Source organism: Clostridium sp. Marseille-P7770, assembly GCF_902143525.1.
GTDB lineage: Bacteria > Bacillota > Clostridia > Lachnospirales > Lachnospiraceae > Pilosibacter.
On sequence record NZ_CABFVC010000012.1, the window covers coordinates 1 to 52,597 of the forward strand.

Sequence of the window (52,597 nt, forward strand, 5' to 3'; positions counted from 1 at the left end):
TAAGAATCCATCCGAAAACTTCATCTCATTTACCTCGTTCGACTTGCATGTGTTAGGCACGCCGCCAGCGTTCATCCTGAGCCAGGATCAAACTCTCATGTTAAAGTGTTTGTATCCAGGTTCAAAACTTAGCTTGGCTAATTTTAAACCGTTCTACTGTTTTGTTAGGTTTTGTTCTGAATGTTCTCATTCATGGTCTAAACCAAAAGACCATTTTTATAAGAATTTTCAGGGTTTTACATACTGTTCAGTTTTCAAGGAACTGTTTTTCGTTGTTTCTGCGTTTTAGAAGCAACTCATTTATTCTATCAAATCAGGTTCGATTTGTCAAGAACTTTTTTAACTTATTTTTCAAAGAAGTTTTCTTTGCAAGTTAAAAGCGCAGAAGGAGGGATTTGAACCCTCGCGCCGCTACTAACGACCTACTCCCTTTCCAGGGGAGCCCCTTCAACCACTTGGGTACTTCTGCATTGGTTGATTCACATCTTGTTTTCACAAGACTCATATTTAATTCTGCACCAGGAACTCATCTCTCTGGCTCCGCAGTACAGTTAGCGGAGAGAGTGGGATTCGAACCCACGCGCCCTTGCGGACAAACGGTTTTCAAGACCGCCTCGTTATGACCACTTCGATATCTCTCCAAAGCGCTCTCTCAAACGTGCTCATTAATAATAACCTACAATTGCATTTTTGTCAAGCATTTTTCCAAACTTTTTTTGTTTTTTGATTCTTTTTAAATTGTATACAAAATATGCCATTTTAATCCAAGCAAATATCAATATCTGGTATCTATTCTTTCATGCTTCCTTTCTCTGTTTTTCATCTTCGCAAACTTTTTTCAAAAATATTTTCAAAAAAGTTTGTTTTTCAAACCCGGCTTTGTCCGGGCTTCCTGTTTCCGCAAGCTTTCCCTTTTCTTTTCCTTCAGAAATGTTTCGCGGACATATCATTGCCCTCCACGCAATCCATCCTTTCCTGTCATAAAAGAATAAGGAGGCACCAGGCCTCCTCATTCTTATCCTAATAATTCCCGAACCATTTTCTTATCGAAAACTACTTTATTCACATGATTTACTTCGATCTGGTAAAGAGCGTTGGCTGCAATATGTTCTGCTGCCTGCTCCAGATTACGGATTCCCGATGTATCCGAATACCGGCTGATCACTTCATCCAGTGCCTCCGGAAGGATCTCACATTCTTCCTCTCTCATGCTCATCCGTTTCAATACCTTAGGAAGCGCAAATTTCGAGAAGATGATCTTCTTTTCCTCTTCCGTATAATCCGGAATATCGATCACTGCGAAACGTGACATTAACGGTGCGCTGATCTTTGAGCGGTCGTTGGCCGTCGCGATCGGGTAAACTCCACCCGTCGGGATCATGCACTCCATATAGTTATCCGTAAATCCAAGGTTATCCAGCAGCGTCAAAAGAACATCCGCCGGATTTCCGTTTCCTTTTCCAGACGCAGCCTTGTCGAGCTCGTTGATGATGAACACAAGATTCGACTGGCCAGACAGCGAAAATGCCTCCATGATGATTCCCGGCTTCGCATTTGCGTACACACGGGAGCTTCCTGTCAACTGCTCCGGGTCATTGATAGAACTCATGTCCAGAGTCGTCCACGGCAGTTTTAAGATCCTCGCTACCGCGTAAGCGATCTGGGATTTTCCCGTTCCCGCCGGTCCGATGAGAAGGATTCCGTAAGCCGGGAGCGTGTGGGTACGGTTAATCTGGATGATCGTCTCGATGATCCTCTGCTTTACCCGCTCCATTCCATACAGCTCCTCATCCAGAATCCGTCTCGCCTCTTCCGGATCGATGGCCTCAAAATAGTTGCTCTTCCACTGGATGTTCATCATGATGGACAGCGCTCTCTGGGCATGACGGCGCTCTTCCGGTGACACCTCATGGGAATTTGCCACCGCAAGGTTTCTTCTTGCCCACAGGCGGATATTATCCGGAAGTGTTCCTCCCGCACATGTCATGAAATCCGTGATGCTCTGAAGGCTGGTCAGCTTCATATCATCTCCATCCTCCGCTGCCTCTTCCTCCGACACTTCTTCTGCCGGGGCACTGCTCGCCTGGAGACGTCCGATCATATACTGCAAGAAGCCGTCTTCCGCAGAAAGCTTTGTTCCGCCGCCAAAGGCGATCTCCCTGATCTTGTACACTGCATATCCGTCCGCCTCATTGGAGCCGGAAAGACGCACGTTGATCTTGTTTTCTCCCAGCCATTTCAGCAGTTTCACAAAACGCGCGTCTATTTTTAAGATATCGGCGCTGTGTGTTCTGCCGTCTTCATCCTCAAATTCAAAGGCCGTCTCCCGTACCGGGTTCGTAAACACACCTTTGGAATGGTGCTCCCACTGTTTTTCCCGGTTGTCCAGGACCAGGATCGGATGTTCCGGAGTTGCCGTGGTCTCATTGGAACGAAATACCGTAAATGTGCATTTCGCGTTCTTTCTCTCTTCTTTTGCTTCCGCATTAAAATCAAAAACTGACATGGTTTTCTCCCTTGTACAGAAGTGCCTCCGCGATCACCATATCCTCCGGAGTCGTCACTTTAATATTAGAATAGCTGCCTTCCACGAATTTTACCTTTGTATCCGTCATCAGCTCTACCACCATCGCGTCGTCCGTGATATGGCTGCGGTCTGCCCCCGGTGCGAAGATCTTCTCATACGCACGATAGATCAGCTCAAACCGAAATGCCTGCGGGGTCTGGATCTGCCACAGGGTGCTGCGATCCGGGGTGCTCTCGGAAAATCCGTCCGCGTCCGCCACTTTGATCGTATCCTTTACCGGCATCGCTGCCACACAGGCAGAATAGCTGCAGGCGCCATCCACTGCGCGCGCAATGATCTCCCCGTCCACAAGCGGTCTCGCCCCGTCATGGATCAGGACGATCCCGTCTTCCGGGAATCCTGCTGCCTTCAAAGCGCAGAGACCGTTCCAGACAGAGTCATACCGCTCTTTTCCGCCCGGCACGACCTGTTTCACGCTGGAAAACCCATAGGTCTCCACGATATCCTTCCTGCAGAATTCCACCTCGTCCGCCCCGGTCACCAGGATGATCGTATCCATTCCGCTCATCTCAAACGCACGCAGGGCATGGACCAGCACCGGCTCTCCGTTTAAGAGCAGATACTGTTTCGCCACCTTGCTGTGCATCCGTTTTCCATGACCGGCCGCCAGAACGATCGCAGCCTTTTTTACCTGTTCCATTACCGTTCTCCCAGTTTCAGGTTCGGAACCGCATTCAGATCCCAGCCTGCGCGCACTCCGTTGATGTATTCATAATATCCGGCCGCGCCGATCATCGCCGCATTGTCGGTACAGAAGATCGGTGACGGATAGTAAAACTCGATCCCGGCTTTCTCACATGCCGCTTTCATTCCGGCACGGAGGGCAGAGTTCGATGCGACACCTCCCGCGATCGCAAGCTTCTTATAGCCAAATTCCTTTGTCGCAGCGATCGCGCGGCTCACAAGAACATCCACCACTGCGTTCTGGAACGAAGCACAGAGATCCGGGACATTGATCGTCTCGCCCTTCATCTCCGCCTGGTTGATATAGTTTAAAACAGCGGATTTCATACCGCTGAAGCTGAAATCATACTGGGATCCGCCAACCTTCGCACGCGGGAACTCCATGGCATGCGGATTTCCCTCTTTTGCCGCCTTGTCAACCTTCGGTCCGCCCGGATATCCGAGTCCGACCGCGCGGGCAACCTTATCGAAAGCCTCTCCGGCCGCGTCATCCATCGTGCGTCCGATGATCTCAAACTCGCCGTAATCCTTTACGATCACAAGGTGGGTATGTCCGCCAGACACGATCTCGCAGACAAACGGCGGCTCCAGATCCGGATGCTCGATAAAGTTCGCGGAAACATGTCCCTCGATGTGATGGACCGGAACCAGCGGCTTCTTTGCTGCATAAGCGATCGCCTTCGCAGCCGCAACTCCGACAAGAAGAGCACCCACAAGACCCGGACCGTAAGTCACCGCGATCGCCGTGATCTCGTCCAGAGTCATATGCGCCTCATCAAGGGCAGCCTGAACCACCTGGTTTACCTTCTCAATATGCTTTCTCGATGCGATCTCCGGCACAACGCCGCCATAGAGCGTGTGGAGCGCGATCTGGGATGAGATCACGTTGGACAGCACCTCACGTCCGTTTTTTACAACAGAAGCAGCTGTCTCGTCACAGGAGCTCTCGATTGCAAGTATATATACGTCTTCTTCAACACTGTGTATCTTCATTTTCTAATCCTCATCAAATCCAAGTTCTGCAGACCAGCCATCGCGGGCGGTCTTGATCTTCGGGAAAATCTCCCTGATCTCATTCAAATATTCCTCCGGATGCATCAACGACGGGCTGTAATGCGTCAGCCACATCTCCCTCGGATTCGCTTCCTTTCCGAGCTTCGCTGCCTCCTGGAACATCATGTGCTTATTCTCCCGCGCATTCGCGATCTTCTCCTTCTCGCCGTACATACCCTCACAGATAAAAAGATCATTATCCGCAGCATATTCCGCGATCGCCGGGACCGGGCGCGTGTCAGTCGTGTAAGTCACAGAAATCCCGCGGCGCTTCTCGCCCAACACCATATCCGGCGTCAGGGTCCGTCCCTCATGCTCGATCGTCTCGCCCTTCTGGAGTCTGCTCCAGAACTTCTGCGGGATCTCCTGCGCTCTCGCCCGCTCCACATCAAACTTGCCGTTCCTCGGGATCGTGATACGGTAGCCGTAGCAGGTAACACGGTGATTCACACGAAACGCATCGACCACATACGGCCCCGCCTGGAACTTCTCCCTCGGCTCCGTGAGCTCCTTAAACACAAGCGGAAACGGAAGCTCCGGGGCGATCGTCCGGAGCGCGCCGACAACCCGCTCCAGCCCCTTCGGGCCCACAAGAAGCACCGGCTCCGTCCGCTCCGCATTTCCCATCGTCAAAAGAAAACCCGGAAGACCACTGATATGGTCCGCATGATAATGCGTAAAACAGATCACGTCCACCGGTTTCGGACTCCATCCCTTTTCCTTCAAAGCAATCTGGGTCCCCTCGCCGCAGTCAATCAACAGATTACTGCCGTCACAGCGCGCCATCATAGACGTCAGCCAACGATACGGCAGCGGCTGCATGCCCCCGGTCCCCAGTAAACAGATATCTAACATGTAATTTCCTCTGCATTCTATCATAATGGCGGGGTCAAAAAAACTTTTGTCCCCTTTGATACTAAATTTATCAAGTCTGCACGTATCATACCATAAAGCGCCAGTCATATGCAAGAGATGCAGCCCTTATTCCTCAGGAAAGAAGCCATCGAAAAACACCTTATACTCCCATCAATGTGCCCGCGCGAGCGCCCATCTGCATTTCCTCAGCGATGCGCCCCGCGCGAGCGCCCATCTGCATTCCCTCAGCGATGCGCCCCGCGCGAGCACCCATCTGCATTCCCTCAGCGATGCGCCCCGCGCGAGCACCCATCTGCATTCCCTCAGCGATGCGCCCCGCGCGAGCACCCATCTGCAATACACAGCGGTGAGCTTCCGATCAGGAGTGCATTGATCCGGAGATCTGGTTCCACTTGGCTCGCGGACGGATGCGTTGGAGGATAGGGGACACTTGTCTGAGCGCAGCGAGTTGTGTCCCCTGTCCTCCGCCCTTAGCAGCCATCCGCAAGCTTAGTGGAACCATCCCCGCATCCCCAGCACTCCTGAGTGGAAGCTCACCGCGTACCCCCCGCCAACAAAAAAAGGCAGGCAACCTCTCCAGCCGCCCGCCTTGATCCTTTTACAGCATCTCGATTTCCTCCTCCACCTCCACCGCAACCCGGAACTCCCCCGTCACCTCATCATAGCACTCCTCACACAGATCAAAATGGTGAACCTCCCCATCCTTCTCCGAAAAGAAATCCCATGCATGATCCGACGAAAACACACCTTCCCGCACGATCCCATTCCTCACTGCCAACTTCCTTCCGCACCTGTTGCAGATCACGCTCTCCAACCGACCGTCTTTTCCGTATTTTCTCATATTTCTCTTTTCCTCCGCCTTCATCATCCCCGGTTCCCCCGGAGTCCCCTACAGTATAGCGGAAAAAATCATGATTTTAAGTGGGAATCGATGGAACCGGCCGTCTCCACATGATGAGCGCGTCCTCCACCGGATCATGATAATAATTCTTCCGAACAGCCTCCGCCTGAAAACCATAGAATTTATAAAGGTTTATCGCAGGCGTGTTCCCGGCACGCACCTCCAGAGTCAAATCCGGTGCCTCCTTCTCCCTTGAAGAGATTTCCAGACGATCCATGAGTTTCTTTGACTCCCCATGTCCCCTGTATTCCGGAAGCACAGCGATCCTCATAAGCTCCCCTTCCCCTGCGAGAAACCGGAAATTCGCATACCCGATCACGGAATTCTTCTCGTCCGCAAGCACCCAGGCCTCGTCCCACTCGCTCTCCAGCATATCGGAGAGAAGCTTCTCCGACCATGCATCGGAAAAACAAGTCTGTTCGATCCGTTCCACCGACGGAAGATCATCCGCAGTCATCGCACGAAGAATCGTCTCCGCCTTTCCCGCGGACTTCGCCTCATCGCTACTATCCTTTGTATATTTGTTGTAATTATTAGAATTTTCATGAATATTGTTTATTTCCACTATATTCTCCTTTTTTGCTGCATTGCATCCATTCCCAATGATCGGTCCATCTGCATCCCGCCCAGATCGCTTCGCCGGAAAATTTCTCTGCATATACAGACTGCCGGGAACGAAAGTCCCGGCAGAATCGTATGATGCAATATTCGATTCATGAATAAACGTAACTGTTCAGTACCCTCACACCTACAAGAGCCTCCCCACGGAGCTTCCCTTCAGATGTATGGCAAGTTACGAGCAAAAATGCATTCCGAATCGGCTTTGCCGATGGGATTTTTTCCTTCCTATCCATGTTTTTCAGAATTGTTAATGCAGAAATCGTGAAACACTTCCACATTCGTGCGATCAGAAAACTCTTACCGTTTCTTCTCCGGCGTAAAATCTCCTTCAATGACCTTCCACGCCGCCTCGACACTGAAATACTCACGAATATACTTCTGCGTCTCCTCGCACATTCTGCGACACTCCGCCGGATCCTGGTACATCTTGACAACCTCATCGGCAAACGCCTCCGGTCCGTCAGCGACCTTCATGACGCGTTCCGCCTCCGGGATTCCCTCGGAACCGATGGAAGTAGTGACGATGGCCGATCCATTATAGACCGCCTCGACAACCTTTCCCTTGACTCCAGCACCGTAACGCAGCGGAACCACAACGATCCGGGATGTCGCATAGAGAGATGCAAGCTCTTCCTCTGTGACGAAGCCCTTGACGATGATGCCGCTTCCCGGCTGCTCAAGCGCCTTGATCTCATCCGTCACCTTGGATCCGACAACATAGAAGTTCACATCAAGCTTCTGTCTGATCAGCGGGAAGATCTCCTTTGCGAACCAGAGAACCGCATCCGCGTTCGGCGGATGCGCGAATCCACCGACAAACAGCAGTCCTTCCCTCTTTTCGAAGTCCTTGTCGATATTCTCCAGGAACTTCTCGTAGACATAGGCAGTGATCGCACGGATCTTGTACTCCGGATGGATCGCATGGATTGCTTCTTCCTCCACGTAAGACGGATAGTAGGATACCGCCGCCTTCTCCATCAGGGAGAACTCGATGGATTTCCAGTAATCGGACTCCCGCTTTTTCTGGATATCGCCGGTGAGCTCATACTCCCGGTATTCTCTTAAGAAATGCAGGTCATGTCCGTAGTAGATCACCTTGATATTGGTGTTCTTCTTGATAAAGTCAATATATTTGATCGCGATATGCGGACGGTTCAGGTACGCAAAATCGATCTCGTCCTTATTCTTTGTCAGCCAGTCCCAGATTCCCGCCTGGTATCCCGGTCCGTATAAGATCTCCACGCCCATCTGCTGGAGTGTCGTCGAGTACGGCTCCTCGTGAAGGAAGTTGTCTCCGAGGAATTTCACGGAATATCCCATCTTCACGAACATTTTCAGGTACTGATAGGTCGTCTTGGAACCTGCATCCTTGTCAAACGTCGGGACATAATGGTCCACAACAAGGATCACCGGCTTCTTCTGGCTTCTCTCACGGGCACGGAACGGGTTCGGATTGCCTGTGTTGACAGACTGCTTTTTGAACTCCTCCGCCCACTTCTCTTTTAATTTTCTGCTGTTCTCCACCTGGTAGCGCTTCAGACCGGTTCCGTTGACATCGGTACCGTTGGAGACGCCCTCAAAGTGGATGACCTTCGATAACGGCTGGTAGACCACGCGGTATCCGGCTTTTCTCACCTCAAAAGCAAGATCGGAGTCCTCACAGTATGCCGGTGCAAACAGCTCATCAAAGCCACCGATCTGCTTCCAGAGATCCGTCGAGAGCAGGATCGCCGCGCCGGAGATGTAGTCCACATCCTTCACGTAGTTGTACTCCGGTTTCTCCGGATCATCGAGACGGCCATAATTCCAGCCGGAACCATCGCTCCAGATAATTCCTCCAGCTTCCTGAAGGCGTCCGTCCGGGTACACGAGCTTGGAACCGACCATTCCGATCGTCGGATCCGACTCGATCAGGTTCACAAGGGAGGAAAGCCAGCCCGGTGTTACCTGGGTGTCATTGTTTAAGAACATGACATACTTGCCGCGGGCCGCCTTCGCAGCCTGGTTGCAGTTTCTTAAAAATCCCTGGTTTGTCTTGTTTCTGCAGATCACGAGATTCTCCGCGTACAGGGAGAGTTCCTTTGTCGCATCCGTGGACACGTCATCCGCAATGATGATCTCGTAAGTCACATCCTTCGTGTTCTCCAGGATCGAGAGCAGGCAGGCATATGTGTAGTGGATCTGGTTGTAGACCGGGATCACGATGGAAACGGTCGGATGCTCCACATAGTCAAAATGCAGCTTTCCGTGTTCCAGGTAACCGGCGCCGATCTTGAAATCTCCACGGATCCTGTTTCGTCCGTCCTTCGTGAAATACAGCTTTCCGTATTTTCCCGGATGGAAGACGGTATTCTTGAAATATCCTGCGATCTTTCTCTTTCTCGTGCCCTTCGGCATGACTTTATCCACAGCGTGATGGCATTTCCGGAGAATTTTCCACATGATCGCCTCATGTTTCGACAGATACTGCAGGTCTCCCGCCATTCTCGCATTCTCGCTTCTGAGACTTGTGATGATGTTCTCAAGATTCGTCACATGATTGTTGGTGAGGCGCTGGACCTCCTGCTGTTTCATGATCGTGACATCTTTCTCGGAGATCTCCTGCTTTAAATTCTCACACCAGTCTTTTACCTTGTAGAGCTCGCTCTCACGGTCTAAAAGGAACTCGACCGTCTTTGTCGGCTGCTCATACTGCTTCATGTAACCGAAGGAACCGGCATCATGGACATAGGACTGGAACGCCTTTTCCATTCCGTCAAAAACAGCCTGCTCTTCCGCTGTAATCCCAAAATGCGCGTATAGGTCCTCTTCTTTAACGTTCAGCACCTTCTCATAACGTCTGTAGAAATATAAGAGATTGCGGTATTTTAAGAATTTCTCCGGGATCGGGAAGTCAAATACCCACTCGTAGTCGATCCCGTAGATACAGTTCTCATTTTCCGGGACCATAAGGTTCTCGAAGAGTCCGTCCACGTTGGACACGGAAACCGCCTGATCGCTGATCTCCGGGACTTTCCCGAATACCGCCTCAAATTCCGGCGTTGCCTCAAATTTCTTCTCGTCAGGGTCTTCCGGGAACAGGACGTTCATCACCTTCTCAAGTTCCTGATACGGAACTTCCCCCATGACGATCGCCTCGCCCAAGGCGTCCCCTACGGTCTTACCGTTTAAGTACTGGAAAGAAACCGTCTTCTGATCCTTTTTCCACTCCGGTTTTAAAAAGCGGACGGCCGGATTCAGATCGCGGATCTTCTCATATTTTTCCCCGAATGAGCGGATATGCGCCTCACCGGCTTTCGTGAGAGCTGTCTTCTCGACAGTGAGAACTCCGTCCTCCCTCACGATCTCCGTCTTCAGCTGGAACTGCTCCGCTCTGGTCCGATTGTATTTTACAAATAAAATCTGTCTCATGCCTTCCCCTTTTCCCACATGCCAAGGAATGAGTTGGAAAACTTCGTAAAGTCCCCATTTCTGCATGCGTTCGCCATGGCTTTCTCCTCGTTTCCGAACCAGAGTCCAGGTCCGTCGAGACGGGCGGAGATGTTTGTCACATCACCGGTCTGCGGGAGATAGTCGTCGGAGTAGATGGTTGCCGGGTAACGGTAATCCGGGACCGGATAGTAGAGCATTGTCCTTCCGCCGAACGCTTCGTTCAGTGACTCAAACAGTCCCCGGAATTCCACCTCCAGGAATGCGTGCTCAAACGGTTCCGCTCCCATAAAGTAGCGGACTCCGGACTCATTCTCCGCTGCCGCTAAAAGCTTTCCGCCCGGCCGCACAAGCGCCGCTGCGCGGGCAAGCAGATCTGCTGCCGCGTTTTTCTCCGTCCCGGAGAGCATGGACGGCAGGATCACGTAGTCGAAGCCATCCCGGTAGCGGGCAGCAAGCTCTTCCTCTGAGCGCTCTTTTCCCTTATATTCTTTCCAGCCGGAGAACTCCGCTCCGGCACTTTGCAGTTCCCCGCGTATCAGACAGAGATTTTCCTTCTCCCCGTGTCTTCTGCGGTTCACCTCCAGATTCTCATCCCGCGGATCGAGAACGACCACCTCACCGGCGCGCTCCGAAAAGAGCCCGGTGCAGGAACCGTAGTCGGATCCGACCTGGAGAATCCGGTCATTTTTTTTCATTTCCAGCCACTCGAAAAGATTTTCCCTTAACGGAGAAAATGCGTAGAGACACCACGGGCTTGTTTCTCCCCGCAGTGCCGCCTCCGCATCTCCTTTATACTTTTCGAGCAGGTCAAGAAGTTCATAACTGTAATCCTTCATCTTTTTCTCCCGCTATGTGTCACAGACATTTTTCCCCGGATCCTGCCGGTCTTTTCAGACAGATCCTGCTGTCAAAATGCCATGTTCTGGTCTTATGCTTTTGTCAGCGATGTCTCCACTTCCGATTCCATGTCATACACACCGACCGTATTCTTATTGGAGATCACCGTAAGGTTTGCAATATTGTACAGACGGTGGTATACCACATGTTCCTCACCCTCAAAGCCTGTACAGCTCATGGAGAGAAGATACTCGCCGCCCTGCAGTGTCATCTTCTGGGTAAAGGAAACATCGTAGACATCGCCGTCTCCCACCGGTTTGATGTCACAGCCCTCATACATGGTGTTCGTTCCGGTGAGATCCGTTCCCTTCTTGTCACGAATCGTATAGGTAAAGATCGGACACTTGATCGGCGCATGGAAGCGGATTCGCTCCCTGATCGTGAACATCTCTCCCTTTAGCAGGAGATTTGTGAGGTTTCCTCTCGCGTCAAAAAGCCCCAGATCAAAGATCTCTGCCCGTCCGTCTCCGTACTCGGTTCGGTCAGTGTTGATGGTGATCTTATCCTTCATGAGGGATCCATCGGAATGGGCTTTCTCAGCCTTCACGTTCTTTTCTTCGCCCAGCATACCGCCGGAATAGTCGCTCTCCAGCTCTTCCTTTAAGGAATCCAGCTGGTTTGCCAGGATCTTCTTATAGAGATCCACCATATGGCCCGGCTCACCTTCCGCGATGAACTCGCCCTTGTTTAAGAGAACGACCTTATCGCAGTATTTGATGATACTGCCCATATCGTGGGTCACCATGAGGATCGTGGTTCCCCTCTGCTTGATCTCCTCCATCTTCCGGTAACACTTTGCCTGAAAGAATACGTCTCCGACGGACAGGGCCTCATCGACGATCAGGATCTCCGGTTCCACGTTAATATTTAAGGCAAACGCGAGGCGGACGAACATACCGCTGGAGTAGGTCTTCACCGGCTGATAGACAAAATCGCCGATATCCGCGAAATCCAGGATATCCTGCAGCTTCTCATCCATCTCCTTCCGGGAATAGCCCATCATCGTGCCGTTCATATAGATATTTTCGATTCCGGTGTAGTCCATGTTGAAGCCGGCACCAAGCTCCAGAAGTGCGGAGATCTTTCCCTCCACGTCCACCTGGCCTGTGGTCGGTGTGAGGACACCGGTGATGATCTTTAAGATCGTTGATTTTCCGGAACCGTTCGTTCCGATAATGCCCACGGTCTGACCCTTTTCTACATTGAAGGAGAGACCATTTAAGGCATAGAAATCCTTGTGATAGCTTTTATGTGTCGGGCTTAAGGACTCTTTCAGTCGATCGATCGGCTTGTCGTAGAGTCTGTACACCTTCGTCACGTCTTTTACTGTAATCGCATTGGCAGACATGGTTTCCTCCTACAATACATCTGAGAAATGCGGACGGAGCCGCTTGAATACTTTGAGTCCCACTAACATGGTGATCAGGGTCACTGCCCAGAAATACACGGTCAGTGTCGGACGCATGAAGAACCAGTCTCCCGTCAGCATGCTGTCACGGTATCCCGCCGCGATATAATAAAACGGGTTCAGTTTCAGGATCATCGGAGCCATCGTCAAGCCCTTATCTAAGAATAACTGTTCACTGTACATGATCGGGGTCAGCCACATGCCGAACTGCAGGCAGATGCTGACGATCTGTGCCATATCCTTAAAGAATACCTGGATCGCACTCGTAAGGTACGTGAGCGCCAAAGCGTACATGGATGTGGCAAAGGAGTAATAAATGATCTGGATCCAGGAAAGTTCCGGTTTTTTGCCGCTGATCAGGAACACGAAGAACATGATCAGGACGAAAAACACATGCACAAACAGGCAGGAGATCAGCTTGATCACCGGCAGGATCTCCACCTTGAATACTACTTTTTTTACCAGATAATTGTACTCCTGAAGGCATCCCGTTCCGCAGTTCAGGGCTTCAGAGAAGAAGAACCACGGGGCGATGCCCGGAATCAGCCACTGGACGTATGAGGCGTTCGGTACCGGCGGCGCACTCTTAAATCCGATCGGACCGAAGATGAGCCAGTAGATCAGGACGGTGACGATGGGCTGGATGAACATCCAGACAACGCCAAAATAGGAGCCGACAAAACGTTTTCTGAAATCTGCCTTGGAAAGCTCCCAGATCAGTTTTCTTTTTGCCACCAGCTCCTTCAGTAATGAAGTCAAATAATTCACGCTTTTACAACCTTTCTATTGATGCAGTTCCTGGCAGCGCCCTATGTCGCTAAATGCGGAAAGATGCTTACGCAAACAAGTTTGCGACACATCTTGCCGCATTTGGCGCCGCACTGCTAATTACTAACGATCAAACTTGAAGATCTCTTTGAATCCCGGCCATTTCTGGTCTTTCTCCGAGATGATGAGCTGCATATCCGGCGTGATCGGCCACTTTACGCCGATGGTCTCATCGTTCCATGCAAGTCCGCCCTCGTCACCCGGATGATAGAAATCGGTGCACTTGTAAGCAAACTCTGCCTCATCGGAGAGAACGACAAAGCCGTGGGCAAAGCCTTCCGGAATATAAAACTGTTTCTTATTCTCCGCAGAAAGCTCAACGCCGAACCACTTGCCGTATGTCTTAGAGTGTGTTCTTAAGTCAACCGCTACATCGAACACGGTTCCGCGTACCGCACGGACAAGCTTGCCCTGCGGGAACTGTTTCTGGAAGTGAAGGCCGCGGAGTACACCCTTTACGGACATCGACTGGTTATCCTGTACGAATACCATATTGAGTCCTGCCTCTTTAAAATCATTCTGGTTGTATGTCTCCATAAAATATCCGCGCTCGTCGTTGAATACGGTCGGCTCGATCACATGAAGGCCTTCGATTACCATTCCATCTGTTTCACAGGAAGAAACTTTGATCTTTCCCATAGTCTTTTACCTCACCTTTTTATAATTTTACGGCTGTGTTTGTTTTCTCTTTCGGCATATGTCCGTTTCATTTCCGGAGTAAACACACATGCTTTTTCGGATCAGCCGCTGTATTTCCGCCATTTTTCGGCATTTCCGCACTACATCATACCACCCGGAGTGCAGAATGACAATATTTTTCTTCTCTGACCTGCCACACAGCCATTTATATAGAGGAATGTGCAGCAAATCAGTTTACATAATTGTAACTATTCAGTACCTTCATAGTTACACGCAAAAATCCATTCCAGATCAGCTTCGCTGATGGGATTTTTGCCTCCTATCCTATGTTTTCTTACGGTCAGCGCAGCAAGTGCGCAGACCTACTGAACAGTTACACATAATTTTCAACTCTATTTCCAGTAATTCCGGTTCATAGATAACTTAACTACCAATGCCTTCGGCAGCTTTTGATACCGCTTTCCTGCGAGATATCCCATATATTTAAACCCGCTGTCCACCACAAGCTTCGGCACGAGGTATGCATGCCCCGTTTTTACCAGCCAGCGCGCGGTGTCCTTCACCATGCGGATCCCTTCGCCCTCAGACCGGATCCCGGAGAATACATCGGGATGATCCGCCTGGGAAACCGCAAGATCAAAATTTCTGTGGAACTGTTCCACCGCTGTGTAGTTGTGGGAGTGGATCACTCTCGCGTCTGCCGCATAGCAGACCGCGTATCCGTTCTTCATGGCCTTCGCCGCGAAGATCATGTCCTCATTGAAGATCGTCTTCCGGATAAATCCCCCCAGCTCCATATAGATCTCCCGCTTATAGGCTGCACAGACATTCGAGCAGAAGTATGTCTTGATCCCCAGGGTGTCGAGGTCCGAGATCCTCTTTATCCGGCTTTTGTCCGGATAGTTGAACTCTCTCGTGTGGCGCTCGATGATATTGCAGTCCTTTGCGGGAAGCTGTCTCGCATATGCCACAGCGATATCCTTCTCTGCAAAAAGCGCATCCGTCAGGGCTTTTAAGAGACCCGTGTCCGCCGGAAGCGCATCGTGAGTCATGCAGACACAGACATCCGCGTCGGAATGTTCGATCCCTGCATTTCTCGTGGCACCGTGGTCAAATTCTTCCTTCGTCACATGGTACACGGAGAGATTTTCCGGGAGTCTTCCCGGTTCCAGAGTCTCCGTCCACTTATCCCACAGGGACTTTTCTGTATTCATGACGATCAGCCGGTCCACCGGTACGGTCTGGTGTCCCAACTGGTCAAATAATTCCAACAATCTGTTTCCCGGACCGTAGACCGGGATGATCACATCAACCTTCATTATGTTTTTGTGCTCTCTCTTTCTGTTTCATAAAGCCTGCCGAAAAGATTCCGAAAAATACCATCAGTGCGGCCATCAAAAGCATGTATACAAAGGAACCGCCCTGAATCCCGCCCATCCGGACAAACCAGCCGGAGGAAAGGACCGCCAGCACACTGACGAAAGCATATCCAAGAATGATGAATTTCTGTTTCTGCATAATTATAAGTGAATAATAAAACAGGTTCATGAACGCATTCAGTGCTCCTCCGATGATGATGAGTGCCAGTGCCACGCGGCAGGTGGAAAGCCCCTCCCGCAGGTTCGGGTACAGCAGGCTGATCACCGGAATTCCCAATAACCACGCACCGCCCACTGCGAGGACTGTCAGGGCCGCAATGATCAGGGCAAGATTCCTGATGATCTTCCGGAATGCTTTTAAGTGTCCGGTCTCCCAGTTCACCGCGAGCTTTGTAAGGTACGGGCGGATCACGAAGCCGGCAACCAGATTGATCACGCTGGTCGGCATAAAGATCGCGCCGTAGACTGCGAGATCACGGTCCGCCAGATTGGCCTCGATGGCGTATTTTGATGCAGAAAAGATATAGAAGTCCAGAACCACCGAGAAAAATAACAGAACATTGTCCCGGAAGAGCTGGAATTTCTTTCCTCGCACCGACTTCCATGTCACATTCGGGAGTTCCCGGATCACGAGGAAGTCAAACAGGAAAAATCCCACGATCTGCGCGCCCACTGCCCAGATACTGGCGGTCAGAAGTTCTCCCGTCAGTGCGAGGCTTCCGAGGAAACATGTCACGGAGAGGATTGTCCGGAACGCATTGGATTTTCCCGTCAGGTACAGTCTCCCGCCCCGCTGGAATTCCGCCTCGTATGTATCCGCCAGGGCATCGATGACCTTGTAGACCACCATCAGGAAGACGATGGCCGCCTTCTCAAAGGTATAGCCGCTGACCATCACATAGCCAAATCCCACAAGGATCGCGAGGCCGCAGGTGATGAGACGCAGCCCGAGATAGTCACCGAAGGTGTACTTCTCCCTGGTATCCGTGATCTGGAACGGACGGATCCCGAAGTACGCCGCCATGAACATGTGCTGTCCGAAGGTCGTAAAGGCGAAGGTAAACACTCCGCCCGCGTCCTCGCCCGCGAGCTGGACAACGGCAATGGAAAGTACCATGGAAGCGAAGGCGTAGAGAAAGCTTCCGATCATGTTCCAGATGATGTTCTTCTGCTCCGATACTGCGGATCCGTCACCGATAATGAGGCGAGCAAATCCATGAGGCATTTTCGAACTGTTACTCATTTCCGAATTCCTTCTTTACGCAGGAAAATGCGGATTCGATGACCTTATCCATATCATAGTAACGGTATTCCGCGAGTCTTCCTCCGAAGATCACATTCTCCTCTTTTCCGGCGAGTTCTGCGTACTTCTTATATAATTCCTGATTTTTCTCATCGTTGACCGGGTAATACGGCTCCATGCCCTCGGTCCACTCCGCCGGATACTCTCTCGTGATGACCGTCTTCTCCTGTGTTCCGAACTCAAAATGCTTGTGTTCAATGATCCTCGTGTAGGGAGTTTCGCGGTCGGTGTAGTTAATGACCGCATTGCCCTGGTAGTTGTCGCAGTCTAAGACCTCCGTTTCAAACCGCAGGCTGCGGTACTGGAGTTTTCCGAAGCAGTAGTCGAAATAGCTGTCGATGGTTCCTGTATACACAATCTTGTCCGCAAGGGCATCATATTTCGCTTTATCCGCCAGATAGTCGGTTCCAAGGCGGATCTCACAGCCCTCAAAGAGCTTTTCTGTGATCTTATTGTAGCCGCCGATCGGGATCCCCTGATAGAGATCGTTAAAGTAGTTGTTGTCATAGGTGTAGCGCACCGGAAGACGTTTGATGATGAAAGCCGGGAGCTCCTTGCAGTCTCTGCCCCACTGTTTCTCGGTGTAACCCTTTACGAGTTTCTGATAGATATGGGTTCCCACAAGGCTGATGGCCTGCTCTTCCAGGTTCTTCGGCTCACCCTTGATGACCTTTCTCTGCTCATTGATGATCTTTTTTGCCTCCTCCGGAGTGGAGATTCCCCACATGCGGCTGAAGGTGTTCATGTTGAACGGCATGTTGTACATCTCGCCCTTGTAGTTCGCAACCGGGCTGTTTGTGTAGCGGTTGAATTCCACGAGGCTGTTCACAAAGTTCCAGGCTTCCTTGTTACTGGTATGGAAGATATGGGCACCGTAGCGGTGTACGTTGATGCCCTCGATATTTTCGCAGTAGATGTTTCCGCCTGCATGTTCTCTCTTCTCAAGAACGAGGCAGGTCTTTCCGGCTTTTTTTGCGTAGTACGCGAAAACTCCGGCAAAAAGTCCGCTGCCCACTAACAGGTAATCATATTGTTTCTTCATATAGACTGTTCTCCTCATTGTCCCGGCTTTTCTGCGCCGATGTGTTTTGCAGCAGTTCTATTCTGCATTTTTTAACTTATTCTGTATTTCAGCTCTTAGAATACTGTTTTTACAGTTGTCTTACTCAGCCACGCTCTTTTCACATGAGCGGGTTGGATTTTATGTCCTGCTGCCTGAATTACTCTTCTTCCTTAACAAAGATTTTTTCTTTCGGAAGAATTTCGCGGATCTCCTCCAAGAGCTGGACTGCTGCAAACAGGGCAGATCCGGCAAAAATAAAGATATCACCCAGGTTGAAGACCACTTTTTTCAGTTTCTTCCACTGGATGCTGAAATAGTCCACCACATATCCGCGTTTGAGCCGGTCATAAAGGTTGCTCGCTCCGCCGGCCAGCACCAGGGTCAGCGCCGTCTTCTCCAGCACGCGTCCCTTCTTTCCGATCACATACGCCCATGCACCGGCTACCGCCGACAGCATGCAGACCGGGACCATCTCCACAAGTTTCGGGTATTCCTTCATGAATCCGAAGGAAAAGCCCGGATTGTGGTTTTTGTAGAGGCGGATCAGGCCGCCTGATTCTTTCACGGTTTTCGGGAATTCTTCATCGGGTCTGGCTTCGATCTCTTTTTTCACAGCCAGATCTGTAAGCGCAAGCGTCGTTCCGAATGTCAAAAATCCAAACATTGCGATTCCCCTTTCCTTTCTGTCTTACATGATTGCATACTTTCACAGATATCCTTATATTACAACATTTTAAAGGGTCCGTCCATATATTTCTTATTTCACGGTCAGACCGCGGCGCCATTTTCACACGTTTTCTTACCCATTTCATTTACACCTCTCGTTCCTCTTCCCGTTTTCTGATTCCTGTAATTTTTTGGGAACATGTGTCTTTGTCCCTCATATACATATATAGTATGAACTATTTTCTGCGGAGTATCAGCCATGTCATGTACAAATTCTGTCGCGTCGGAAGATTTTGCAGATTTTATCGCGCCTTATTTTACTACACCTGAAGAGTTTATTCGTTCACAGGGGACAGACTGCATTGATTTTGTGAATTCTACACTGGCGGTCGTCTATGTTCCGCTCTCCACGGTGACACCTTCTACTTATACTTCCTATACATATTCGGCAGTTCCGAAGCTATATAGTCTTCTGGATGTCACAAGTATGGATGCTGCCGGGATCACGCCAGCGGGGGAGCTTCCGGTGCTGAACAATCAGGGCGCGGGAGTTATTGTGGGATTTGTGGATACGGGGATCAATTATACAGATTCGCTGTTTCGGAATGTAGATGGAAGTACAAGAATTATTGGGATATGGGACCAGACAAACAATTCAGATAATTCTAACAATATAGAGAATGAAACTGTAAAACCATTTTCTGCCTTCTCAGCTCTCTACGGCACGCAATACACTGCCGAGGAGATCAACCTGGCCCTGAACTCCGACAATCCCGCCTCCATCGTCCCCACCCGGGACGAAAACGGACATGGAACATTTCTCGCTTCCATTGCCGCCGGGAACCGGGATGAACGGGCGGGATTTTCCGGGGCGGCACCGCAGGCATCCATCGCCATGGTGAAATTAAAACCCGCCAAGCAGTATCTCCGTGACTTCTACCTGATCCAGGACGGGGCAGATGCCTACCAGGAAAACGATATCATGATGGGCGTCTCCTATCTCTATTTTCTCGCCAGAAAATACTCCATGCCCCTCGTCGTCTGCATTCCCCTCGGCACCAATATTGGAAGCCACATGGGAATGAGCCGCCTCGGGCAGTATTTAAACCAGGTCAGCCTTTCAAACGGTTCCGCTGTCATCACCGCTGCCGGGAACGAGACCGGGGCGAGACATCACTTCCGGGCTGTCATGGACGCAAGCACGGATGAAGTCACCGCGGAGCTGCGGGTGGGAGAACGGGAAGCCGGTTTTTCTATGGAACTTTGGGCGGAGAACATGGGTGTCTACACGGTAGGCTTTATCTCACCGACCGGCGAAGTTGCGCGGGAGATTTCCGTTCCGCTCCGGGGCGAGAACACGGTGTCCTTTCTCCTGGAACAGACCCAGATCACAATCTACACCCAGATCGCCGATGTGAGCGCCGGAAGCCAGTTTATCTTTATGCGCTTCGAAAACCCCATGTCCGGGATCTGGCGGATCCTGATACGGAACTCTCTGGACATCCGTGAGACCTTTCATATCTGGCTGCCGGTCCGGGGCTTTATCACCGATGAGACCTATTTTCTCCGCCCGGATCCCGATACGACCATCACAGATCCCGGAAATGCCCGGTATCCGATTACCGTCACCGCCTACGACCACACCCGAAACAGCATCTACATCCACGCCAGCCGCGGCTACAGCCTGTCCGGACGGATAAAGCCGGACCTCGCTGCCCCGGGTGTCAACATCTTAGGCGCGTCCGTCTCAGGAAGACGTCTCACAAGAATGTCCGGCACCTCCGTCTCCGCCGCCCACCTCGCCGGTGCCGCGGCGATCCTGTTGAACTGGGGCGTCCTCAATGCAAATTATCCGTATCTCAACACGCCGGTGCTAAAGTCCATCTTCGTCCGTGGGGCACAAAGAAATCCAGCGCTCACATACCCGAACCGTGAGTTCGGATATGGAACGCTGGATCTGTATGAAGCATTTTTACGTTTACGGAATTTATAATTCAAATCACACTGCCCTGAAAAAACTGCACGGACTCTTTATCACCAGCTGTTTTATTTTCAGCCTTTCAACACTTACTGCACCTGCGGCGCCTTATCATTCACCGCTGTTTCCGTCGGCCCCGGCAGAGCAGTCGCCTTCTTGTCCGCCGTAGAATACTCCCGCATCTCGATCCGCGGAGCGCCGTGTTTTTCCAGGTACGCGCGGGTGATCGTCACAGAACCGATCTCCGGATCCTTCGGGATCTCGAACATGATATCGAGCATGAATTCCTCGATGATCGCCCGGAGCGCTCTCGCACCGGTGTCTTTCTTGAGCGCCTGCTCTGCGATCCATTCCAGGGCATCATCGTCAAAGCTTAAATTTACCTCATCCATGGCGAGAAGCTTCTTATACTGCTTTAAGATCGCGTTCTTCGGCTCCTTTAAGATCCGCACGAGGAATTCCTTCGTGAGTCCCTGAAGTGTCACTGTCACCGGAAGTCTTCCCAAGAACTCCGGGATCATTCCGAACTCCCTGAGATCCTGGTTTGTGACCTTTGAGAGAATGTCCGGATCCTTATCGTACTTGTCTTTCGGGTCGGAGCCGAATCCGATGGACGTTGTGTTCGTCAGGCGCTCCTTGATGATCGTTTCAAGATCCGGGAACGCACCTCCGCAGATAAAGAGGATATTGTCCGTGTTGACCATCTCCATCGGAGTCATGGCATTCTTCTGCCCTGTTCCGACCGGGACTTCCACATCCGCTCCCTCAAGAAGCTTTAAGAGCTCCTGCTGAACAGACTCACCGCTGACATCGCGGGTATTCGTGGACTTCTTCTTCGCGATCTTATCGATCTCATCGATGAATACGATCCCCATCTCCGCCTTCTGGACATCGCCGCCCGCCGCCGCGAGAAGCTTTGTGAGGACGCTCTCGATATCGTCACCGATATAACCGGCCTCTGTTAAGGATGTGGCATCCGCGATGGCAAGCGGCACATCGAGAAGCTTTGCGAGAGTCTTTACAAGATAGGTCTTACCGCTTCCGGTGGGTCCGATCATCAGAATGTTGGACTTTTCGATCTCAACATCTGTTCCGTATTTCTCAGCATCCGGAGATGTCCTTGAGAATACACGCTTATAGTGGTTGTAGACCGCGACGGAAATCGCCTTTTTCGCCTGCTCCTGACCGATCACATACTCGTCGAGCTGCGCCTTGATCGCATGGGGTGCCGGGATCTCACTGAGCTTGAACAGCTCTTTCTTCACTTTTTTCTTCTTTTTCTTTGAGCGTTTATGTCCCTGTCCCATCAGGGCTCCGAGGTCGATCTGACCGACCGGGATCCCGAAGATGTTTCCGAGCGGGATTCCTTCCATCTCTTCGCCGTCTTCTTCGAAATCTTCATTGTCATCAGACTCATCCGCGTCCTCCACAGTCTGGGTTTTGTCCTCATCCGCATTGTCTGCAGGATCAGCTGTATTTGCAGCAGTCTGCTCTTCCTCTTTTTCGCCGTCACCGGTATGTCCGATCACATCTTTGGCTTTTTCCGGATCCAGATACATATTTTTCAGCATCTCCGGCGTAAACCCAGACATCTTTGTCCAGTCCATACCGCTTCCCATCATCATGTCAAACGATCTCTGCATGCAGTCCCTGCACACGTTCAGTCCGCCCGGCAGTGTGATCATCTTTCCCGCCTGGTTCTCCGTCCGTCTGCACATGCAGCAGACTTTTTCATATCCGTTATTTCTGTTGTCTTCCAAAGTATTTCTCCTGATCTTTCTATCGTTGCAAATATCCGTATTTTCGCAGCCACCACATACGCTCTTTTTTCTGCAAAATGCGCTCAAAATCCACGGAATTTTTTTCTTTCTGAATTTTTCAGAATTACCGTAACTGTTCAGTGCCCTCACACCTACAGGAACCTCCCCCGGAGCTTCCTTTCGGATGCATGGCAAGTTACGAGCAAAAATCCATTTTAAATCGGCTTCGCCGATGGGATTTTTGCCTTCAAGCCTGTGTTTTATTACGGTCAGCGCAGCAAGTGCGCAGACCTACTGAATGATTACGAATTATCCACTATTATAATGCAAATCCGCAGGACTCGCAACAAAAAGCCTGCCGCAAAGTTCCAGACAGATGTGCTTTTTTGCTTAGCGCTATCTGAACCTTCCCCCCTGTATTTTTTTGAGTTTTTTTGTAGTGAGGTTTTATGATGAAATTGTAGCAAAAAATTGGTGATAAGTTCAGGTTTTTGTGCAGTTTGTACACAGAGATGTTTATGGATGCAAATTTTCCGTTCGTCTTCCTGCACAGATTTTTGCATAATTGAACAATTACCAAAAAATAAGAGGGGGTATCTTATGATTACTTTACAGCTCGACATGTATCAGGCCTGCGCTCTCGGCGCACTCGTCTATTGTCTCGGACGACTCATGGTCAACAAACTTTCATTCTTAAGCAAGTACTGCATCCCGGCACCGGTTGCCGGCGGTATCGTATTTGCGCTGGCTCACCTGGCATTATATGCAGCCGGGATCCTGGAACTTTCCTTTGACACGACATTACAGAGTGTCTTCATGACGATCTTCTTCTGCAGCGTCGGATTCACAGCCTGCTTCCGTCTCTTAAAGAAAGGCGGCATCCAGGTATTCATGTTCCTCGGTCTCGCGGTCGCGATCTGTGTCATCCAGGACGCAGTCGGCAGCGGACTCGCAGCAGCCTTTGGTTTAAACCCGCTGCTCGGTTTATGTATGGGTTCCATGCCGTTAGTAGGAGGACACGGAACATCCGGTTCCTTCGGACCGCTTCTTGAGACTGATTATGCCGTTGTCGGCGCTACCACTGTTGCTCTTGCGGCAGCTACATACGGGCTTGTATCCGGAAGCATGATGGGCGGCCCGATCGCCCGCGCCCGTGTTGAAAAACTCCACTTGAAATCCACAGCAGCTGAGGAAGGCAACGAGACAGCTGAGGTTATGCCGGCCGTTGATGGTCAGAAATTCACAACATCCGCAATGTTTTTAGCGGTTGCCATCGGTCTCGGTACTCTTATTTTCACCTTCTTCAAAGATGTATGCCACCTGACATTCCCGACTTACATCGGCGCTATGCTCGCAGCAGCAGCGATCCGCAATATCTGGGATGTCCAGAACAAAGAACTTCCGATGGTTGAGATCGATGCCCTGGGCGGACTTTCCTTAAACCTGTTCCTTTCCATGGCTATGATGAGCTTAAAGCTCTGGCAGTTAGCAGCACTTGCTCTTCCGATGATCGTCATCCTGCTTGTTCAGACGGTCGTTATGTTCCTGTACGCAAACTTCGTTGTATTCAATGTTATGGGACGTGACTACGAGGCAGCTGCTATGACCACCGCTTTCTGCGGCTTCGGCATGGGCGCTACCCCGAACGCGATGGCAAACATGAGAGCACTCGTTGAGCGCTACGGCGCAGCTCCGAGAGCATTCTTCATCGTACCGCTTGTCGGAAGTCTGTTTGTAGACTTCTTCAACTCCATGGTACTGACGACATTCATGAATTTCCTGTAAATTCCATCTTCAGGAATTTCTGATAGATTCCTGCCGCGGCTCCTGTGTTTTCACCGCGCAGGGAAAAACCTCTATACCAAACCTTCCCCGCTGCCGGTTCCCAGACCGGATAGCAAAAAGCAGGAGCGCCTGTCCGGATGGCGCTCCTGCTTTTTATCTTTTCTTTCTGCCTCCCGCCTTAACCTGCGGGCTGCAGATCCTGTTCTGTTTCTGTTTTATTTGCCGATCTTTGACTGGCTCTGTGCCGGTTTCTGATCCTGGCTCTGGCTCTGATCCTGGCTGTTTCCATTGTCAGCTTCTGCCGGACGGTTCTTTAAGGTTACCTGGACTTCTCTCTCCTGGTAGCTGCCGTTGACAAGAGACTGTACGGTAAGAGTTATAGTATCACCGGATTTATAGTAAGTTAAAAGCTTTGCAAGGTCTGCATAGTTGGAGATCTTCTCACCGTCTAACTTTGTGATGATGTCTTTCTCATGAAGGTCAGATCCTGCTGCTGCGGAGTCTTCCATGATCTTGTAAACATAAACGCCCTGCGGCATTCCATACATCTTTGCCATGGACTCGTCGATGTTCTGTAACTGGACCCCGAGATAGCCCTGTTCTGATTCGGAAACGGCGATCTTTGTGGTTCTTGTCATCAGATCATCGATGATCGCTTTTGCTTTGGAGATCGGGATCGCATAGCCGACGCCCTCAACACTTGTATCTGCATACTTTGCTTCATTGATACCGATGACCTCACCTTTGGAGTTTAAAAGAGCTCCGCCGCTGTTGCCCGGGTTGATGGCTGCATCTGTCTGAATCACGGTCTTTGTGGTATCGTCAACGTTGATCTCTCTGTTTAATGCACTGACATGTCCGACTGTGACGCTCTGGCCAAGTCCAAGTGCATTGCCGATCGCGATCACGCCCTGGCCCATCTTTAAGGAGTCGGAATCACCGAGTGTTGCCGCTTTGATCTTGCTCTTTGTGTCAGCGGAGATGCTGTCGAGCGGAACAGCGATCACTGCGAGGTCTGCCTCAGAATCGGTTCCCTTGATCGCTGCATCTGCGGTACTCTCATCTGCGAATGTGACCGTAAGACCTTCGGTGTCGCTGACAACGTGGTTGTTTGTGACGATCAGAAGCTCTGAGTCATTCTGTCCGACGATGATGCCGGAACCGCTGCTCGGAACTTCGTAAGTCTGGGACGGTCCGAACCAGCTGTTGCTCTGGTAGAGCTGGGTATTCGTGATCGATACAACGGACGGAAGTGTCGCATCCACGATCGCGGATACATCCTCAATAACAACACCGTTGCTGGATGATGTGGAGGTGTTCGCCGCCGGGACCTGGGAAGTCTGACCGATCGTCTCGCTGGAAGCGCTCGCCTGGGAACTCTGGTACGGGAACAGGGTGTTCGCTGCACGGTTGACTCCGTACATCGTACCTCCGGAGACAACACCGAAGAGAAGTGCCGCCGCTGTGACGAGAGCCGCTGTCTTCATATGCTGGTTCTTCTTCGGAGCATGGTGGCTGTTTCCGTTCTGATTCGGATTCTGTCCATGTCCCTGGTAGTAATCATACTGCTGATACGGGTTTGTGTACTGGTTCTGGTTTCCGTAATACTGCTGATGCTGCTGTCCGCCGTAGTAGGAACCGTTCTGGTTCTGATTCTGGGCATTTCCGTTATATGGCTGACCGTTCTGAGCACCGCCGAGTCTTCCGTAGATCTGCCTTCCGGTGTGTTCGCTCTGTCCCTGGGACTGCTGTGCATCCTGCGGGCGGTTCTGCGGCTGCTGTGCGTTCTGAGCATTCTGAGCGTTCTGCGCGTTTACCGGCTCCCCGCCGTCCTTCTTTTCATTTTCATTGTTCATTTCGTTCCATTTATTTTCATCATACATAACAGGTATCTCCTTTCTGTAACGAGTGATATTTCTGATCATTTCTTCTGCATCCGGATCAGCCTTTCTTCGGAAAACCTGTCTGCCAGATGCTTTCAGATCTTGTCTTTCGTATTTAAGGGATCTCTTTTTTCCTTCCCCTCAACTACATGACATAGTGTACCAGTGAATTGTGATGAAAGTGTGATGAATCATGGATAGTTCTGTGAAATGGAATCACATTTCTGTACACAGTGTCTTTTCGTTTAACCGGACGTTCTATAGGAATTTCCTATGAACCAGGAAATCCCGGGCTATATAAGGAGATCAGCCATTCCTCATACAGCCCGGGATTTCATATGAATGTTTTTTTTTACAATACAGGATCTATTTTGCAAGGATCGCAGTCAGTCCGAAGTAGATCAGGACGATCACGCCAAGGACGATACGGTAATATCCGAAGAACTTGAAGTCATGTTTCTTGACATATCCAAGTAAAAACTGGATCGAATACATGGAAACGATGAACGCGATCACCATCGCTGCCACCATGAAGAAGAGTTCCATCGCGGAGAATGCGAGTCCGTAGTGAACGATCTTTAAGAGGCTGGCGCCGAACATGACCGGAATTCCAAGGAAGAAGGTGAACTCGGATGCTGCTGTTCTGGAGCAGCCGAGCATCATCGCGCCGAGGATCGTCGCGCCGGATCTCGATGTACCCGGGACCAGGGCAAGAAGCTGGAATAAACCGATATAGAAGGCGGTCTGGTAGCTGATCTGGGAGACCTTCTTTACCCGCGCCTCCGCATACTGATTGTGGTTCTCAAATGCGATGAAGATCACACCGTAGATGATCAGCATTGCCGCTACGACATACGGATTGTAGAGGTACTTATCCAGAACATCATCAAACAGGATTCCGATGACAGCCGCCGGGAGACACGCGATCACGATCTTGAACCATAAGTGCCAGGTTGCACGTTTCTGTGCCGGTTTCTTTCCCGGATCAAACGGGTTCAGCCGTCTGAAATACAGGACCAGGACGGCCAGGATCGCACCTAACTGGATCACAACGCGGAACACGTTCATAAAGTCCTCAGAAACGTTGAGGTGGACGATATTTTCCACCAGGATCAGGTGTCCGGTACTGCTGATCGGAAGCCATTCGGTGAAACCTTCTACGACACCGAATACAATGATCTTCAGAAATTCAATAAAATTACTCATATTCACTCCTATGCTTTATATTTTGAATATAGCGTGCGGTCTTCTTGTTTTCATTGTCATGAAAACAAGAAGCTTCGGGCATCCGCCCTATGTCAACAGGTTCAAAAAAATGCTTCTGCAAGCAAGCTTGCGGCGCATTTTTCCGAACCCGCTGACGCACGCCAGATTGCTAGTTGGCGTTTTCGATCTGCCAGTCGATCGGCTCCAGGCCGTGTTCTTTTAAGAACTTATTTGTCTTGCTGAACGGACGGCTGCCAAAAAATCCGCGGTAGGCGGACAGCGGGCTCGGGTGCGGTGACTCGAGGATCAGGTGCTTCGGGTTCGTCAGCATCGGTTTTTTCATCTGCGCCGGGCGTCCCCAGAGGATGAACACCATCGGGCGGTCCTGTTCATTTAAGATGCGAATCGCGGCGTCCGTGAATTCCTCCCAGCCGATATTCTTGTGGGAGTTTGCCGCATGGGCGCGGACTGTGAGGACCGTGTTCAGGAGCATGACGCCCTGGTCGGCCCACTTCTTTAAATATCCGTTATTCGGGATATAACAGCCGCAGTCCTCATGAAGTTCCTTATAAATATTGACGAGGGACGGCGGGATCTCCACCGACGGCTTCACGGAGAAGCTCAGCCCGTGGGCCTGCCCCGGCTCATGGTACGGGTCCTGTCCCAGGATCACGACTTTTACTTTGGCGAGAGGCGTGAACGCGAACGCGTTGAAGATGTCATCCGGCGCCGGGTAGACCTCCTTTGTCTCGTACTCGTTCTTTACGGTCTCATACAATTTTCTGTAATACGGCTTTTTGAATTCCCCGCTCATCGGGGCTAACCAGTCATTTGCGATCGCAGCCATATTTCCTCCTTGTAGTATTGATGCATCAGTCGAAAAACTCTTCCGCAAATTTCACGGATGATTCCGCCACCGGACATGATTTTCCGGCCAGTTCTTCCGGAACCTGCGAAAAGATCTTATGGACACGGAACAGATACGCCTTATTGTTTAACATCGCCGTCTTCTCAAACGGCCAGCGGATCAGGGACGGATCTTTATAATTCTCCCCGAGTTCCAGAAGCACCGTATTCCTGTTTAAGGTGCAGGAAAGCCACAGCGTGTACGATTTCCAGTTTTCTTCCGTAAAGGATACGCTGTGCGGGACCGCGATATGTCCGGCATCAAACGGGAGTCTTTTTGCGTCCTCGTCTGCCAGGGACGTGATCATATAGTAGTCTTTTCCATCCAGAAACTTCTTTAATTGTTCAGCCGCATGGAGGATTTCCTCTTCCTCCGCGCCTTCTTTCTTCTTCCATTCAGAGCCGATCCCGACAAGGATCTTCTCCGCGGATCCCAGTTTTTCCCTCAGGATCTTCTCTGCTTCTGTCTTTTCCAAATGTTTCCTCCAATATCTGGCAGAAACTGCGCTCCGCCGGACCGGCACTTCTTTTTCGCGCTGTATTTCTATTTTCTGCCATTTTTTGTCGACCGTTACCATCATAACATAAATAGGTTCTTGATTCAACTGATCCATTTTTCTCTTTATTTTTAATTTTCTTAAATTTTTCTGTCCATACCGGAGCCCGATCCGTAAATTTCTCCGCACAAAGCCGCATGTCCGAAATTCCGTCTGCATTTTTCAAAGAGATTCCCGATCCGCTTTCACTTCCTGCCCATAACAAAATGTATATTTTTCTTCTGTCTTTCCCATACTTTTCATATATACGGATCAGCCTGATCCATGACGGATTTTTTATCATTCGTCACACGGAAGCTGACCTGTAAAACCTTCTTAATAGAAAGGATGATCACAATGGAAGAACACACAGTCGATCTGCTCCGGGAATGCGATTCCGGATGCGCGATGGCGGCGGAGAGTCTGGAACAGATCCGGGATTTTGTTTCCGATCAGAGGTTATGGAATGAGATCACTGCGAGCTATGAAAAGCATCAGGATCTCGATCTGAGGATCAAAAAGACATTGAGTGCCATGGAAGAGCAGGGAAAAGAGCCGGGCAAAATGGCATCCGCCTGGTCCTGGATGTCCACAGAAATGCGGATGATGGCAAAAGGCGGAGACAAAGAAGCCGCCAGTATTGTCACTGACGGCTGTAATATGGGGATCAAGACCATATGCGGTTATAAAAATCAGTATTCCGGTGCGTCAAAGGCCGCCATGGAGCTCGCGGACGAGCTCACCGGGATGGAAGAAAAGCTGCGGGAGCAGATGAAGAGATTTCTCTAACCCCTCTATCTTCCGGCAGGCGCCCCGCCGCCGGAAGATCCCGCTGCCGCCGCAGTGCCGCCGGATGCACCTGTCTCAACTCCGGCAACCTGCCATACATACGACGTGTAGGCGGAGACAAGGTTCAGCTTCGCAGTGTTCATCGCCGCCTCACCGGAGAGCCATGATGCCTGGCCAGAGAGATACGCATTTTTCGAGAGCATGCCTGCCGCCTGCTTTTTCTGCACGGTGTCCCAGGCCTGTTTTGCCGCTGAATAAGCGCTCTCGGCCGCCTCATACTGGGATAAGGCGTTTTGAAGATTCTCATACACGGATCTCAGACTGATCTCCGCGTTCTGCGCCGCCTCGCTGATCCGCTGTTTCCGAAGCTCCCGGTTATCCGTCCCCATCACCTTCGATTTCATCTCACTGACCCAGGTCGGATCATTGCTGATCGCGGTCTGGAGGTCATTTTCCACGGAGACTGCGCGGATTGCAGAAAGATCCGGGTCCGGAACAGTCCCGATCTCAATATCCGTGCGCCCGGAAAATCCCAGCATCGTCAGAAGACTTTCCTTCAACTCACTCTGCTGCTCCTTCAGGGACGCGAGGGAGTTCTGCTGCCTCGTCAGGCTGCTCTTTTCCGACTCCAGCTCCGTATCCTTGATGAGTCCCGCCGAACGTTTTTTTACCGCCGCGTCGTAGGAGCTCTGCGCCGCTTCCACGCTCTTCTCCATGGCCGCGACATTCGCCGCCATCTGGTTATACGAGTTCATCAGGTTCTGCGCCGACGCCGTCAGCGTGTCCGCCATGTCCTCCATGGTCTTTTCCTGGCTCGCCGAGTTCATCCGGTTGATCGTGGACTGCACCTGCGCCATGGAGATCCTGATATTTTTCGCGTTGTTTTCATAGAGCGCCTGCATCTCGGTGTCGCCATCATCCTTGTAGGAATCTGCCATCTTTTTCAGGTAATCATACTCTTCCTTCAAGGTCTCATGCATCTTCTCATACGGCTCGCTCCGGCGGTTCTGGCTGTCCTCACTCTGCCGGTAGGAAAAGTTTCCTGCCTTGATGAGTTCCCGAAGGTTTCCGTACTCGACTTTTTTTACCTGGCTAAGATCCACGGAAGATGTTTCTGCCGCGTAGGACACGATCCCGTATTGTGAGAACACATCCGAAAGACTCTCCCACATATTTCCAGACTCATATCCCGCATAGCTGCTGTTTCCCGCCGCCGCGAAAAGCACGGCTCCGAACATCAGACCACCCAGCCATTTCTTATCAACTTTCATTTTTTCATCTCCTCACATCCACTGATCTCCGAATTTCCGCGCTCGATCCCCGCTCTTCTTTCCTGCTGCCATCGTATTTTCCGTCTCCTTGATCCAGCAAAACGACAGGCGACAGCTGCGGGAACCCGCTGCCGGGGATTTATGACGCCGATGCCAGTCCCGCCACCGCCCAGTCATATGTGACCTTCGCAGTGAGAAAACTCAATTTTGCCGTCTCCAGGGAAGTTTTTGCCGACAGGCAGGCAGATTCCTGCTTTTCATACGTCTTCTTCGTGATCGTCCCGGCGGAAAGTCTTAATTCTGCCGCCGCGCGCTCCTTCTCAGCAAGATCATAGCTCGTTTTCGCCTGGTCATAGCTGTCCTTCGCGAGAACCAGACTGTTGTAGGCATTCTTCACATTTGTTGAGACCGTGTCCTTCTGGTTTGACAGCGTGTTCGTGTAGGTCGCGCGGTTGTTCTCCGACTGGGAGTTTGCGAGACGGCGCTCCGTGATCTTCACACTGTAGTTGTTCGCGATCGCCGTCTGGATATCCGACGTCACGTTGATCTTTGAGACGACCGATGTGTCCACATCCGGCAGACTGCCGATCTCGACAGAGTCATTGTAATTCCAGCCCATCATGATGATGAGCTGCTGTTTCGTCTGCTCGAGACTGCTCTTTGCCGACTGCAGAGATGCTTTCGCGTTTGTGACCGCCTCCGCCGCCGTGTCGAGATCTGACTGGAGTGCCATCCCGGCGGCTTTTCTCGTCTGCGCCTGTGTGTAGGCGGTCTCCGCCTGTGTCACCGCGTCCTCGAGAGTGGCCAGGGACGCTTTTCCGCTGTAATAGGAGATCATGAGTTTCTGCGCCTGCTGCACGAGATTCTTCTCCTGCTGCTCATATCCGAGGCGCTTGATCTCGCCGTCATCCACATTGCTGTCGCCCTGTTCCGTCAGGTTCGTCACGGAGATCTCGCTGTTCAACGCTGATGCAATCTGGTTCGCGTAGTTGGCGCTGTCATCGTCCGGATAGCTGATCCGGTCAGACACTTCGCTTGCGGAATCATAGTATTCCTTCGCGATATCCGTGCTCGTCTTTCCCTTGTATTCCTGATAGTCCAGCTCATTCTGACGCACCGTCGTATTATATTCATGGATCAGATCGGCGATCTCCCCGTATTCGAGTTTGTTGTCACGAAGAGACGCCCATTTCTCCGCTGTATACACAAATTCCGGACTCGTCGCAAACGCCTGAAAAGGCGCTGCGCTCACCATGAGCGCCATGGCAAACAGTCCCGCGATCTTCCATCGTTTCATGTTAGCTCCTTTCTCCGCCAGATACAGGTCCGCCCCGGGGAATATTCCCCCAGGGTGTTCCTGAAACCTTGTTATCCTATAATCCTTTTTATAATCCTTTTTTGAAAATTATCCTTTTAAAATTATCCCTTTAAAATGATCCTATTTTATTGAAATCCTTAACCTTGATCAATCCTTTTTCCCAATTTCAAAAGACTCTGTCAGCAAATTTCCCCTGAGCAGAACCCATCTGAACTTTTAGATATCCAGCACCTTCCTCTCCTTCTTGCCATTCATGATCGCATAGTAAACAGGAAGAATGAACAGCGCGACAAGAATACCAGCCGTCAGTCCGCCGATGTTTACGATCGCGAGACCTTTCGTCGTCGATGCGCTGCTTCCCGTGGAGAGCACCATCGGGATCATGGAGAGGATCGTCGTCGAGCTCGTCATTAAGATCGGGCGGAGACGCGTCGCACCCGCTTCGACAAGCGCTGTCTTAAGATCCATCGTCAATCTGTACTGGTTGACGGTATCCACATAGAGGATACCGTTGTTTACGACGGTACCGATGAGGATCAGGAATCCCAGGATGGAAGTCATACTGATCGTCGTTCCGGTGAGTTTTAAGAGTCCGAAGGAACCGACAAGGCTGAACGGGATCGTCGTCATGACCATGAAGGAGAACTTCGGTGACTCGAACTGCGCCGCCATGACCACGAATACCAGGAATACTGCGACTGCGATCGCCTGATACAGGGCGGAGAACTCTTCCGCCATCATCCGGTTCATGGAGTTTGTTCCGATCGTCACGCCGTTCGGAAGATTCGGCTGTACGACCTCGCTGTCGATCAGATTCTTGACATTCTGACCGGTATAATCGGCCGTGATCGTAACCTCGTAAGACTTATCCGTCTTGGAGATCGAGGACGGGTTATCCTTGAACACGACATCCGCCACGTCGGAGAGTGCGACACTTCCGCCGCTTCCCGTCGTGATCAGCATGTTCTTCACCTGCTCGACCGTCCGGTACATGCCGTCCGGATACTCAGCCTTGACGCTGACCTCATTTCCGTCGATCGTCAGGGTCGCGATCTCGGTGCCATCGAGCATCGTCTTTACCTGCTGTCCGATCGAAGCCGCCGTCAGTCCCTCCGCGGACGCTGCGACCTGATCAACATTGATCGATACGACCGGGGCCGTGTTCTCCACGTCGGAGTGGACATTCTTCACATCATCGCGGGCAACCATCTCATTTACGATCTTGTCTGCGGTATCTTTTACCGTATCGTAATCGGAACCGTTTAAAATGACCTCATATCCGCGGCTCCGTCCCATGAAGCTCATGGACGAGGACGCCTCGACTTCGATCGTACAGTTCTCAAGACCGGACATTTCGTCCTCCCACTGGGAAACGATCTCATCCGTGCTCATCTTCCGGTCGTCTTTTAAGTAAGCGCTGACCGTACCGCTGCTGCCGTTATAGCGGAGCATGTAGGAATCCACGTCCTCATGACTGCTCACGATCGATTCCACCTGATTTAAAATATCATCCGCCTTCTCATCGAGAAGTCCCGGTCTCGTCGTGATCGTCACGGAGATCGTTCCGTTGTCATCCGCCGTCATGAGCTCGCTCTGCATTCCGCTCGCGAGGAACAAGGTCAGGACGACAAGTCCGACAGATCCCAACATGACGATCGCCTTGTGCTTTAATACTGTAGGGAGCACATGTCTGTAAAGTGCCTGCAAAAGTTTCATCAGACCGGAAAGCGGCGCTTTTTCCCGCTCCTTCGGCTTATATAACATGTACGTCAGCGGAACGACCGTGACCGCGGAGAGCAGCGATGCACTCATACAGAATACGATCGTCCAGCCGAGCGGGGTAAACATCTGTCCGCTCATGCCGTTTAAAGTCGTCAGCGGGATAAATACGACGCAGGTCGTGAGAGTCGATCCGAGGACGGACATGGCAACGAGTCCGGAACCTTCCAGAGCCGCCTTCGCGTACTCCACAAAGCCTTTTTCGTCCATTTTGTCCATCGCACGGAAACAGCTCTCGAGGACAACGATCGAGTTATCGACCATCATGCCGACGCCGAGGACCAGGGCGCTCATCGTGATGACGTTTAAGGAGAATCCCACTCGCGTCATCAGGATCAGGGACACCAGGATGGAGGTCGGGATCGAGCTTCCGACGATCAGGGACGCCTTGATATCACCGAAGAACAGCCAGATGATGACCATCGAGATCACGACCGCAAGGCCCATCGTCTGCGCAACGTCCATGAGGGATGACTTGATGCTGTCTGCGCTGTCGCGGGCGATCTCGATGTGAAGCCCGGAATCTGCCGCTTCCAGGGATTCAACCGCCGATTTTACATCGGAAGAAAGTTTCATTGCGGAGCTGTCCTGCTTCTTGGATACGGAGAGGGAGATCGTCTCCTGTCCGTTGTAGCGGGACACGCCGCCCATCTGTTCTTCCGTCGTGTACACATCCGCGATATCTTCCAGATAGACGATCTTTCCGCTCTGGGTCGTGATCGGCACCTTCTTCAGGTCATCGAGCGTGTCTGCCTTTGCGGAAGTCGTTACGGAGAGGGAAAGATCACCGTACTGCGCGTCACCGGACGGGTAAGAGAGGTCCGCTGCCGCCATGGCACTCGTGATCTGGTTCACCGTCACCTTGTACTGCTTCATCTTTACCGGATCGAGCTCCACCTTCACGTACTCGGAAGAACCGCCCATGGATTCCACCTGAGCCACCGTGGAGAGCTGCTCGAACACCGGCGTGATGTTCTGGTCGACGTAATCGTAGAGATCTTCCTGCGTGTCGTGGGAGATGGAGAGCATGATGTCGTTTCCGCCGTTCATGTTCATCTCCATGACGCTCGTATTACAGTCATCCGGGAGTCCGCGGATGCTGTTTAAGGAACGTGTCAGTTCATTGTAGGCATCATCCATATCCTGATCATAATCATACTCCAGCATAATCATGGCATTTCCCTCGTTGGAGGTGGATGACATGCTCTTTACGCCCTCCAGCGTACTGACCTGATCCTCGATGGGCTTTGTCACAAGCTCATCCATGTCTTCCGGTGTCGCTCCCTGATAAGAAGCCCGGACGATCAGCATCGGCTGATCCGTATCCGGCATCTGCTCCAGTGTGGCACTGAATACGGAGGAGATACCGAACACAAGAATACAGAGCAGTGCTAAGATCGTTGTGACCGGACGTTTTAATACATATCTCGTAAGTCCCATGATCAGCCCTCCTGTGATGCACTGCTGCCGGCAGCGCTGTTATCTGCGGCTGGTGTCTCGCCACCTGCTCCGTCTGCCGGGACATCTGCGTTTAGCTCACCCGCCAGGGCTGCTCCGCCATTCCGCCCCGCTGCGTCCGGAGCTGCCTGACCATCTGGTGCGCCAGCTTCTCCTTCCGGGGCTGCCTGGCTGTCGCTGCTGCCGGAAAGCTGGATATCCGCACCCTCATACAGGTTGTTGCTCCAGGTGCTCACGACAAGATCATCTGCAGAAAGTCCGTCTGTGACCTCCACATAATCGTCATCGTTGATTCCGACCTCGATGGATGCTTTCTTTGCCTTTCCATCTTCATATAAGTAAACGTAGGCTTTTCCTCCGCTGTAATACACGGCATCCACCGGGATCGTCATGACGTTTTCGGCTTTTCCCGTCGTAACGGTGAGCTTCACGGTACTTCCTGTCGCTGCATTGTTGTCTGTATCGGCAAGCTGCGCTTCCACCTTAAACATTCCTGTGGAATCGTCCACCATGGTGTTGATCTCATCGATCACTGCGTTATATGCATTTCCGCTCTTTTCGACTGTCAGGGAATCGCCAACGGCAAGGTTCTCCAGCATTCTCTGGGTGACATAGAATGTCACCTTCTTCTCACCCTCGCCGGAGATCACGCAGAGTTCCCCGTTCATATTCGCCCGGTCGTAAACTTCTGCACTGCAGCTCTCCACCTTTCCGGAGATCGGAGCCGTCACACTGCTGTAACCGACCTGCTGATCATACGATGTCTTTGCGGAATTATACTGGAGCTGCGCGGCCTTCACCGCATTTGTATACTGCTCATATTCCTGATCCGAGAGGTCGCCGCCATCATAAAGGATCTGCATTCTCGCAAGGTCGCTCTGCGCTTTCTGGAGATTGACCGCCGCAGAATCCACGGAGTTCTTCGCCGTATCGACCTGCTCCGTGTCGATCGTAAAGAGCACCTGACCTTTCGTCACGGTATCGCCCGCCTTGACATTGACCGCCGTGATGTCCCCGGATGCCTTCGCATAGACATGGACCACATCATCCGGCTCCACGGTTCCGGTGAGCTCCGTTGTCAGGTAGATGTTTCCCGTCTCCGGCTCCTCAGCGCGGACCACGGTCGTCTGGGTCTGCTGTTCCATCTCGCCCATTCCGCCCGGTCCGCCTCCCGGACCGCCGCCCATGCCCTGTTTATCACCGCCGGATGAACCTTTCATGGCCGTCACGCCGGCCGCTGCCGCAACGACAACGACACCAGCCGCCGCGCACAGGATGATGTTCTTTTTCTTCATGATGATCTGATACTCCCTTCTATCTCTCACTTTCATACAGTTCCTGTAAACAAGTGAAAACACGCTTCGCGAGTTTCCCCTTGTTATCGCGACAGTTGCCAAGGTCTCGCGCAAGCGCGGACTTTGGCTCGTTGTTCGCGTAAATTCAAAATGACTCCCGCGGTCTGCTGCGTTTTCCAGTTATTTTTCATTCCGTCTCCAGGAATCATGTTCCATTATCGCGTTTTACTATAAAAGTCAATTGTGAACACTTTGTGAGAAAAATTTCAGGAATTTGTGAGGACTTTGTGAGGAAGCTTTTCCAGATCGGAATTTTATGATATATCTTATTTAGGAAAGCATATGCTCTGACGAACAGCCCGCGTTCACCCGCCGCGTGATCTATTTTCCCTTCACGAGGCAGAAATCATTGCTGAATAAGAAATGTCAGAACTGTTGCATTTGCAGATTTTTAATATTAAGAAAGAAGATTTACCGGCATGGCAAAACTTTTAATTGTGGACGATGATATCCGTCTGAGAAAACTCGTAAGAACCTACGGAGAAGTGGAACATTATGAGTGTGAGGAAGCCGCGGACGGACTTTCCGCACTCGAGAAATTACAGGATGCGGATTTTGACCTCGTCATCCTCGACGTCATGATGCCGGGACTCGACGGCTTTGAGACGCTGGAGCGGATCCGGAAAACGAGCGAGATCCCCGTCATCATGCTGACCGCCCGGAGCGAGGAATATGACAAGCTGACCGGCTTCGGCCTCGGCGTGGACGACTACGTCTCAAAACCGTTCAGCCCGAAGGAACTGATGGCGCGGGTCGGCGCCGTCTTAAAACGCAACCGGAAGACTCCCGTCCGCAATTCCTTTACATACGGAAAACTCGAGATCCGGCCGGATTCCCGCATCGCCTCCGTCTCCGGGAAAGAGCTCGTCCTGGCTCCAAAGGAATTTGACCTGCTCTTAGAGCTTGCAAAAAATCCCGGTACCGTCCTGCGGCGCGACAAGCTCCTCCAGGATGTCTGGGGCTACAGCTACTTCGGGGACGGCCGCACCGTCGATACCCATGTAAAATCCGTCCGCGACCGCCTTGGTCCGTACCGCGCCATGATCCAGACCGTGTGGGGAGTCGGGTATAAGTTTGATCCGGACGTGAAGATTGAAAATCTGTAGCGGATCACGATTTTTTGAATCCTCTGTGCATTATGGATCCCGTTTTAACGGAAAAATGCGCAGACGGAATGACACGCACCGCACAATACACGAAACTCAATATCAGAGGCATAGAAAAGCAGCTGCCGGATTATATTATCAATAAACATGAAAAATATATCAAATCAGAATAATCAAGCAAAATCGTCATTTCACAGAGCACACACAAAAAAAACCCCCGGCCTGGTCTTCCAGCTCTGGGGCATGATGATGGGGCTCGTTGCGCTCACCGCCGTCTTTATGTGGCTCGTCCAGGTCTTCCTGTTTGAGCACACCTACGCGGAGGCGGCGCTCTCGACCTCCCTGAAACAGATGCAGCCGATCATGAACGATCTGACTGACCGCGATCTCGCGGAGGATGACAAGCTCCTTCCGTTCCTCAGCCGCCTGATCGACGGAACGATCTTTCTCGCCGACGATGCGGGGGAACTCAATGAAATTTTCAGCTACGGCCATCTTCTCTTTGACGTGGAACAGGAGCCGGAGTACCATGTCTGGGAGTTTATCCGGGATACGGACGAATTTGCCAACGTCAGAAACCGTCTTTCCTACCAGAAAGTCTTAAACGGCGACCACGGAACGATTTCCATCCACATCGGCGTTCCGATTACCTACGCAGGGGAGGACGCCTATCTCCTGATCGAAAACACGATCCGGACTGACACCGTTTTTAACTACAACCGCTACCAGCTCATTCTCCTGACCATCCTCTTAACGATCGCCGCAGCCGTCCTCGCGGCCGTCTGCTCCCGGTATTTCACAAAGCCGATCTTCGCGATCAAGCACACGGTCGATCAGCTCGCCGCGAACGACTTTTCCGCCCGCGCCGATGTAAAACGTCATGATGAGCTCGGCGAACTCGCGGAATCGGTCGGACTTCTCGGCCAGGCACTCGCGAGAGTCGATGTCCTCAGGAAAGAAGTCATCGCGAATGTCTCCCATGAACTCCGCTCCCCGCTCTCCGTGATCTCCGGATATGCGGAGCTCGTCCGCGACATCCACTGGAAAGACGAGGACGCCAGAAATGAAGATCTCGACCTCATCATCGAGGAATCCAACCGGATGAGCGAGATGGTCAATGACATTCTCGACTACTCCCAGCTCCAGTCCGGCTATATCCGGCTTCATCCGGAATTCTTTGACCTTGCGGGACTCGCGGAATCCGAGACTTCTCACTGCGCCGCAGCCGCCGAAACCTACGGGATCCGGATCCATTTTGAGTCAGATCCTGAGTCTGTATTCATCACGGCAGATCCGCTAAAACTGAGTCAGGTTCTCCGGAATCTCCTCTACAACGCGATCAACCACACCCCGGAGGGCGAACTCATCACCGTCGCCCTGAAACAGACCGGAAAAACGGTCCGTCTCTCCGTCAAAAACCCCGGAACCCCGATCTCCAAAGAGGACCAGGAGATCATCTGGGAGCGCTACCAGCGAAGCCAGCACCAGAGCGGCCGCCGCATGGGAACCGGTATCGGTCTCTCGATCGTCAGCACGATTCTCGACGCCCACGGCATGAAGTACGGGGTATCGTCCGATGACACGGAAACCGTGTTCTGGTTTGATGTCACCGTTTCTGCCCCGCCCGATCCTTCTTTGCAGGCAGACAAAACCTGATTATATCACTACAGTCGCAAGGTCTCGCGCAAGAGCGGACTTTAGCTCGTTGTTCGCGTAAATCAAAAGTGCAGCTGACTCTCTTTGATGACCCTGAGCTATAATCAGAGCTATCAAAAATAAGTCAGCTGCACTTTTCTAACTTGCACAGAATGGCTGCTAATAAGTTTCCTTCTGTCTGTATTTTCCCATAAATATTTCTGCCAGATTTTATATTGTAGTTTTTAATTTTTCCGCTATCTTTTTATATTCCGGTGTCGGAACATGGTACTCCTCTCCCATTCGGACGACCTCGTAGACGAGTCCGTCGATCTCCGACTGTTTTCCGTCCATGACATCCCTCTGCATGGAGGTCGTGGACTCCGGAGCCAGGTGGGACAGGATCTCCAGGTTCACCTTCACATAATCTTTCTCAAACGGGACGCCCATCGCGTCCGCCAGCGCCATGATCTCGCGGATCATCGCCTTGAATGTCTCGCGCTCCTCGCCCTCTCTCTGGAAATCGGCCGCCGCCGCATGATAATAGAGACCTGCTGCCCCGATCGGAGAGACGTAGGAGAATTTCTCCAGCGCATCCCGGCGGATGTTTTCAGAGAGTTCGCCGGAGATCCCGCTGTCGGAAAAGTCCTTCGCGATCTCCTTTAATTCTTCCCGGAACTCGCTCTTCTCCCGCACGCCGAATACGACCCGCAGGATCTTTCCATGCTGGACAAGGCCCCCCGGACCTTCGATATTCGCAGAGACATAGATGCATCCGTCCGTCACGAGAAGCTCCGGAAGCTTCTTCTGCAGGCGGCTTCCTGTCCCGTAGATGTTGAGGATCGGGATCACAATTGTGCTCTTTTTTGCAATTTTCTGAATAAACGGAACTGTATTGTCAAGAGAGTATCCCTTCACGCACACGAGGATCACGTCCGGCTTCGCAGCTTCCCCGGCGGAGGCGATCATGCTCTCATAAGTCTCCATGTTCTCCGCTTTGACCTGGACTGTCTCCGTCGTTCCATCCCAGAGATGGCGGACAGTAAGTCCTTGCTCCTTCATCGCGGCAAGGTGGGCGTTTCTCGCGATCAGTGTCACGTCTTTTCCCGCCTTTGTCATATAAAATCCAAGAATTCCTCCGGTACCGCCGGCACCGATGATGACGTATTTCATGACGATGTTCTCCTCTTCTGTTTCTTTTTCGTTTGCGTTGTGCAGATGACTACTTCGCCAGGCAATCTGCAGGCATTTTGTTTCTGCAATATACCTGCTTTCCTTTTCTTGTAATTTTATCAGTATTTTTCACTCCGGATTCCATGTAATTCTGCTGCATGATTGATGTAAACAAGTGCGCGCATCTGCGGAATCTGCAAAAATGCGCGCACAACTCTAAAATCTCAATTTTCCATATTTTGGAGGAAATCAGCACATAAGAATAGACTGTCTTTTTATCCCCCGTTTTTCACATTCTCTGACCGATATCAGTCTGCCTGATGCTCAACCTCGTACTTATGCTCTTCCTTGATCTTCTTCAAGGTCTCCGGCTCGCGGATCATATCGAGGGCTGTGAAAGCAAGAACCTTTGCACCGAGAAGGATCGAATCGAGTCCTTTCTGTGAGCATGCCGCCGCAACCATCTCCTTGCTGTGGCCCTTGATCGGCTCGTCGCTGATATTGATGGTCGGCTGGATCGCCGGAACGACCTGGGAAACATTTCCGATGTCGGTGGAACCCATGAGGCGCTCCCCTGCCGGTTCCGCAGTCTCCCCGAACAGACTCAAATTCTTCGCATACACTGCATCGAAGGACGGAGTCGGAACCATGTTCTCAACCCAGTTCTGGTACGGCTTCATGCTGCCCTTTGCGCCCATTGCCATCGCGGAAGCTTCCACGATCCGCTCAACCTTCGCGTAGACGTCCTTCAGAGTGTCTGCTGCTGCCGCTCTCAGGTAGAACTTCGCCGCCGCATAATCCGGAACTGTGTTCGGCGCCTGACCGCCGTTTACAATGATCCCATGGATCCGCACATCATCACTCAGGTGCTGGCGAAGCGCATTGATGGAGTTGTATGTCTGGATCAGGGCATCCAGGGCATTGATCCCTTTTTCCGGTGCTGCTGCCGCGTGGGACGCTTTCCCCCAGAACTCGATATCGATCGGCACGCAGCCGAGTGTCTTCTCTGTCAGATGATGGCCGACGCCCGGATGTGCGGAAAGAGCCGCATCGACGTCCTTAAAATATCCCTCACGGACGAAGCTTCCCTTCGCGCTTCCGTTCTCTCCGCCTTCCTCACCAGGTGTTCCGTAGAGACGGACCTCACCGCCGACCTCATCGATCACGCTTTTTAACGCAGCCGCCGCAAGAGAGGATGTCGCACCGAACAGGTTGTGTCCGCATCCATGTCCAAGTCCCACAAGAGCGTCATACTCTGCGAGGAACACCATGACCGGGCCCGGCTTTCCGGACTTATAGCTCGCCGCAAATCCCGTTCTGTGACCGGCCGCCGGCATCTCCACCTCGAACCCGACACTCTTAATCTGATCCGCAAGGCGTTTGGAAGCGAAGAACTCATAATTGCTGACCTCCGGCTTCTCATGGATCTCCAGCGCGATCTGCTGGTATGTTTTTCCGTTTGCTTCTACATAATCCACAATTTTCTGCTGTAATTCATCCATTGTCCACATTCTCCTTTTCATTTATCTTCTGCGGTGTATAGGACGGATCATAGCCGTTCCGTCGCATAAATAAATCTGACGCTCTGTTCAGCTTCAGCAGTCACCACAATATTTTTTTAAGTTCTGGCAAAAACCCACTTGTCAGGTCTCTTAATGTGCATTATAGTTCTTTTTTTCTTTCTTTTCAATACACTCCGCACTAAAAAAAGCGCACCAGCCTCATCACGCAAGTAATGAGAACATAGTGCGCATTTTTTCTGCTCAGTCGCTAAGAAGCTTACTTTCCTTCTCTCACCGCATCAAATTCATCCTGAATCTCCTTCGACGGCTCACCGGTCGCAAGACTGACCGCGATCAGAACGACCATTGCAACGATAAACGCCGGAAGAAGCTCATACACATTCCATGCACCGCCTAACGGACGAACGCAGTATTTCCATACAAATACCATGACTCCGCCTGCGATCATACCGGCAAGCGCACCGTTCCTGTTGGAACGTTTCCAGAATAATGCCGCAAGAACGACAGGTCCAAACACTGCACCGAATCCAGCCCAAGCGAAGGACACGATTCCAAATACGGAGCTGTCAGGATTTCCCGCTAAAAATACTGCGATCACTGCGATAAAGAGAACCGTCGCCCGGGCAACATGGATCGTTCTCTTCTCCGTAAGGTTTACGCCAAACATCCCCTTTAACAGGTTCTCAGAAACAGCGGAGGATGCCGCAAGAAGCTGGGAATCTGCAGTGGACATCGTGCAGGCTAAAATTCCGGCGAGTGTGATACCTGCTCCGATGATCGCGAGGAATCCATGCTGGCTTAAAAGTGTTGCAACCTGGATGATGATCGTCTCCGAAGCGGATCCCTTTAACTCTGCCATCACGCCATTCTTTGAGAGGCTGTAACCGACAACGCCGATAAAGATTGCAACTGCCATAGAGATTACGACCCATACCGTCGCGATCCGTCTGGACATCGCAATATTGTCCTCATGTTCTGTCGCCATAAAGCGAAGAAGTACATGGGGCACGCCGAAATATCCGAGTCCCCAGGCAAGTGTGGAAATTGTTGTAATTGTTCCATAATTAGATGCAGTTCCTGATGCACTGTCATATGTCGCTATCAGGGATAAAAATCCCGGAAGTTCTCTCGCATTTGCAAGGACAGTGCTGACACCGCCGCTCATGGATACGCCGAAACATACCACAAGGACAAGCGCGATCGTCATAACAATACTCTGGATCAGATCCGTAAAGCTCGCCGCCATGAATCCGCCGAGTGCTGTATAACCGACAATGACAACTGCACTGATCAGCATAGCCGCCGTATACGGAATTCCGAATAATGTGGAGAACAGTTTTCCACATGCCGCGAATCCGGACGCTGTATACGGGACAAAAAAGATAATAATAAAAATTGCAGAAATTCCCAATAAAAGCTTTGAATCATCACGATACCGGTTTGCAAAGAAATCCGGCAATGTGATTGAATTCGTCTTTGCACTGTATCTCCTGATTCGTTTTGCCACAATCAGCCAGTTTAAATAGGTACCGATGGCAAGTCCGATCGCAGTCCAGGATGCGTCACAGATACCGCTGAGGTACGCCACTCCCGGCAGTCCCATCAGCAGCCAGCTGCTCATATCCGATGCCTCCGCACTCATTGCAGTCACAAACGGTCCTAATTTTCTTCCGCCAAGGTAGAAATCGCTGGAGTCATTGTTCCCTTTAGAATAGATGAAACCAATTGCCAGCATCATCACCAGATAGGCAATGATCACAAGAAAAACACCGATGATTGCTCCATTCATTTTTCATACTTCCTCTCATTTAGTGTAATAAAGCATTAATGTAGTTAAGTATATCAAAAAATTAACAGAATGCAAGCATTTTTCCATATTTTGCAGGAGCTTACTTTAAACGGCAGGCTGCAGCCCGCATCGGTACGCATCATTGACGCATCAGTACCGTTGAGAACTCATTCTCCATTGGAACGTTCCTGCTCAAGAAGAGCTATTTTCATCTCCAGCCACCGCCATAGCCAGAGGTACAAGCTGTACTTGCTATTATCTCATGACTGACAAACTGGAAGTTGTCAAACAGCGTTCGTTGTTTCGCTTTGCGGCATTTTTACACACTGCTGAATCACACCTGTAACATATGTAATAGAATCGGCGCAGTCATTCTTGAGCCATTCTGAGATAATTGCCATCAATCCCCGCATATAAAAGGCCATGATATAGGGTCGATCTTGCTGTAGTACACCGTAGCGGTCGAGAATCGGCGTAAACACATGACGGAACATCCTATCATAGCTTTTATCCATCCCCAACACCGCCGCATTTTCTGTTGCTGTGCGGAACAGTCTCTTGTTGTTCTTAATGTAGCTGAGGTAAGGTGTTAAATAATCCGGCGTAATTAGATATATTTCATCCCTCGGGCAATTCTGCAACTTTGCAGAAAAGGCATCTGAATCTTTCTCCATGCAAGCAAGAAATTGCTCATTCATATGACCGACACTCTCCGAGAGCAGGTCTGACATCGTTTCATAGTGCAGATAGAAGGTGGAACGATTGACCCCTGCTACTTCACAGATTTCTTTGATTGTAATATACTCAAAATCTTTTTTTGCCAGAAGTGTCAGAAAGGCTTCGTCCATTCTGGCTGCGGTAGCAAAATATCTGCTTTCCGATCTATTCAATCGTTCTCACCTTCTTTCGTGTTGTTGTTTACATCTCGCTGATTTCTTTTGCCAGTTCCATGATTTCAAAAGCGTATTTCTGCTTGCCCTGCGCCAGCAATTTTTTGTAGATGGGGTAATTAACGCCCATGCCCAGTAGCCCGATAATTCCGACAATCACGCCGAGGACAAACATAGTGGTGCTACCGCTGCCGATGACCTTCATTGAAAGGCACATTCCAACACCGGCTACCAGCGCAGTGATAATGCCGAAGGTATAGGTAAAAACGGTTGCGGGAAGCTTGGCTTTTGCATCCAGCTTGCGAAGAGCGATCACCTTGGAGGTGTCCTTGAGTGCATATTCGTTTGCGAGTTGTTCTGCATAGATTTTATCTGTATTCATGGCTTGTTGCCTCCTTCATTTGATGGTTTTATTCTACCAGCAAAGAACGGGCAACGGAACAACACTGATGGCAGTTTATGTTGAGTTCAAGAATTGTGCAAATGCCGATTTGCACTGTTACTTCCTCTTTTTAGTTCCCAGTGCTCCAAGTATAAGCGCCATAACCCCCAGTATATGACATACCATCATTTGTACACAGATATCCATCCAGTCGTTATCCAGACACATCGCCGCTCCGAGAATTGAAACTCCCTCGAACAGTAAATTTGCAGCCAGAAGACAACCTCCGACTATCTGCAGCACGGCAGAAAATGGCTTTTTCAACATCATAGAAGAAATGAATATGCAGACCATCGGAGCCAGCGAAATCGCAAGGCTGATGGAGATCCATGGGATGCACCAGCCGTTTGTAAACCATCCACTCCGAACTCGTCCGATATAGTACATCATCTTGAACATGAAGATGGCAACAAACATTATCGCTGAAGTCACTCTCCCCAGTATTCGTAATGATTTCATAATCATCCCCCTTTACTTAAGTCAATGCCACGGATATCCGATCATTTTAGCCTGCTATATTAGTTTAATAAAGCATTAATGTGGTTTAGTATATCAGAAAATGGCCGGATTGCAAGTGTTTTCCAGGGATTTGTGTCCGAAAAAAGGTCGGCACATTTCCCGTGCCGACCTTTTTCTGTCTTTGTTCAATTTTCATAGGATCCTGATTTCGGTATCATTACCGCTTCTCATCCCAGCTTCCGTCCTCCCGGACAAACCAGCCGTCCGGTGTCATACGGTTCGCGAACATGATTCCCTTTGTTCCATCGGAAACCGGATTAAAATAATACCACTTTCCGTCGATTTGGACCCAACCGGTCTTCATTCCGGTGTTAGCATCCACGTAGAACCAGTTTCTGTAAACCGGATCAACGATCCATCCGGTACCCAGATAGCCATTCGAATCAAATGACCACCAGTTTCCATCGATCTGAACCCACTCATAACTCTGAGCTGCCGAAGAATTGCCGGATCCGGAATTTACTGCTCCCGCTGCCTTCGGATAACTTCCGTCTGCGTAACGGAACCACCAGCCTGCGTTTGTCTGTATCCAGTGACTGTAGCCATCATTCAGGCTTCCGTTGTCATTCTTTAACATCTCTTCGGTAAGTGTCTTTCCGGAAACAATACCGGAATTTTCATTCACATAGCCTTTTTTCGCATCCTTCGCGGTCGCTTCCTGTCCCGGATTGTTGGTTCCGGATTTCGGCATCTTGCTGTTCGCCGGTTTGGAAGTTTCCTCATAGTCGTCATTGTCGCTCTCCGGATAGCGTGCTGTCAGAACGCCATTCTTCCAGGTGATCGCATAGTTCTTTGCAGAAAGTCCGGACGGAACGATCTCGTAAGTATACTCACGGCTTTCCACTGTATAATCACATGTCACAACCAGCGTTCCGGTAAGAACCGCTTCCGTCTCGCCGTTTACAAATCCATCATAAACAACTGTATATTCCGGTGCTTTTGCTCCGAATACAACGTTCTTATCCTCTGCAGTGATCACAAGCGGAGCCTGTGTGATCGCAAAGTCGTAGGAAACACTTCCCTCTGCGTAATTCTTTCCTTCCGAAACACTGTAAACCACACGGTACTCTCCCACATCGACTGGATCAGACGTTAAGACCTCATTCGTCTCCCGGTTCGTGATCACACGGCTCACCGTACCGTCCCCGTCCGTTGCCGGAGTCAGATCCACAGCTTTTCCGTCATAGACACGAGTTGTGTACAGATTTGCGGAATCGGTGAAGACCGGGGTTCTCTTTTCAACCGTCATCGTTCCGGATTCTGTTGTTACCTCATAGTTTTTGAGGCCTGTAACCTCCGGATTGATCGGATATGAACCGACTGCTGTTCCCTTCTGATAAGAACAATCAAAGCGAACGGTTCCTCCGGCACTTTCCAGGTTCTCGCCGTTTACAAAACCATCATAATCTGCCGTATGTTCCGGAATCTCATCCAGATACGAAAGTTTCTGATCTGCCGCCGTAATTTTTAATGGAGCCGGTGTAATATCAAAATCATAAGCTACACTTCCGGCACTGTAATTCGTTCCGGCATCAAAACTGTAAACAACATGGTATTTCCCGACATCAACCGGATCAGACGTTAAGACTTCGTTCGTCTCTCTGTTCGTGATCACACTGCTCATCTCGCCATCGCCGTCTGTTGTCGGAGCCAGATCTACTGCCTTTCCGTCATAAATACGAGTCGTGTAGAGATTTGCAGAATCTGTAAGTACCGGTGTTCTCGGCTGAACACTGAGTGTTCCCTTATTGGCAGTCACCTCGTAGTTTGCAAGACCGGTAACCTCCGGCTGAATCTCATAATCGCCAACCGGACTTCCGTTCTCATACTTACAAAGGAAGCTGATCGTTCCGCCAACACCTGCTAACGTTTCTTCACCGACAAATCCGTCATAAACTGCCGTAAACTCCGGTGCATCCTCTTTATAAGTTACTTGCTTATTCTCAGCTGTCACCATCAGAGGTTTCCGCAGGATCGTAAAGGTCTTGCTTACGGTTCCCTGATAGTTACCATCATCGATTGCTTTCACAGTAACCGTCGGTGCTGCATTGCTGCTGGCCTCTGCAGCTACTGTGTTGTTTGCATATTCCAGCGTGTACTCGGATGAATTTACCGGAATATGATCCAGAGTTACCTGTACCTGAGTCGTATCTCCATTACCCGGCTCCTGAGCTTCTCCGCTGTAAGTGTAAGTACCGTTGATCTCAACCTTTGCGTTTGTAAGATCCGCCTTTCTGACCTCGATTTCCTTCGTACAGCTGCCTGTGTAATTTCCCTTTCCCGTAAAGCTAAAGATATATGCCTTTGCAGTCTGAATCGGCTCTGACGGAGGTGTGATCTCGTAATCGGTTCCCTGTGTCAAAGTCACGTTTCTATCCGTGTCTGTCACCACAATGTTTCCATCTTTAACCTGATGTACTTTCGTATCATAGGTAAAGGATTCCGGTGTCATCGATATCGATACCGTCGGCTTTCCCTGTGTATCTGAGAGTGCTTTCGGCAGAACGGTAACTCCTTTCTCTACCGTCTTTGCCCCCTCTACAAAAGTACTTTCCTGCTTCGCCGTTATGATCACATTGTAAGTTCCTGCTTCTGTAGGCGCTGTGACTGCCTCTTCTGTTACTGTATTTCCCGATACGTCCTGAACTCTCTGATACTTAACGGTATAATTTTCTCCTGATACGATATCTTCCGAAGTTTCCGATCCTTTTACAGTCATACCCGGATCAAGAGCAGAACCGGTGTAAACCAGTGAAGACTTTTTAAATCCAACATAGGCATCAACGAGGTTCATTTTCTGGATCTGAACATCAAAAGTACCTGTCAGATCTTCATAGTTTGTGGATGTGACCTTGTAATCCACTTTATGAGTGCCGATTTCTTTAAATAAAGGAACCTCCGTGCTGTAAGTGCTATCTTCTGCACCATTCACCTTATAAAGAATCTCTAAACCATCGATCAGATTCGCTGTCGTTCCATCATTCTCCGCGTTTGTGCTTCTCTCCGCAGGAATACCCTTACCGGAATCTCCTGCGATTCCCTTGATGTCGTATACAACCTCAGGTCGCAGAGATGTTCCCGTGTAGAGGAGAGGCGCTTTTGCTTTGACTTCCGAATTGGAATTCAGCGTTGCTTTGGTGATCTCGCCAGAAAGAGTCAATTTATCTGTTATCAACTCATAATGATCTATCGCAGACTGTTCTGTGCTTGATATTTTGATACCAGACAAATTAACATTATTCATTCCAACATTCTTTGATGAATAAACAGCTACTCCACCGTTTTCTCGATTAAACTCCAGAATTTTACTACGCGTTTTCCCTGCTTTGCTCTTAGCATCATATAATGGAGAGCTATTCGCTAATATCTGTTCTGAAACATCTGTCGTTCCATCATACACTTTTTTGATCACCGTATTTTCATCTGCAACTGGATGAATTTTTGCTTTACTAATTGTAAAGATAATATCCTTTGTTCCGGTAAAATTACTAGCTTTTTTCTTAGTGCCAGAAACTGTATACTCGGGTTCCGCTTTCAAAGTCAGATTATAGTTCCCAATTTCATAATAACATGTGTGACTAAATAGTTGCTATCTGCTGCTCACGAATTTGATCTCCGAAATATTGAACAGGATGCACCCGCAATGCCCCGGAAAAGTCGGAAAGCATGTGACCTTCAGATTCGCATCAATTTCCGGGCTGTAGTCGATGAGCTCCAGTTTCTCCCCGTAAAGGACGGCCCGCTCATAGCTTCGAAGCCATTTGGAATCCATATTGCTGAAAAGACTTCCGAATGAATTTCCGATCAGCCGGTCTAACGGCAGTTTTTCCAGCCTCGCAAGTTCCGGATTTCCATAGCGGAAGATCCAGTCAACTGCTCGTTTCTCCTCATCAAATACCATCTCGATATCCGTAAATGCGAATGGAAGCTGATCGAAACTGCGGTAATAGTCATGGTACTCATCGTCCGTCATCGGAACCCCATGATTCTGAAATTCCCGGATCATGCCCATCTGGGTGTTCCGGAGCGTTTGCATGATCTCCCCTTTCTTGCGGGCCGTATACCCCAGGGATTCCCCATTGCTGAGATTGATGGTATCCGTGACATTGTGAATTGCCATGACAGCCACAAGGCAGCCGCGATGCACCCGCAAAAATCCGTCCCCGATCTTCTCCTCGATCTCCCCAAGCGTCATCGTCGTCCGATACACCTGGTCTCCCAGCACATGGATATTTGCGTATTTTCCATTCATCAAAACATATAAGATCGTACTCACTCTTAAAGCGATCGTTTTCCTCTCCGAGACGATCGTTATGTATCTTTCTTCTGACATGAAGCAGTTCCTCCGTAAGATTTTATCTCAGTCGAGAAGACTCCCACCTCTTCAGGTGGTGAGTAATAACAAATTTGTCTCAGTGGGAGTTAAGTCTCAGACTGAGCTAAACGCTCCGCAAGGATGCGCAGTGATTCTGATAAGAATATGTCACTTCGCTGACCAGAATCACGCGCCAAGTCTCACGAGCGTTCGACTTGAAATTTTGTCTAAGCTTGTTTCTGGAATTATAAATGAATTTCACTACGGAATCAATCCTTCCTGCACAAGATATCATTTTTCTGCACAAGATGTCGAAATTTGGATTTTGGAGATTCAAGAGCATAGATTTTCCATATTTTATAGAAAGTGCATGTTATTAAAAGCAAAAGCCGGACTTAGTTTAAACGAATTGGCTGCCTTGTCCTCAAAGGCATTGGAACAGTTTTCTATGAAACGATATAATGCTGAAATGCAACATGATGGGATTACGAACATTCTGAGTTTCGGAATTGCGTTTTCCGGAAAGAAGACGTGTATAAAGACGGAACAAAATGGATTCCACTAATCTGGTAACTTCGGTTAATGCGATAATTTCGCCCAAGAAAAAACAGCCAGTAATTTCCTTTTTGGGAAATCAATGGCTGATTTTCATGTTTATTCGTTTTTATTCAACCACGCGCCCGTTGAAATTTTGTAGATCATCGAACATAGCTAGCTATATTTTTATTCTTTCATTTTTGACATTTTATATATTGTCAATGCACTGAAACCAACAATAAAAATTATCACCACAGTCCCAATAGCAAAATATAGCGCTGATCTATTCTGTAACCAGTTATAAATCTCTGTTGTAATATTTTCACTTTTCGCATAATAAGCCCAACACGAAAACATCAATACTGCAATCAAGACAAGATTGCACCACCATATCAGTGGATACTTTTGAACCAGGTTTGCATTCACATCCGATGTCGATTTTATATTAAGCCCAGTCATTTTGGCAATAAAAAACATGAATACAAAGACTAAGTTCATAATACAAAAGCTCCAGATAGTGCCGACTATCATTAATTTTGTAACCGGAATATCTTTAGCCCCTGCAAAAATATTATCTAACGAACTAATTCCTCCAAACAATATAAACGAAAGTGCCGTAAAAATAGAAACAAGTGAAATTAGCTGTCCATTCATTTCTTTAGATAATCGACCTTCGGCACTCTGCATTTTTTCATCCACAACTTTTGTGTAATCAGCATCTTGTAGTTTGAATAAAGCCATTTGCCTCTTTGCAAGATTCATATGATCCCACAGTTTCAATGCCGTGCGCTTCGTCCGTTCATATGGATTTCGCTGATTTTTATATTCTGGCTTCCAGACATGTTCCGACAGGAATTGATCGCTATACATATAATTAATAACATGATCCAGATTTGTCTGCATGATGCCAAATGTTTCTTCGTTATCCAGCGAAAATATGTAATTTGTTATATTGGTATATAATAACCTGTCCTCTTGTTGAATGTAATCATGCAGCATATCAAAAAATAGCTTAGCATCGAAATCTTTAGAATCTTTCGTCAAACGATCACACAAATCATCTACTTCATTTTCCATCTTTCGAATATAATCAGATGTGGAATTCGATTTTGTGTTTGTGCTTTTATTCCATTCTATCATATTTAACCTTTTTCGAAATACTGTTTAATAGCCTTTTTTTCAATCACATTATTGCAATGTCTTTCATACGCATTAAGCCATGGATCCTGATTATGCGTAATTTCTACTAACGTTGAAGCTGAGTAAACTCCACACTGATCAACCATATCATTAATCATGGTCTTATCTTTTTTTAAAATTGCTTCATCTGCATTCATGCATACAGACTTCGGAATATCAGCACTTCCAAATATTTTAAACTCATGATACACTTCCGGTACGACCGGACCAAAGTCCCAGGCCTCTATCTCTTCCGCAAAGCAGGGAATTCCAACACTTACAAGAAATTCTGCCTGCACAAAATACAAAATTTTCTGCAGCTTCAGATTGCTAATGGAAAACCCCTTCTTTTTGCAGTACCATATAATATATCTTGCAACATCTAATACGTTATACATAACGATATTCCTCCTATCAAAAAAAGGAAAAGCCTGAATATATAAAGGTTACACCCAGACTATTCTTTTATCAATAGCTTTCTACACATAAGTATATGCTATTATTTCTAATCCTACAATTGACATTTTATACAGAATCCATGTAGAACATTTGTTTGTTTTCTTCAAATAGATCTTTACCCCATATTAAAAAGTTAGCTAAATTCACAAGCCGGCTTTTCCTATCTTTGAGCGAACGAAATGTTAGCCCATCGACGATCAGAGCGGAACCAAGACTTCGAACCATTCGAGCCCGGCAGGGCTCGAACATAGAAAAAAGAGCCATCCATCGGATGACTCTTTTTTCTATCTCTTTCTTTGAGAGCACGAGACGGGATTCGAACCCGCGACCCTCGCCTTGGCAAGGCGATACTCCACCACTGAGCCACTCGTGCATAGGTAACATACCTTCAAAACCACATATTGAACTTCATCAACCTTCGAATCTTCACTTGACCTTCCTGGATAAGCCCTCGACCGATTAGTAACAGTCAGCTCCACACATTACTGCGCTTCCACCTCTGCCCTATCTACCTCGTCGTCTTCAAGGGGTCTTACTTCTTTCGAATGGGATATCTCATCTTGAGGGGGGCTTCACGCTTAGATGCCTTCAGCGTTTATCCCTGCCAGACTTGGCTACCCGGCCATGAGCTTAGCAGCTCAACCGGTACACCAGCGGTCCGTCCATCCC

40 protein-coding genes, 3 tRNA genes and 2 rRNA genes are annotated in these 52,597 nt (G+C 50.0%); 5 read left to right on the forward strand and 40 right to left on the reverse strand.

The genetic code is table 11. From position 1 onward, the window contains the following. From FN001_RS17555 to FN001_RS17645, 19 genes are all read right to left on the reverse strand, one after another. Positions 1 to 103, reverse strand: a 16S ribosomal RNA gene (locus FN001_RS17555); the annotation flags it as partial. 277 nt (positions 104 to 380) lie between these two features. Then, positions 381 to 469, reverse strand: a tRNA-Ser gene (locus tag FN001_RS17560). An 86-nt stretch (positions 470 to 555) separates the two neighbouring features. Then, positions 556 to 641 (reverse strand) — tRNA-Ser (locus tag FN001_RS17565). 156 nt (positions 642 to 797) lie between these two features. After that, positions 798 to 1,013 (reverse strand): hypothetical protein, encoded by a 216-nt coding sequence (locus FN001_RS17570; RefSeq protein WP_142412722.1) that lies wholly within the window; start codon positions 1,011 to 1,013, stop codon positions 798 to 800. Between the two features lie 2 nt (positions 1,014 to 1,015). Then, a complete protein-coding gene (locus tag FN001_RS17575) occupies positions 1,016 to 2,506 on the reverse strand; it encodes an AAA family ATPase (RefSeq protein ID WP_142412723.1) in 1,491 nt (496 codons plus the stop codon). Beyond that, positions 2,493 to 3,227 carry a 2-C-methyl-D-erythritol 4-phosphate cytidylyltransferase gene (ispD, locus tag FN001_RS17580; RefSeq protein ID WP_118299058.1) on the reverse strand — a complete coding sequence of 245 codons (735 nt, stop codon included), beginning with the start codon at positions 3,225 to 3,227 and terminating at the stop codon, positions 2,493 to 2,495. Before ispD ends, FN001_RS17575 begins: the two co-directional genes overlap by 14 nt. Continuing rightward, positions 3,227 to 4,264, reverse strand: coding sequence for a tRNA (adenosine(37)-N6)-threonylcarbamoyltransferase complex transferase subunit TsaD (tsaD, locus tag FN001_RS17585; RefSeq protein WP_118299059.1), 1,038 nt, complete (start codon positions 4,262 to 4,264; stop codon positions 3,227 to 3,229). Before tsaD ends, ispD begins: the two co-directional genes overlap by 1 nt. Before the next feature lie 3 nt (positions 4,265 to 4,267). Next, a complete protein-coding gene (locus FN001_RS17590) occupies positions 4,268 to 5,179 on the reverse strand; it encodes a ribonuclease Z (RefSeq protein WP_118322624.1) in 912 nt (303 codons plus the stop codon). 619 nt (positions 5,180 to 5,798) lie between these two features. Further along, positions 5,799 to 6,041 carry a hypothetical protein gene (locus FN001_RS17595; RefSeq protein ID WP_118299088.1) on the reverse strand — a complete coding sequence of 81 codons (243 nt, stop codon included), beginning with the start codon at positions 6,039 to 6,041 and terminating at the stop codon, positions 5,799 to 5,801. Positions 6,042 to 6,117: 76 nt separating this feature from the next. Continuing rightward, positions 6,118 to 6,666: a ribosomal protein S18-alanine N-acetyltransferase gene (gene rimI / locus FN001_RS17600; RefSeq protein WP_243122066.1), complete on the reverse strand. Its 549-nt coding sequence runs from the start codon at positions 6,664 to 6,666 to the stop codon at positions 6,118 to 6,120. Positions 6,667 to 7,019: 353 nt separating this feature from the next. Then, the gene (locus FN001_RS17605; protein WP_142412724.1) at positions 7,020 to 10,133 is read right to left on the reverse strand and encodes a glycosyltransferase; all 3,114 of its coding nucleotides are present in this window, start codon (positions 10,131 to 10,133) and stop codon (positions 7,020 to 7,022) included. Beyond that, a complete protein-coding gene (locus tag FN001_RS17610; RefSeq protein ID WP_142412725.1) occupies positions 10,130 to 10,990 on the reverse strand; it encodes a hypothetical protein in 861 nt (286 codons plus the stop codon). The genes FN001_RS17605 and FN001_RS17610 overlap by 4 nt, the downstream gene beginning before the upstream one ends. A gap of 92 nt (positions 10,991 to 11,082) precedes the next feature. After that, the gene (locus FN001_RS17615; RefSeq protein WP_142412726.1) at positions 11,083 to 12,399 is read right to left on the reverse strand and encodes an ABC transporter ATP-binding protein; all 1,317 of its coding nucleotides are present in this window, start codon (positions 12,397 to 12,399) and stop codon (positions 11,083 to 11,085) included. 9 nt (positions 12,400 to 12,408) lie between these two features. Continuing rightward, a complete protein-coding gene (locus FN001_RS17620; RefSeq protein ID WP_485663125.1) occupies positions 12,409 to 13,194 on the reverse strand; it encodes an ABC transporter permease in 786 nt (261 codons plus the stop codon). Between the two features lie 156 nt (positions 13,195 to 13,350). Then, positions 13,351 to 13,926 (reverse strand): dTDP-4-dehydrorhamnose 3,5-epimerase, encoded by a 576-nt coding sequence (gene rfbC / locus FN001_RS17625; RefSeq protein ID WP_015553895.1) that lies wholly within the window; start codon positions 13,924 to 13,926, stop codon positions 13,351 to 13,353. A 392-nt stretch (positions 13,927 to 14,318) separates the two neighbouring features. Continuing rightward, positions 14,319 to 15,245, reverse strand: a complete 927-nt coding sequence (locus FN001_RS17630; protein ID WP_142412728.1) for a glycosyltransferase family 2 protein — start codon at positions 15,243 to 15,245, stop codon at positions 14,319 to 14,321. After that, entirely contained in the window at positions 15,235 to 16,548 is a 1,314-nt protein-coding gene (locus FN001_RS17635) for a lipopolysaccharide biosynthesis protein (protein WP_185911982.1), read from the reverse strand. The genes FN001_RS17630 and FN001_RS17635 overlap by 11 nt, the downstream gene beginning before the upstream one ends. Then, complete coding sequence (glf, locus tag FN001_RS17640; RefSeq protein WP_142412729.1) at positions 16,541 to 17,650, reverse strand: UDP-galactopyranose mutase; 1,110 nt, start codon at positions 17,648 to 17,650, stop codon at positions 16,541 to 16,543. Before glf ends, FN001_RS17635 begins: the two co-directional genes overlap by 8 nt. Before the next feature lie 178 nt (positions 17,651 to 17,828). Beyond that, complete coding sequence (locus FN001_RS17645; RefSeq protein ID WP_142412730.1) at positions 17,829 to 18,335, reverse strand: signal peptidase II; 507 nt, start codon at positions 18,333 to 18,335, stop codon at positions 17,829 to 17,831. A 261-nt stretch (positions 18,336 to 18,596) separates the two neighbouring features. Here FN001_RS17645 and FN001_RS17650 point away from each other — a divergent pair, with 261 nt between their 5' ends. Continuing rightward, positions 18,597 to 20,330 (forward strand): S8 family peptidase, encoded by a 1,734-nt coding sequence (locus FN001_RS17650; RefSeq protein ID WP_142412731.1) that lies wholly within the window; start codon positions 18,597 to 18,599, stop codon positions 20,328 to 20,330. A gap of 74 nt (positions 20,331 to 20,404) precedes the next feature. Here FN001_RS17650 and clpX read toward each other — a convergent pair whose 3' ends face one another. Continuing rightward, positions 20,405 to 22,033 carry an ATP-dependent Clp protease ATP-binding subunit ClpX gene (clpX, locus tag FN001_RS17655; protein ID WP_486463537.1) on the reverse strand — a complete coding sequence of 543 codons (1,629 nt, stop codon included), beginning with the start codon at positions 22,031 to 22,033 and terminating at the stop codon, positions 20,405 to 20,407. Between the two features lie 642 nt (positions 22,034 to 22,675). Here clpX and gltS point away from each other — a divergent pair. Continuing rightward, complete coding sequence (gene gltS, locus FN001_RS17670) at positions 22,676 to 23,860, forward strand: sodium/glutamate symporter (RefSeq protein ID WP_118533313.1); 1,185 nt, start codon at positions 22,676 to 22,678, stop codon at positions 23,858 to 23,860. Between the two features lie 215 nt (positions 23,861 to 24,075). Here the strand turns inward: gltS and FN001_RS17675 are convergent, their stop codons facing one another. The 4 genes from FN001_RS17675 to FN001_RS17690 form a co-directional block, all read right to left on the reverse strand. After that, positions 24,076 to 25,743, reverse strand: coding sequence for a S1C family serine protease (locus tag FN001_RS17675; RefSeq protein ID WP_142412732.1), 1,668 nt, complete (start codon positions 25,741 to 25,743; stop codon positions 24,076 to 24,078). A gap of 366 nt (positions 25,744 to 26,109) precedes the next feature. Continuing rightward, positions 26,110 to 26,949, reverse strand: coding sequence for an undecaprenyl-diphosphate phosphatase (locus FN001_RS17680; RefSeq protein WP_142412733.1), 840 nt, complete (start codon positions 26,947 to 26,949; stop codon positions 26,110 to 26,112). A gap of 169 nt (positions 26,950 to 27,118) precedes the next feature. After that, positions 27,119 to 27,796 carry a uracil-DNA glycosylase gene (locus tag FN001_RS17685; RefSeq protein ID WP_142412734.1) on the reverse strand — a complete coding sequence of 226 codons (678 nt, stop codon included), beginning with the start codon at positions 27,794 to 27,796 and terminating at the stop codon, positions 27,119 to 27,121. Between the two features lie 25 nt (positions 27,797 to 27,821). After that, on the reverse strand, positions 27,822 to 28,331 hold the full coding sequence (locus tag FN001_RS17690; protein ID WP_142412735.1) for a hypothetical protein: 510 nt from the start codon (positions 28,329 to 28,331) through the stop codon (positions 27,822 to 27,824). Positions 28,332 to 28,748: 417 nt separating this feature from the next. On the opposite strand from FN001_RS17690, the gene FN001_RS17695 reads away from it, so the two are divergent. Further along, positions 28,749 to 29,180 (forward strand): hypothetical protein, encoded by a 432-nt coding sequence (locus FN001_RS17695; RefSeq protein ID WP_142412736.1) that lies wholly within the window; start codon positions 28,749 to 28,751, stop codon positions 29,178 to 29,180. A gap of 5 nt (positions 29,181 to 29,185) precedes the next feature. On the opposite strand, the gene FN001_RS17700 is transcribed toward FN001_RS17695, so the two are convergent. From FN001_RS17700 to FN001_RS17715, 4 genes are all read right to left on the reverse strand, one after another. Then, on the reverse strand, positions 29,186 to 30,451 hold the full coding sequence (locus FN001_RS17700; RefSeq protein ID WP_142412737.1) for a TolC family protein: 1,266 nt from the start codon (positions 30,449 to 30,451) through the stop codon (positions 29,186 to 29,188). A gap of 139 nt (positions 30,452 to 30,590) precedes the next feature. Then, positions 30,591 to 31,748 carry a TolC family protein gene (locus FN001_RS17705; protein WP_142412738.1) on the reverse strand — a complete coding sequence of 386 codons (1,158 nt, stop codon included), beginning with the start codon at positions 31,746 to 31,748 and terminating at the stop codon, positions 30,591 to 30,593. Positions 31,749 to 31,985: 237 nt separating this feature from the next. After that, positions 31,986 to 34,988, reverse strand: coding sequence for an efflux RND transporter permease subunit (locus FN001_RS17710; RefSeq protein WP_142412739.1), 3,003 nt, complete (start codon positions 34,986 to 34,988; stop codon positions 31,986 to 31,988). Positions 34,989 to 34,990: 2 nt separating this feature from the next. Further along, the gene (locus FN001_RS17715) at positions 34,991 to 36,331 is read right to left on the reverse strand and encodes an efflux RND transporter periplasmic adaptor subunit (RefSeq protein WP_486463536.1); all 1,341 of its coding nucleotides are present in this window, start codon (positions 36,329 to 36,331) and stop codon (positions 34,991 to 34,993) included. 449 nt (positions 36,332 to 36,780) lie between these two features. Between FN001_RS17715 and FN001_RS17720 the strand changes: the two genes are divergently transcribed. Together FN001_RS17720 and FN001_RS17725 are read left to right on the forward strand one after the other, a co-directional pair. Beyond that, entirely contained in the window at positions 36,781 to 37,467 is a 687-nt protein-coding gene (locus FN001_RS17720) for a response regulator transcription factor (protein WP_142412740.1), read from the forward strand. A gap of 249 nt (positions 37,468 to 37,716) precedes the next feature. Then, a complete protein-coding gene (locus tag FN001_RS17725; RefSeq protein ID WP_185911983.1) occupies positions 37,717 to 39,123 on the forward strand; it encodes a sensor histidine kinase in 1,407 nt (468 codons plus the stop codon). 210 nt (positions 39,124 to 39,333) lie between these two features. Here FN001_RS17725 and FN001_RS17730 read toward each other — a convergent pair whose 3' ends face one another. From FN001_RS17730 to FN001_RS17785, 12 genes are all read right to left on the reverse strand, one after another. Further along, positions 39,334 to 40,275, reverse strand: a complete 942-nt coding sequence (locus FN001_RS17730) for a ketopantoate reductase family protein (protein WP_142412742.1) — start codon at positions 40,273 to 40,275, stop codon at positions 39,334 to 39,336. A 308-nt stretch (positions 40,276 to 40,583) separates the two neighbouring features. Next, positions 40,584 to 41,777, reverse strand: coding sequence for a M20 family metallopeptidase (locus tag FN001_RS17735; RefSeq protein WP_142412743.1), 1,194 nt, complete (start codon positions 41,775 to 41,777; stop codon positions 40,584 to 40,586). A gap of 277 nt (positions 41,778 to 42,054) precedes the next feature. After that, positions 42,055 to 43,587, reverse strand: coding sequence for a sodium/proline symporter (locus tag FN001_RS17740; protein ID WP_142412744.1), 1,533 nt, complete (start codon positions 43,585 to 43,587; stop codon positions 42,055 to 42,057). 284 nt (positions 43,588 to 43,871) lie between these two features. Continuing rightward, positions 43,872 to 44,477 carry a TetR/AcrR family transcriptional regulator gene (locus FN001_RS17745; protein WP_142412745.1) on the reverse strand — a complete coding sequence of 202 codons (606 nt, stop codon included), beginning with the start codon at positions 44,475 to 44,477 and terminating at the stop codon, positions 43,872 to 43,874. A gap of 28 nt (positions 44,478 to 44,505) precedes the next feature. After that, entirely contained in the window at positions 44,506 to 44,859 is a 354-nt protein-coding gene (locus tag FN001_RS17750) for a hypothetical protein (RefSeq protein ID WP_013274291.1), read from the reverse strand. Between the two features lie 117 nt (positions 44,860 to 44,976). Continuing rightward, positions 44,977 to 45,378: a hypothetical protein gene (locus FN001_RS17755; protein ID WP_142412746.1), complete on the reverse strand. Its 402-nt coding sequence runs from the start codon at positions 45,376 to 45,378 to the stop codon at positions 44,977 to 44,979. A 217-nt stretch (positions 45,379 to 45,595) separates the two neighbouring features. Further along, positions 45,596 to 48,682 (reverse strand): MBG domain-containing protein, encoded by a 3,087-nt coding sequence (locus tag FN001_RS17760; RefSeq protein WP_142412747.1) that lies wholly within the window; start codon positions 48,680 to 48,682, stop codon positions 45,596 to 45,598. Between the two features lie 345 nt (positions 48,683 to 49,027). Further along, entirely contained in the window at positions 49,028 to 49,771 is a 744-nt protein-coding gene (locus tag FN001_RS17765) for a LytTR family transcriptional regulator DNA-binding domain-containing protein (protein ID WP_142412748.1), read from the reverse strand. Positions 49,772 to 50,476: 705 nt separating this feature from the next. Then, positions 50,477 to 51,430 carry a hypothetical protein gene (locus tag FN001_RS17770; RefSeq protein WP_142412749.1) on the reverse strand — a complete coding sequence of 318 codons (954 nt, stop codon included), beginning with the start codon at positions 51,428 to 51,430 and terminating at the stop codon, positions 50,477 to 50,479. Between the two features lie 2 nt (positions 51,431 to 51,432). Further along, the gene (locus FN001_RS17775; RefSeq protein ID WP_142412750.1) at positions 51,433 to 51,867 is read right to left on the reverse strand and encodes a Panacea domain-containing protein; all 435 of its coding nucleotides are present in this window, start codon (positions 51,865 to 51,867) and stop codon (positions 51,433 to 51,435) included. Between the two features lie 362 nt (positions 51,868 to 52,229). Next, positions 52,230 to 52,301, reverse strand: a tRNA-Gly gene (locus FN001_RS17780). 66 nt (positions 52,302 to 52,367) lie between these two features. After that, positions 52,368 to 52,597, reverse strand: a 23S ribosomal RNA gene (locus tag FN001_RS17785); the annotation flags it as partial.

Coding starts and splice junctions, on each gene's coding strand:
- FN001_RS17570 (WP_142412722.1), bottom strand. CDS start 1,013: ATGAGGAGGCCTGGTGCCTCCTTATTCTTTTATGACAGGAAAGGATGG.
- FN001_RS17575 (WP_142412723.1), bottom strand. CDS start 2,506: ATGTCAGTTTTTGATTTTAATGCGGAAGCAAAAGAAGAGAGAAAGAAC.
- ispD (WP_118299058.1), bottom strand. CDS start 3,227: ATGGAACAGGTAAAAAAGGCTGCGATCGTTCTGGCGGCCGGTCATGGA.
- tsaD (WP_118299059.1), bottom strand. CDS start 4,264: ATGAAGATACACAGTGTTGAAGAAGACGTATATATACTTGCAATCGAG.
- FN001_RS17590 (WP_118322624.1), bottom strand. CDS start 5,179: ATGTTAGATATCTGTTTACTGGGGACCGGGGGCATGCAGCCGCTGCCG.
- FN001_RS17595 (WP_118299088.1), bottom strand. CDS start 6,041: ATGAGAAAATACGGAAAAGACGGTCGGTTGGAGAGCGTGATCTGCAAC.
- FN001_RS17605 (WP_142412724.1), bottom strand. CDS start 10,133: ATGAGACAGATTTTATTTGTAAAATACAATCGGACCAGAGCGGAGCAG.
- FN001_RS17610 (WP_142412725.1), bottom strand. CDS start 10,990: ATGAAGGATTACAGTTATGAACTTCTTGACCTGCTCGAAAAGTATAAA.
- FN001_RS17615 (WP_142412726.1), bottom strand. CDS start 12,399: ATGTCTGCCAATGCGATTACAGTAAAAGACGTGACGAAGGTGTACAGA.
- rfbC (WP_015553895.1), bottom strand. CDS start 13,926: ATGGGAAAGATCAAAGTTTCTTCCTGTGAAACAGATGGAATGGTAATC.
- FN001_RS17630 (WP_142412728.1), bottom strand. CDS start 15,245: ATGAAGGTTGATGTGATCATCCCGGTCTACGGTCCGGGAAACAGATTG.
- FN001_RS17635 (WP_185911982.1), bottom strand. CDS start 16,548: ATGAGTAACAGTTCGAAAATGCCTCATGGATTTGCTCGCCTCATTATC.
- glf (WP_142412729.1), bottom strand. CDS start 17,650: ATGAAGAAACAATATGATTACCTGTTAGTGGGCAGCGGACTTTTTGCC.
- FN001_RS17645 (WP_142412730.1), bottom strand. CDS start 18,335: ATGTTTGGATTTTTGACATTCGGAACGACGCTTGCGCTTACAGATCTG.
- FN001_RS17650 (WP_142412731.1), top strand. CDS start 18,597: ATGTCATGTACAAATTCTGTCGCGTCGGAAGATTTTGCAGATTTTATC.
- clpX (WP_486463537.1), bottom strand. CDS start 22,033: ATGTGCAGACGGACGGAGAACCAGGCGGGAAAGATGATCACACTGCCG.
- gltS (WP_118533313.1), top strand. CDS start 22,676: ATGATTACTTTACAGCTCGACATGTATCAGGCCTGCGCTCTCGGCGCA.
- FN001_RS17675 (WP_142412732.1), bottom strand. CDS start 25,743: ATGTATGATGAAAATAAATGGAACGAAATGAACAATGAAAATGAAAAG.
- FN001_RS17680 (WP_142412733.1), bottom strand. CDS start 26,949: ATGAGTAATTTTATTGAATTTCTGAAGATCATTGTATTCGGTGTCGTA.
- FN001_RS17685 (WP_142412734.1), bottom strand. CDS start 27,796: ATGGCTGCGATCGCAAATGACTGGTTAGCCCCGATGAGCGGGGAATTC.
- FN001_RS17695 (WP_142412736.1), top strand. CDS start 28,749: ATGGAAGAACACACAGTCGATCTGCTCCGGGAATGCGATTCCGGATGC.
- FN001_RS17700 (WP_142412737.1), bottom strand. CDS start 30,451: ATGAAAGTTGATAAGAAATGGCTGGGTGGTCTGATGTTCGGAGCCGTG.
- FN001_RS17705 (WP_142412738.1), bottom strand. CDS start 31,748: ATGAAACGATGGAAGATCGCGGGACTGTTTGCCATGGCGCTCATGGTG.
- FN001_RS17710 (WP_142412739.1), bottom strand. CDS start 34,988: ATGGGACTTACGAGATATGTATTAAAACGTCCGGTCACAACGATCTTA.
- FN001_RS17720 (WP_142412740.1), top strand. CDS start 36,781: ATGGCAAAACTTTTAATTGTGGACGATGATATCCGTCTGAGAAAACTC.
- FN001_RS17725 (WP_185911983.1), top strand. CDS start 37,717: ATGGGGCTCGTTGCGCTCACCGCCGTCTTTATGTGGCTCGTCCAGGTC.
- FN001_RS17730 (WP_142412742.1), bottom strand. CDS start 40,275: ATGAAATACGTCATCATCGGTGCCGGCGGTACCGGAGGAATTCTTGGA.
- FN001_RS17735 (WP_142412743.1), bottom strand. CDS start 41,777: ATGGATGAATTACAGCAGAAAATTGTGGATTATGTAGAAGCAAACGGA.
- FN001_RS17740 (WP_142412744.1), bottom strand. CDS start 43,587: ATGAATGGAGCAATCATCGGTGTTTTTCTTGTGATCATTGCCTATCTG.
- FN001_RS17750 (WP_013274291.1), bottom strand. CDS start 44,859: ATGAATACAGATAAAATCTATGCAGAACAACTCGCAAACGAATATGCA.
- FN001_RS17755 (WP_142412746.1), bottom strand. CDS start 45,378: ATGAAATCATTACGAATACTGGGGAGAGTGACTTCAGCGATAATGTTT.
- FN001_RS17760 (WP_142412747.1), bottom strand. CDS start 48,682: ATGAATAATGTTAATTTGTCTGGTATCAAAATATCAAGCACAGAACAG.
- FN001_RS17765 (WP_142412748.1), bottom strand. CDS start 49,771: ATGTCAGAAGAAAGATACATAACGATCGTCTCGGAGAGGAAAACGATC.
- FN001_RS17770 (WP_142412749.1), bottom strand. CDS start 51,430: ATGATAGAATGGAATAAAAGCACAAACACAAAATCGAATTCCACATCT.
- FN001_RS17775 (WP_142412750.1), bottom strand. CDS start 51,867: ATGTATAACGTATTAGATGTTGCAAGATATATTATATGGTACTGCAAA.